This window comes from Streptomyces sp. DvalAA-43, assembly GCF_900091725.1.
In the GTDB taxonomy this organism is placed as follows: Bacteria; Actinomycetota; Actinomycetes; order Streptomycetales; family Streptomycetaceae; genus Streptomyces; species Streptomyces pulveraceus.
Genome location: NZ_FMBW01000043.1, coordinates 114,018 through 170,436 on the forward strand (window position 1 = coordinate 114,018; position 56,419 = coordinate 170,436).

The 56,419-nt window shown below is 71.9% G+C and carries 51 protein-coding genes and 1 pseudogene (2 of these 52 only partly in view); 27 read left to right on the top strand and 25 right to left on the bottom strand.

The features are described from left to right. Positions 1-2,101 carry the 5' portion of a glycosyl hydrolase family 18 protein gene (locus GA0115234_RS15250; RefSeq protein ID WP_093541899.1) on the bottom strand. It extends 188 nt beyond the left edge of the window, so only the first 2,101 of its 2,289 coding nucleotides appear in the window; its start codon is at positions 2,099-2,101; its stop codon lies off the left edge, out of view. A 279-nt stretch (positions 2,102-2,380) separates the two neighbouring features. Next, on the bottom strand, positions 2,381-3,373 hold the full coding sequence (locus GA0115234_RS15255; protein WP_093541900.1) for a fibronectin type III domain-containing protein: 993 nt from the start codon (positions 3,371-3,373) through the stop codon (positions 2,381-2,383). 183 nt (positions 3,374-3,556) lie between these two features. Here GA0115234_RS15255 and GA0115234_RS15260 point away from each other — a divergent pair, with 183 nt between their 5' ends. Beyond that, positions 3,557-4,618 carry an amidohydrolase family protein gene (locus GA0115234_RS15260; protein ID WP_093541902.1) on the top strand — a complete coding sequence of 354 codons (1,062 nt, stop codon included), beginning with the start codon at positions 3,557-3,559 and terminating at the stop codon, positions 4,616-4,618. Between the two features lie 133 nt (positions 4,619-4,751). Next, positions 4,752-5,357 carry a TIGR03086 family metal-binding protein gene (locus GA0115234_RS15265; RefSeq protein WP_093541903.1) on the top strand — a complete coding sequence of 202 codons (606 nt, stop codon included), beginning with the start codon at positions 4,752-4,754 and terminating at the stop codon, positions 5,355-5,357. Positions 5,358-5,526: 169 nt separating this feature from the next. Here the strand turns inward: GA0115234_RS15265 and GA0115234_RS15270 are convergent, their stop codons facing one another. Together GA0115234_RS15270 and GA0115234_RS15275 are read right to left on the bottom strand one after the other, a co-directional pair. After that, complete coding sequence (locus GA0115234_RS15270; RefSeq protein ID WP_237541391.1) at positions 5,527-7,656, bottom strand: hypothetical protein; 2,130 nt, start codon at positions 7,654-7,656, stop codon at positions 5,527-5,529. A gap of 116 nt (positions 7,657-7,772) precedes the next feature. Beyond that, positions 7,773-8,456, bottom strand: a complete 684-nt coding sequence (locus tag GA0115234_RS15275; protein WP_093541907.1) for an alpha/beta fold hydrolase — start codon at positions 8,454-8,456, stop codon at positions 7,773-7,775. 291 nt (positions 8,457-8,747) lie between these two features. On the opposite strand from GA0115234_RS15275, the gene GA0115234_RS15280 reads away from it, so the two are divergent. Both GA0115234_RS15280 and GA0115234_RS15285 read left to right on the top strand, forming a co-directional pair. After that, positions 8,748-9,056: an SH3 domain-containing protein gene (locus GA0115234_RS15280; RefSeq protein ID WP_093541909.1), complete on the top strand. Its 309-nt coding sequence runs from the start codon at positions 8,748-8,750 to the stop codon at positions 9,054-9,056. Positions 9,057-9,259: 203 nt separating this feature from the next. Continuing rightward, positions 9,260-10,138 (top strand): chitosanase, encoded by an 879-nt coding sequence (locus tag GA0115234_RS15285; protein ID WP_093541910.1) that lies wholly within the window; start codon positions 9,260-9,262, stop codon positions 10,136-10,138. A gap of 102 nt (positions 10,139-10,240) precedes the next feature. On the opposite strand, the gene GA0115234_RS15290 is transcribed toward GA0115234_RS15285, so the two are convergent. From GA0115234_RS15290 to GA0115234_RS15330, 9 genes are all read right to left on the bottom strand, one after another. Beyond that, positions 10,241-11,689, bottom strand: coding sequence for a nucleobase:cation symporter-2 family protein (locus GA0115234_RS15290; protein WP_093542379.1), 1,449 nt, complete (start codon positions 11,687-11,689; stop codon positions 10,241-10,243). A 247-nt stretch (positions 11,690-11,936) separates the two neighbouring features. After that, positions 11,937-13,328: an 8-oxoguanine deaminase gene (locus tag GA0115234_RS15295; protein ID WP_093541912.1), complete on the bottom strand. Its 1,392-nt coding sequence runs from the start codon at positions 13,326-13,328 to the stop codon at positions 11,937-11,939. Positions 13,329-13,373: 45 nt separating this feature from the next. Continuing rightward, the gene (locus tag GA0115234_RS15300) at positions 13,374-14,771 is read right to left on the bottom strand and encodes a nucleobase:cation symporter-2 family protein (RefSeq protein ID WP_093541914.1); all 1,398 of its coding nucleotides are present in this window, start codon (positions 14,769-14,771) and stop codon (positions 13,374-13,376) included. Positions 14,772-14,838: 67 nt separating this feature from the next. Continuing rightward, the gene (gene pucL / locus GA0115234_RS15305) at positions 14,839-15,786 is read right to left on the bottom strand and encodes a factor-independent urate hydroxylase (RefSeq protein WP_093541916.1); all 948 of its coding nucleotides are present in this window, start codon (positions 15,784-15,786) and stop codon (positions 14,839-14,841) included. A gap of 5 nt (positions 15,787-15,791) precedes the next feature. After that, positions 15,792-16,184, bottom strand: coding sequence for a hydroxyisourate hydrolase (gene uraH, locus GA0115234_RS15310; RefSeq protein ID WP_202553739.1), 393 nt, complete (start codon positions 16,182-16,184; stop codon positions 15,792-15,794). Positions 16,185-16,189: 5 nt separating this feature from the next. Further along, positions 16,190-16,699 (bottom strand): 2-oxo-4-hydroxy-4-carboxy-5-ureidoimidazoline decarboxylase, encoded by a 510-nt coding sequence (uraD, locus tag GA0115234_RS15315; RefSeq protein ID WP_093541918.1) that lies wholly within the window; start codon positions 16,697-16,699, stop codon positions 16,190-16,192. A 189-nt stretch (positions 16,700-16,888) separates the two neighbouring features. Beyond that, positions 16,889-17,266: a helix-turn-helix domain-containing protein gene (locus GA0115234_RS15320; RefSeq protein ID WP_093541920.1), complete on the bottom strand. Its 378-nt coding sequence runs from the start codon at positions 17,264-17,266 to the stop codon at positions 16,889-16,891. Continuing rightward, positions 17,263-17,514: a hypothetical protein gene (locus GA0115234_RS15325; protein ID WP_093541922.1), complete on the bottom strand. Its 252-nt coding sequence runs from the start codon at positions 17,512-17,514 to the stop codon at positions 17,263-17,265. Before GA0115234_RS15325 ends, GA0115234_RS15320 begins: the two co-directional genes overlap by 4 nt. 98 nt (positions 17,515-17,612) lie before the next feature. Then, positions 17,613-18,809, bottom strand: a complete 1,197-nt coding sequence (locus GA0115234_RS15330) for a lactonase family protein (RefSeq protein ID WP_093541924.1) — start codon at positions 18,807-18,809, stop codon at positions 17,613-17,615. A 223-nt stretch (positions 18,810-19,032) separates the two neighbouring features. Between GA0115234_RS15330 and GA0115234_RS15335 the strand changes: the two genes are divergently transcribed. From GA0115234_RS15335 to GA0115234_RS15345, 3 genes are all read left to right on the top strand, one after another. After that, positions 19,033-19,872 (top strand): TIM barrel protein, encoded by an 840-nt coding sequence (locus GA0115234_RS15335; RefSeq protein WP_093541926.1) that lies wholly within the window; start codon positions 19,033-19,035, stop codon positions 19,870-19,872. A gap of 47 nt (positions 19,873-19,919) precedes the next feature. Continuing rightward, positions 19,920-20,819 carry a 2-hydroxy-3-oxopropionate reductase gene (locus GA0115234_RS15340; protein ID WP_093542383.1) on the top strand — a complete coding sequence of 300 codons (900 nt, stop codon included), beginning with the start codon at positions 19,920-19,922 and terminating at the stop codon, positions 20,817-20,819. 206 nt (positions 20,820-21,025) lie between these two features. Then, positions 21,026-22,483 carry a catalase gene (locus tag GA0115234_RS15345; protein ID WP_093541928.1) on the top strand — a complete coding sequence of 486 codons (1,458 nt, stop codon included), beginning with the start codon at positions 21,026-21,028 and terminating at the stop codon, positions 22,481-22,483. A gap of 364 nt (positions 22,484-22,847) precedes the next feature. On the opposite strand, the gene gcl is transcribed toward GA0115234_RS15345, so the two are convergent. After that, positions 22,848-24,623, bottom strand: coding sequence for a glyoxylate carboligase (gene gcl, locus GA0115234_RS15350; RefSeq protein WP_093541930.1), 1,776 nt, complete (start codon positions 24,621-24,623; stop codon positions 22,848-22,850). A 258-nt stretch (positions 24,624-24,881) separates the two neighbouring features. On the opposite strand from gcl, the gene GA0115234_RS15355 reads away from it, so the two are divergent. The 3 genes from GA0115234_RS15355 (at position 24,882) to GA0115234_RS15365 (ending at position 26,489) form a co-directional block, all read left to right on the top strand. Beyond that, positions 24,882-25,601: a hypothetical protein gene (locus tag GA0115234_RS15355; protein WP_093542385.1), complete on the top strand. Its 720-nt coding sequence runs from the start codon at positions 24,882-24,884 to the stop codon at positions 25,599-25,601. Positions 25,602-25,635: 34 nt separating this feature from the next. Then, positions 25,636-26,190: a GNAT family N-acetyltransferase gene (locus GA0115234_RS15360; RefSeq protein ID WP_093541932.1), complete on the top strand. Its 555-nt coding sequence runs from the start codon at positions 25,636-25,638 to the stop codon at positions 26,188-26,190. Positions 26,191-26,267: 77 nt separating this feature from the next. Continuing rightward, positions 26,268-26,489, top strand: a complete 222-nt coding sequence (locus GA0115234_RS15365) for a hypothetical protein (protein WP_093542387.1) — start codon at positions 26,268-26,270, stop codon at positions 26,487-26,489. A 22-nt stretch (positions 26,490-26,511) separates the two neighbouring features. On the opposite strand, the gene GA0115234_RS15370 is transcribed toward GA0115234_RS15365, so the two are convergent. Both GA0115234_RS15370 and GA0115234_RS15375 read right to left on the bottom strand, forming a co-directional pair. Continuing rightward, positions 26,512-28,119, bottom strand: coding sequence for an AMP-binding protein (locus GA0115234_RS15370; RefSeq protein WP_093541934.1), 1,608 nt, complete (start codon positions 28,117-28,119; stop codon positions 26,512-26,514). After that, positions 28,116-29,792, bottom strand: coding sequence for an AMP-binding protein (locus GA0115234_RS15375; protein WP_093541936.1), 1,677 nt, complete (start codon positions 29,790-29,792; stop codon positions 28,116-28,118). The genes GA0115234_RS15370 and GA0115234_RS15375 overlap by 4 nt, the downstream gene beginning before the upstream one ends. A gap of 177 nt (positions 29,793-29,969) precedes the next feature. Between GA0115234_RS15375 and GA0115234_RS15380 the strand changes: the two genes are divergently transcribed. Further along, the gene (locus GA0115234_RS15380) at positions 29,970-30,812 is read left to right on the top strand and encodes a response regulator transcription factor (RefSeq protein WP_093541938.1); all 843 of its coding nucleotides are present in this window, start codon (positions 29,970-29,972) and stop codon (positions 30,810-30,812) included. Between the two features lie 50 nt (positions 30,813-30,862). On the opposite strand, the gene GA0115234_RS15385 is transcribed toward GA0115234_RS15380, so the two are convergent. From GA0115234_RS15385 to GA0115234_RS15395, 3 genes are all read right to left on the bottom strand, one after another. After that, positions 30,863-31,891, bottom strand: a complete 1,029-nt coding sequence (locus GA0115234_RS15385) for a BTAD domain-containing putative transcriptional regulator (RefSeq protein ID WP_093541940.1) — start codon at positions 31,889-31,891, stop codon at positions 30,863-30,865. A gap of 25 nt (positions 31,892-31,916) precedes the next feature. Then, on the bottom strand, positions 31,917-33,455 hold the full coding sequence (locus tag GA0115234_RS15390) for an MDR family MFS transporter (protein ID WP_256088726.1): 1,539 nt from the start codon (positions 33,453-33,455) through the stop codon (positions 31,917-31,919). Positions 33,456-33,577: 122 nt separating this feature from the next. Next, a complete protein-coding gene (locus GA0115234_RS15395; RefSeq protein WP_093541942.1) occupies positions 33,578-34,360 on the bottom strand; it encodes a thioesterase II family protein in 783 nt (260 codons plus the stop codon). A 266-nt stretch (positions 34,361-34,626) separates the two neighbouring features. On the opposite strand from GA0115234_RS15395, the gene GA0115234_RS15400 reads away from it, so the two are divergent. The 6 genes from GA0115234_RS15400 (at position 34,627) to GA0115234_RS15425 (ending at position 39,234) form a co-directional block, all read left to right on the top strand. Next, the gene (locus tag GA0115234_RS15400) at positions 34,627-35,463 is read left to right on the top strand and encodes a 2-amino-3,7-dideoxy-D-threo-hept-6-ulosonate synthase (protein ID WP_093541944.1); all 837 of its coding nucleotides are present in this window, start codon (positions 34,627-34,629) and stop codon (positions 35,461-35,463) included. 69 nt (positions 35,464-35,532) lie between these two features. Continuing rightward, a complete protein-coding gene (locus tag GA0115234_RS15405; RefSeq protein ID WP_093541946.1) occupies positions 35,533-35,808 on the top strand; it encodes an acyl carrier protein in 276 nt (91 codons plus the stop codon). Beyond that, positions 35,805-36,068, top strand: a complete 264-nt coding sequence (locus tag GA0115234_RS15410) for a hypothetical protein (RefSeq protein ID WP_093541948.1) — start codon at positions 35,805-35,807, stop codon at positions 36,066-36,068. The genes GA0115234_RS15405 and GA0115234_RS15410 overlap by 4 nt, the downstream gene beginning before the upstream one ends. After that, positions 36,058-37,251: a beta-ketoacyl-[acyl-carrier-protein] synthase family protein gene (locus tag GA0115234_RS15415; RefSeq protein ID WP_093541949.1), complete on the top strand. Its 1,194-nt coding sequence runs from the start codon at positions 36,058-36,060 to the stop codon at positions 37,249-37,251. Before GA0115234_RS15410 ends, GA0115234_RS15415 begins: the two co-directional genes overlap by 11 nt. A 97-nt stretch (positions 37,252-37,348) precedes the next feature. Then, positions 37,349-38,071: a ketosynthase gene (locus GA0115234_RS15420; protein WP_093541950.1), complete on the top strand. Its 723-nt coding sequence runs from the start codon at positions 37,349-37,351 to the stop codon at positions 38,069-38,071. 35 nt (positions 38,072-38,106) lie between these two features. Beyond that, positions 38,107-39,234 carry an LLM class flavin-dependent oxidoreductase gene (locus GA0115234_RS15425; RefSeq protein WP_093541951.1) on the top strand — a complete coding sequence of 376 codons (1,128 nt, stop codon included), beginning with the start codon at positions 38,107-38,109 and terminating at the stop codon, positions 39,232-39,234. Between the two features lie 85 nt (positions 39,235-39,319). Here GA0115234_RS15425 and GA0115234_RS15430 read toward each other — a convergent pair whose 3' ends face one another. The 3 genes from GA0115234_RS15430 to GA0115234_RS15440 all read right to left on the bottom strand — a co-directional run bounded on the left by GA0115234_RS15430 (position 39,320) and on the right by GA0115234_RS15440 (position 43,794). Continuing rightward, positions 39,320-40,855, bottom strand: coding sequence for a long-chain-fatty-acid--CoA ligase (locus tag GA0115234_RS15430; protein WP_093541952.1), 1,536 nt, complete (start codon positions 40,853-40,855; stop codon positions 39,320-39,322). A 117-nt stretch (positions 40,856-40,972) separates the two neighbouring features. Continuing rightward, positions 40,973-42,202, bottom strand: coding sequence for a 5-aminolevulinate synthase (gene hemA, locus GA0115234_RS15435; protein WP_093541954.1), 1,230 nt, complete (start codon positions 42,200-42,202; stop codon positions 40,973-40,975). Beyond that, a complete protein-coding gene (locus GA0115234_RS15440; RefSeq protein ID WP_093541956.1) occupies positions 42,199-43,794 on the bottom strand; it encodes a class I adenylate-forming enzyme family protein in 1,596 nt (531 codons plus the stop codon). Before GA0115234_RS15440 ends, hemA begins: the two co-directional genes overlap by 4 nt. A 425-nt stretch (positions 43,795-44,219) precedes the next feature. Here GA0115234_RS15440 and GA0115234_RS15445 point away from each other — a divergent pair, with 425 nt between their 5' ends. The 5 genes from GA0115234_RS15445 to GA0115234_RS15465 all read left to right on the top strand — a co-directional run bounded on the left by GA0115234_RS15445 (position 44,220) and on the right by GA0115234_RS15465 (position 48,050). Continuing rightward, positions 44,220-45,329 carry a 3-dehydroquinate synthase II family protein gene (locus GA0115234_RS15445; protein WP_093541958.1) on the top strand — a complete coding sequence of 370 codons (1,110 nt, stop codon included), beginning with the start codon at positions 44,220-44,222 and terminating at the stop codon, positions 45,327-45,329. A gap of 123 nt (positions 45,330-45,452) precedes the next feature. Beyond that, positions 45,453-46,865 carry a class I adenylate-forming enzyme family protein gene (locus tag GA0115234_RS15450; protein ID WP_093541960.1) on the top strand — a complete coding sequence of 471 codons (1,413 nt, stop codon included), beginning with the start codon at positions 45,453-45,455 and terminating at the stop codon, positions 46,863-46,865. Then, on the top strand, positions 46,862-47,320 hold the full coding sequence (locus GA0115234_RS15455; RefSeq protein ID WP_093541962.1) for a MaoC family dehydratase N-terminal domain-containing protein: 459 nt from the start codon (positions 46,862-46,864) through the stop codon (positions 47,318-47,320). The genes GA0115234_RS15450 and GA0115234_RS15455 overlap by 4 nt, the downstream gene beginning before the upstream one ends. Continuing rightward, on the top strand, positions 47,317-47,769 hold the full coding sequence (locus GA0115234_RS15460) for a MaoC/PaaZ C-terminal domain-containing protein (protein ID WP_093541964.1): 453 nt from the start codon (positions 47,317-47,319) through the stop codon (positions 47,767-47,769). Before GA0115234_RS15455 ends, GA0115234_RS15460 begins: the two co-directional genes overlap by 4 nt. Then, positions 47,766-48,050, top strand: a complete 285-nt coding sequence (locus GA0115234_RS15465; protein ID WP_237541393.1) for a chorismate mutase — start codon at positions 47,766-47,768, stop codon at positions 48,048-48,050. The genes GA0115234_RS15460 and GA0115234_RS15465 overlap by 4 nt, the downstream gene beginning before the upstream one ends. Before the next feature lie 76 nt (positions 48,051-48,126). Here GA0115234_RS15465 and fabG read toward each other — a convergent pair whose 3' ends face one another. Genes fabG through GA0115234_RS15480 form a run of 3 tightly spaced genes read right to left on the bottom strand, consistent with a single transcriptional unit; the run spans position 48,127 to position 49,919 of the window. Next, positions 48,127-48,831: a 3-oxoacyl-ACP reductase FabG gene (gene fabG, locus GA0115234_RS15470; RefSeq protein WP_093541966.1), complete on the bottom strand. Its 705-nt coding sequence runs from the start codon at positions 48,829-48,831 to the stop codon at positions 48,127-48,129. Positions 48,832-48,889: 58 nt separating this feature from the next. Next, complete coding sequence (locus tag GA0115234_RS15475) at positions 48,890-49,447, bottom strand: flavin reductase family protein (protein ID WP_093541968.1); 558 nt, start codon at positions 49,445-49,447, stop codon at positions 48,890-48,892. A 16-nt stretch (positions 49,448-49,463) separates the two neighbouring features. Then, on the bottom strand, positions 49,464-49,919 hold the full coding sequence (locus GA0115234_RS15480; protein WP_093541970.1) for a PaaI family thioesterase: 456 nt from the start codon (positions 49,917-49,919) through the stop codon (positions 49,464-49,466). A gap of 339 nt (positions 49,920-50,258) precedes the next feature. Between GA0115234_RS15480 and GA0115234_RS15485 the strand changes: the two genes are divergently transcribed. The 5 genes and pseudogenes from GA0115234_RS15485 to aroA form a co-directional block, all read left to right on the top strand. Next, entirely contained in the window at positions 50,259-51,068 is an 810-nt protein-coding gene (locus GA0115234_RS15485; protein WP_161275603.1) for an arylamine N-acetyltransferase family protein, read from the top strand. A gap of 46 nt (positions 51,069-51,114) precedes the next feature. Beyond that, positions 51,115-52,167 carry a 3-oxoacyl-ACP synthase III family protein gene (locus tag GA0115234_RS15490; protein ID WP_093541974.1) on the top strand — a complete coding sequence of 351 codons (1,053 nt, stop codon included), beginning with the start codon at positions 51,115-51,117 and terminating at the stop codon, positions 52,165-52,167. Beyond that, positions 52,164-53,174, top strand: a pseudogene (locus GA0115234_RS15495) (beta-ketoacyl-ACP synthase III); the annotation flags it as partial. The gene GA0115234_RS15490 and the pseudogene GA0115234_RS15495, both read left to right, overlap by 4 nt. An 85-nt stretch (positions 53,175-53,259) precedes the next feature. After that, the gene (locus GA0115234_RS15500; RefSeq protein WP_093541976.1) at positions 53,260-53,514 is read left to right on the top strand and encodes an acyl carrier protein; all 255 of its coding nucleotides are present in this window, start codon (positions 53,260-53,262) and stop codon (positions 53,512-53,514) included. Between the two features lie 38 nt (positions 53,515-53,552). Then, positions 53,553-56,419, top strand: partial view of a 3-phosphoshikimate 1-carboxyvinyltransferase gene (aroA, locus tag GA0115234_RS15505; protein ID WP_093541977.1) — the 5' portion only. Its footprint extends 85 nt past the window's final position; the window shows 2,867 of its 2,952 coding nt (coding positions 1-2,867); its start codon is at positions 53,553-53,555; its stop codon lies off the right edge, out of view.

The following is a 56,419-nucleotide window of genomic DNA, read 5'->3' on the forward strand; positions in this document are numbered from 1 at the left end:
CATGGTGGACCGTCATCGTCGGGTACGCGCCGATGAGGTTGGCGTAGCCGCGGGTACCGGCCTCCTCGGCGAACTGGCCGGGAGCGGCGCCGCCCGCGCTCTGCCATTCACCGGCGGCCCCGCCGTCCACGACGTTCTGCCAGCCCCGGCCGTAGAACGGGATGCCGAGGGTCAGCTTGCGGGGCTCGACGCCCGCGTCGGTGTACGCCTTGATGGCGGTGTCGGCGCTGAAGTGGAAGTCGTAGGGGTCCTGGTCGTCCGTGTAGAGGTTGGCCTGGTGGCCGGTGCGGTCCGGCTCCCAGGAGTTGTCGCTGCCGGAGCCGTGGAAGTCGTAGCCCTGGACGTTCGCCACGTCGAGGGAGTCGAAGACCTTGGCCAGGTCCCAGCCGTCGCCGATCTTCTGCGGGTCGGCGGGGGTGAAGGCGGTGAGGAGGCGGTGTCCGCCGCCGAGGGCGTCCATCTGCTTGCGGAACTCGGCGAGCAGCAGGGTCAGGTTGCCCTTGTCGTCGGGCGAGTAGTGGTTGCCGGGGTGCCCTGTGCCCGTACCCGGCCATTCCCAGTCGATGTCGAAGCCGTCGAAGATCCCGGCGGCGGTGCCGGGGCCGCCCGCGCCGTTGTACGCGGGCAGGTTGCCCTTGATGTACATGTCGATGCAGGAGGAGACGAACTTCTTGCGGGAGGCGTCGGTGGCCGCCACGTCGGAGAAGTACTTCGAGTACGTCCAGCCCCCGAGCGAGACCACGATCTTCAGGTTCGGGTGGAGCTTCTTGAGCTTCTTCAGCTGGTTGAAGTTTCCGCGCAGTGTGCCCCAGCCGTCGTCCGCGACGCCGTCGACGGACTGGGCGGCGCTGAACGGGCGTGCGTAGTCGGCGTCCGCGTCACCGGCGCCGGTGCCCTGCTCGGGGTCCTCCGGGTCGGCGGTGGTGCCCTTGGTGACACCGTTCAGGCAGGTGAGGTTGTTGGGGTCGATGTTGGCGAAGGCGTAGTTGATGATGTCGAGCTTGTCGGCGGCACCCGAGTCGTGGAGGTTCTTGACGAAGTACTGGCGGCCGTAGATGCCCCACTGGACGAAGTAGCCGACCTTGGCGTAGTTGCCCGCGCCGACGATGTCGTCGGTCTTCACCGTGAGCGCGTTGGCGGCCGGGGAGGCGTTGTCCGCCGCGTCACGGGCCTTGACGGTGAAGGTGTACGAGGTCGAGGGCGAGAGGCCGCCGATGGTGGCGGTGGTCGTGGTGCCCGAGACCGTGGTGGCCAGTGCCCCGTCCCGGTAGATGTCGTAGGCGGCGACGCGCTGGTTGTCCGTCGCGGCGGTCCAGGCCAGGGTGACGGACGAGGAGTCGGTCGCCGTGGCGTGCAGCGCGCCCGGCGCGGTGGGCGGGGAGGTGTCGGTGGCCGGGTCGACGGTGGTGACGGCCAGCGGGGCACTCTCGGCGGAGGTGTTGCCCCGGGTGTCCTTGGCCCGGACCGTGAAGGAGTAGGCGGTCGCCGGGGTCAGACCGGTGACCGTGGCGGAGGTCGTCGCGGTGGCCGAGCCCACCACCTTGCCGCCCGCCAGGATGTCGTACGACGCCACGGGGAAGTCGCCCGCCGTGGCCGCCGTCCAGGACAGCGACGCGGTGCGGGCGGTGACGTCGGTCTGCTTCAGCCCGGCGGGGGCGCCCGGGGGCGCGTCCGCGGAGCCGTCGCACTTGTCGCCGTTGATCCGGCAGCCGGTCGGTGCCGTGATCGGCCCGGTCGCGACGAACCAGAAGCTGTACGGCTCGCTGGTGCCGTGCGCGGCGACGGTCCCGTTGTAGTGGGCGTTGACCGCCGTGATGTGGCTGCCCTGGGTGGTGACCGTGCCGTTGTAGGAGGTGTCGATCGCGACCCCGGACGGCAGGTCGAATTCGAGGCTCCAGCCGGTCACGGCGGTGTCGGTGTCGTTGTGCAGGACGTAGGTCCCCTTCCACCACGACCCGTTGTCGGCCGAGGTGAAGGTGGCCGTCAGCTTGCCCGCCGCGTGGGCGGGTGCGGCCTGGAGCGAAAGCAGCGCGAGGAGCAGCCCGAGAACGGCGAGGAGGGCGGTCGCCGTTCTCCGTCTGAAGGTCATGTGCTCGAACATGGATTTCTCCCTTGGGGCAGGGACCGGTGAGGCGGTCCTGAGGGGGAGCGGGATTCCGTGGTGCCATGGAGCACACGGGAACCTAAGAGGTCTGGACCAACTCGTCAATAGGTACAGACCAATCACACGCAAAGTCCGCCACCCCGGACCGACCGGCCCCTGAGCCCCCGAACTCGCCGGGTGCCGAACCCCGGGCTCGTCGGATGCCGGACATCCGGACCGGCCGGGTGCCGGATCGCCCGAGTCCGGGATCGCCCGCCCCTCGCCCCGCCGGGTGCGTCAGCCGCCGAGGACGACCGTGCGCTGGGCCGAGAAGTCGCCCCACTTCCCGTCGGGCAGCTTGGCGCGGATCTTCATCGAGTAGCGGGTACCGCGCGGATCACCGACGGTGAGGCGGTAACTCGCCCGGCCCGCGGGCGGGGTGGCGCCCCATACGATCGTGGTGGTCAGCCGGCCGCCGATGAAGAGCTGGTACGCGGGGATCTCGCCGCCCGTCTCCGGCTGCCTCCAGTCCAGGTCGATGGCGTACTCCTTGCCCTGGACCCGGTTGCTGATCCGCAGATCGGTGGGGGCGGTGCCCGCCGGGGCGCCCGGCGCGGAGCGGGTGGTGAGATCGATGGCGTTGCTGTCCGGCGAGGAGGTGTCGGCGGCGTCGCGGGCACGGACGGTGAAGGTGTAGACGGTGCCCGGACGCAGTCCGGTCAGATGTGCCGTGGTCCGCGTGCCGGGCACGCTGTGGATCCGGGAGTCCTCCTGGTAGATGTCGTACGAGGTCACGCCGATGTCGTCCGTCGAGCCTCCCCAGGAGAGGTTCACCGCCCGGCTGCCGTCCACCGTGCCGCGCAGCCTCACCGGGCGGGTCGGCGCCTCGTGGTCGGCCGGGGTCGGGGCGGGCGTGGTGACGCTCACGGCGGCGCTCGGCGCGGAGAGGTTGCCGGCGGCGTCACGGGCGCGAACGGTGAAGCTGTACGCGGTGGAGGCGGTCAGCCCGTCCACGTCGATCATCACCTTGGCCGCCGGGACGGACCGGACCCGCTTCCCCTGGCGGTAGATCTCGTAGCCGGTGACCGCCCGGTCGTCGGTGGACCGCTCCCACATCACGTGCACGGACGTGGCGCTGCTCGCCTGGGCCGTCACATGACCCGGCACGGTCGGCTTGTGGGTATCGGCCTCGGGGCCGGAGTCGCAGGCGGTGAGCGCGGCGAGGAGCAGGGCGGCGGAACAGGCCAACGCGGCGGTTGCGTGGGGGCGTTGCACGGTCGTGCCTTCCATCCGGCAGCAATGGTCCAGACCTGTATCGCATGGTGCGGGGGTCGCCGACAAGGGGGTGGAGCGGAACCTTCCGCAATATGCCGATGTGTGCGAGGGCCCGGCGGCCTTCCTGTGCGTCCCCGCCCGTCCCAGTGCGTGCCGGCCGGTCACCGGCGGGTCTCCGAGGTGGCGTACGGTCGGCCGATGCTGTGCATACGAGGAGTTGTACTGCCCGAGCGCGAGGAGCGTACGTTCTGGATCGACGGCGAGGTGCTCCGCGCGGGCCCGCCGCCCGGCGGGCCCGCCGGGCGGGACACGGAGACGGTCGTGGACGGCGGCTGGCTGCTGCCCGGTCTCGTCGATGTGCACACGCACCCGGGCGCGCTGGAGCCGGGCTCGCCGTTCGACGAGGCGTTGCTGCGCAGGCAGTTGGGCGAGCACCGGGACGCCGGCGTGCTCGCGGTGCGCACCCCCGGCACCGCGCAGCGGATGCCCGCGTGGGTGGCTGAGGACCCGGAACTGCCCCGGGTCACGTCGGCGGGGCGGTGGCTGGCCACACCCGGCCGGTTCTTCCCCGGCTTCGGACGCGATGTGAGCGAGGCCGAGCTGGTGCGGGCGGCCGTGGAGGAGGCGACCGCCTCCTCGGGATGGTGCAAGGTCATCAGTGACTGGGCCGCCGACGAACCCGCCCTGCCGCTCCCGCTGTTGACCTCGGTGGTGGCGGCGGTGCACGCGGCGGGCGGCAAGGTGGCGGTGCACTGCCAGACCGCCGAGGGCAGCCGCAATGCCGTACTGGCGGGCGCCGACAGCCTCGAACACGGCATGCATCTCGACCCGGCCCTGCTGGACCGGATGGCCGCGCAGGGCACGGCGCTCGTGCCGACGCTGAGCGTCTTCGGCGCCGGGGCGGACGCGATGCGGGCACGGGAACCGAGCGTGCGCCGGGACCTGTGGCTGGCCGGCTGGGACAGCATGCTCGACACCGTGCGCGCGGCCCATGAGGCGAAGGTGACGGTGCTGGCGGGGACGGACTCCTTCCCTTGCGGGACGGTCGCGGGCGAGATGGAATGGCTGGTACGGGCCGGTCTGTCGGCCCATGCGGCCCTCGGTGCCGCGTCCTGGACGGCACGGGCCTGGCTCGGTCTGCCGGGCCTCGTGGACGGCGCACCCGCCGATGTCGTCGCCTATCCGACCGACCCGACCCTGGACCCGGACGCGCTGAACCACCCGGGCCGGATCGTGCTCCGTGGACGCGTCGTGCGGTGAGCGACGAGTTCGGGGAAGCGACCAGTTCGGGGCGCGACGAGTCCGAGGAGCGACGGGTTCGAGAAGCGACGCGTCCGAGGAGCAACGGGTTCGGGAAGCGATGAGTTCGGGGAGCGGGAGGAGTCAGCACTGTATGGACACGCACACGGAAACCACTCCCACGATCGATCTGGAACCCGCGGCGCGGCGGATCGCCGCCCTGCTCGACGGCATCGACGAACAGCAGCTGGACGGTCCGACGCCCTGCCCCGACTACGCGGTACGCGAGCTGCTCGCCCACGTGGCCGGGCTCGGCGCGGCATTCCGCGAGGCGGCGCGCAAGAACTTCGGCCCGGTGACCGACACCGCCCCGGACGCGAAGCTTCCGGTCCTCGCCGACAACTGGCGCGAAGCGCTGCCGCCCCTGCTGGAAGAGCTGGTGACGGCCTGGCGCGATCCTGCCGCCGGGCAGGGCATGACCAGGGCGGGCGGCGTGGATCTGCCGGGTGAGGTGGCGCTGCTGGTCGTGCTGGACGAGCTGGTGATCCACGGCTGGGACCTGGCCCGGTCGACCGGTCGGCACTACGAGGCGGACGAGGCCAGCCTTCGTATCGCGCTGGAGATGCTGACCCCCGGTGACGGCAAGCCCCGGGCGGACACCATCTTCGGGCCGCCGGTCCCGGTCCCGGCCGACGCTCCTCTCCTCGACCGGGCCGTCGCGATGAGCGGCCGCCGCCCGGACTGGAAGCCGGGCGACTGAGCGGTGCGCGCGAAGTGCGGTGATCCGGTGGGGAGCCGCGAGCGGTGCTCCGGTGGGGGCCGTGAGCGGTGCCCCGTGGTGCTCCGGTCGGTCAGCGGTGAGTACGACGGGGCCGCGCGACGCTGAACCGGTGGGCGACCGGTGACGGCACCGCCCGTCGCTCCCCCGCTCAGCTCAGCGTGCGCACCGCCTCGCGTGCCTGCTCCCGCAGCCGTTCATCGGCATGGGGTATCCCCGACGCCACACCCGAGGACCTCACCCGGAGGTCCCGTTCCGCCAGAGCGGTCAGTCGGCGGCGATGGTCCTCGGTGAGGGCGCCGCGGCCGAGGACGACGAGGGCCTCCAGCGCGGTCACCGCGTCGGCGTCGGCCTCCGCGGCATCCAGGAGCAGGCCGGCCGCGCGCGGGCGGTCGAGCGATTCGGGCGCGATGGCGTGCAGAGCGAGCACCGCGGCCGGCGTCCTCAGCCCGCCGGTGAGCAGGCCCTCCAGCGCGGGGACCAGCGGTCGGGCCTCGGCGCCGATGGCGGCCGCGGCCCTCGCGGCCCGGACGGCCGTCCAGCCCGTCCACTCCTCGTCGAGCCGCGCGAACACATCGGCCAGCACCGGCACCGTCTCCTCCGCCCGGCCGGTGATCCGCCACAGCGCCGAGACGATCGCGATGTCGCCGTCCAGCTGCGGAACGCTGCGCCCGTCCCCCGGGCCGCCGAGCGCGGACCGCAGCGCGGGCACCAGCTCCGCCGCCTCCGGGCCGAGCTCGGCGGCCAGGTCCGCGGCCTCCCGTACGGCATGACCGCCACGGGCGCATTGCGCGGCGACGGCCGCCGACAGCGGGCCGGTCTCCCCCGTCAGTCCGCGCACCGCCCGGGCCGCGGGGAGCCGGCCCTCCTCGGGCCCGGAACGGGCGGCCGTGGTCAGCAGCTCCGCCGTCGCCGCGCGGTGCTCCGGTGGGCAGACCGCGGCCAGTGCCCTCGGCAGGGCCGCCGGGAGTCGCGGCAGCGCGGACCGCAGCTCGGGCAGCGCGGCCGATGCCCGGCTCCCCCACGCCACCAGCAGGGAGGCGAGCCGGACGGGCTCGTAGGTGTCGAGGCCGTCGGCGCCCAGCCGGGTACGGATCGCGTCCAGCAACGCGGAGTCGTACGGGAACGAGGTCTCGGACGTACCGCCGGTCAGGAATCCGCAGGCCGCACCGAGCGCACGTGGGCGCCGTCCCAGGTCGCGGGCGAGGAGCGGCGCGGCCCGCTCGGGGGCCACCGCCACGAGCGCTTCCAGCGCACGGTCCGCCGGGTCGCCCTCGCCTTCGGCGAGCAGGGCCAGCGCCGGAGCGGCCGCCGCGGCCCGGGGCCCCAGCTTCATGAGCAGCGCATACGCCCCGGGCACCTCGGCGGGGTCGGCCGACAGCATCGGCACGGCACCGGCCAGCCGTTCCGGCGCGCCGCGCGACAGCAGGCAGGCCTCCTCGGCCGCCCACAGAGCCTCCTCCCGCGCCCCGGTGACCGTACTGCGCAGGGCGGCGTCCAGCAGGGTGTACGCGGCCTCGCGGTCCGCGTCGGTGTCGCGGAGCAGCAGTGCTTCGACGACGTACTGCAGCGGTTCGCCGTGCTCCAGGTCCAGCCTGCCCTCGACGAGGCCGTTGGCGGGCAGGAGGGACAGCATCGCCCCGTGGTGCGCCCGCTCCCAGGGCGCTCCGCCGTCCACGCAGGCCAGCAGTGCCGCGAACCGCACCTCGGCGGGCTCGTCCGCGCCGAGGGCAGCGGCCGCGGCGGCGGCCGTACCCGCCGGGTCCAGATGTGCCAGGGCGCCGAGGAGTTCGGCCCGCACCCCGGGATCCGTCTCGGTCCCCCCGCGCGGGCGGAGCACCGGCAGCACTCTTTCAGCCGCGCCGGTCATCGCGGCGGCCCAGACGGCGGCCCGTCGGAGCCCCGGGTCCTCGGCGTCGACCGTCGCGAGGAGCAGCGGCAACTGATCGACGACGGCCGCCCGGCAGGCCGCCTCGTCGCCGTCGCCGTCGTCCGCGCCGCCCTCCGCTATCCCGCCGAGCAGCACCAGCAGGTCCTCCGTGCGGTACCCGGCTCCGGCGAGCCGCGCGAGGTACGGCACGGCGCGGGCCGTGGCCCCGTACACCGAGCCCTGGTGCAGGATGCTGCCGTACAGCTCGGACACCGCCTCGGACGCGGCGTCCTCGCTCTCCCCCGCGAGGGCCCGCAGGAGGTCGGGGACGTCGGCCGCGCTCCCGTAGGCGTGCTGGAGATCCGCCCAGGGCTGGGCGTCGACGTCGGCGAGGAACCGTGTGAGATCCATGCGAAGGATCATGGCACCGGGCACTGACAACACCGCTCCGGGCCGCCGGTCCCCGGCCTGTCATCGGCCGGTCGTCGGCCGCGCCGGACGGCCCCCGGACAGGCCCTCGGCGGGCCTCAGCTGGTGAAGAACTCCGTGATCTGCTGGGCGACCTGGTCGGGGTGGACCTCGTGCACCCGGTGGCCGCCCCCGATCGTGATCAGCCGGCAGTCCGGGATCATCGAGGCCATGTCCTGCAGGCGGCCCTGGGGCATGGTGGACTCCGGACCGCCCGCGATCATCAGTGTCGGCGCGACGATCTCGCCGAGGCCGGCCGCCCACGCCGGGTCGGGGTCGGCCATCTCGGCCCGGACGGGAGCCACGACGGCCCGGTCGTAGTCCACCGGGCCCTCCGGCTCGGCGGCGGGCCTCGGCTCGCTCGGGAACGGCGGCGGGGTCTCCACGAGCGCCAGCCGCTCCACCCGGTCCGCGTGCTCCTGGGCGAGCAGATGGGCGACGACACCGCCCATGGAGTGGCCGACCAGGCCGACCCGGTCGAGCTCGCACTCGTCCAGGAAGCCGAGGACGTCGTCCCGCATCAGCTCGCAGGAGTACTCGTCCGGCCAGTCGCTCTCGCCGTGACCGCGCAGGTCCAGGGCGTACACCCGCCACTCCTCGCCGAGCAGGGCACCGACCGCCTCCCAGCTCGCGGCCGAGCCGCCGAGGCCGTGCAGCAGAACCACGGGCGAGCCGAAGGGGTCGCCCCAGGTCCGGTACGCCAGACGTACGTCGCCGACATCCACTACAGACTGATCTTCCATACCCATGACGCTACAGGCGCACGGGAGCGGATCGTTCCGCCGCCTCCCGACGACCGCCGTACGGCTCGCGCCCGGCGCCCATTGCCGGATCGACGCCCACGCAAACCCATGATCGGCGGGCGCGGGAAGCGTCCGCCCCGCCCCCGCGCACGCCGGTGCGTACCGCATATGACCAGCGCCTTCGCTCCTGCCCGAAGACCGATCCGGACCCGTGACCAGGCGGTCGGCGGCTCCGTTGGGGCCGGTGTACGGCTCACGCCGACGTGGGCCGGAAACGGAGGAGAAAGCCACATGATGAAGAAGATGATGCTGGCCGCGATGGTGCTGACCGCCGGTCTCGGGCTGGCCGTGAGCCCTGCCGCCCAGGCCGCGCAGAGCCCCGCCGCCGTGCAGGCCGTGAAGGCACCCGCAGCGGTCTGCACCGTCAACGACAACGGGGTGAACTTCCGCGGCGGGCCGGGCACCGACTACCCGGTCCTCGGGACGGTGAACCGGGGTCAGAACCTGAACTACCGAGGTCAGCAGGGCAACTGGATCATGGGTGACCTGTGGGGCGGCCCCACGGGCGTCTGGATCCACGTGGCCTACCTCGACTGCTGAGTCTCAGCGCCCCGGTCCGCCTCGCGGCCCCGCCGCACCGCCCGCCCCGGCCCCGCATCGCGCGTTCGCGCGGTGCGGGGCCTCTCGTGTTCCGGGTGAACTTCTCAACTCCTCGTTGCCGGAGGGGTGTACGGCCACCCTCCACTCTGATAGGAAAGCTTCCTAACAGACCGTCGGAACGAAGAACTCCCCTTGGAGGACTGGTGCACGCTCCCCATAAGCGCGCCGCACGTCGCAACACCCGCCCCGTGCGCCTCACGGTCATCGCGGTCGGACTGGCCCTCACGGCCATTCCCGTCACCGCTTACGCCGGTGGCCTCACACACCAGGCGGCCCCTCGACCGGCGGAAGCGGCCCCCCGGGCCGCCGCCGCGACCGGGCTGGAGGATCCGGCGAAGAAGGAGATCGCCATGCAACTGGTCTCCAGCGCCGAGAACTCCTCCCTCAACTGGAAGTCCCAGTACAAGTACATCGAGGACATCGACGACGACCGCGGCTACACCGGCGGCATCATCGGTTTCTGTTCCGGAACGGGCGACATGCTCGACCTCGTCGAGCTGTACACCGAGCGCAAGCCCGACAACGTCCTCGCGAAGTACCTCCCCGCGCTGCGGAAGGTCAACGGCACCCCCTCGCACAGCGGTCTCGACCCGAACTTCACCAAGGACTGGGCGAAGGCCGCTTCCGACTCGGCGTTCAAGAAGGCGCAGGACGACGAGCGGGACCGGGTGTACTTCAACCCGGCCGTCAAGCAGGGCAAGGCCGACGGCATCGGCACGCTGGGCCAGTTCGCGTACTACGACGCCATCGTCATGCACGGTGACGGCGACGACAGCACCGGCTTCAGCGCCATCCGCAAGCGGGCCCTCTCGAAGGCGAAGCCGCCGTCCCAGGGCGGCAACGAGACCACGTACCTCAACGCCTTCCTCGACGCCCGTGTCTGGGCGATGAAGCAGGAGGAGGCCCACGAGGACACCAGCCGGGTGGACACCGCCCAGCGGGTCTTCCTGAAGAAGGGCAACCTGAACCTGGACCCGCCGCTCGACTGGAAGGTCTACGGCGACAGCTACCACATCGGCTGACGCACCCGGGCGACATGACCGTGGCGCGTACGGCGGCCCTCACGGGTGCCGCCGTACGCGCCACAGTGCTGTACCGGCCCGTATCCGACAGGGCCGGTCGGCTCAGTGCGCGGCCACCGGGTCCGCGGCCGCGGGGCTCTGCTCCCGCTCCGAGGGTTCCGGCTCCGGCTTCCCGCCGAGGTGGTTGAAGGCCAGGTTGAGCACGATCGCCACCACGCAGCCGGTCGAGATCCCGGAGTCCAGGACGACCAGCAGGTCCTTCGGGAACGAGTGGTAGAACTCCGGCGCGGCGATCGGGATCAGGCCGATGCCCACGGCCGCGGCGACGATCAGCGCGTTCTCGCCCTTCTCCAGCGCGGCGGTGGCCAGGGTCTGGATGCCGCTGGCGGCGACCGAACCGAAGAGCACGATGCCCGCGCCGCCGAGGACCGGCAGCGGGACGAGCGCGATGACGGACGCCGCTACGGGGACCAGTCCGAGCACGATCAGGATGCCGCCGCCGGCGGCCACCACGAAGCGGCTGCGGACCTTCGTCATCGCGACCAGACCGATGTTCTGGGCGAAGGCACTGCACATGAAACCGTTGAAGAGCGGGCTGATGGCGCTGCCCAGGGTGTCGGCGCGCAGACCGCCCTCGATGGTCCGCTCGTCCGCCGGCCGGTCGACGATCCTGCCGAGCGCGAGCATGTCCGCGGTGGACTCGGTCATGCAGACCAGCATCACGATGCTCATCGAGACGATCGCGGCGATCTCGAACTGCGGCGCGCCGAAGTGGAACGGCGTCGGGAAGCCGATCGGGTCGGCGTCCTTGATGGCTCCGAAGTCGGTGATGCCGACCGGGATCGCGATCAGGGTGCCGACGATCAGCCCGAGCAGGATGGCGATCTGCTGGAGGAATCCGCGCAGCAGTTTGCGCAGTGCGAGGACGATCACCAGGGTCACCGCGGCCATGGTGATGTTGGTCGTGGAGCCGTAGTCGGCGGCCTTGGCGTTGCCGCCCTGGGACCAGTTGAAGGCGACCGGCAGCAGGGAGACACCGATCAGGGTGATCACGGTGCCGGTGACCACGGGCGGGAAGAAGCGGACCAGTTTGCAGAAGTACGGGGCCAGCAGGAAGCCGATCAGGCTGGCGACGATGATCGCGCCGAAGATGACGGCGATGCCGTCGTGCCCGCGGTCCTTGCCGATCGCCACCATCGGGGTGACCCCGGCGAACGAGACCCCGTTGACGAACGGCAGCCGGGCGCCGATCCGCCAGAAGCCGAGGGTCTGGAGCAGGGTGGCGATGCCCGCGGTGAACAGGCTCGCCCCCATCAGGAAGGCGGTCTCCTTGGGGCTGAGGCCCACGGCGGGCCCCACGATCATCGGCGGGGCCACCACGCCCGCGTACATCGCGGCCACGTGCTGGAGGCCACTGGTGAACATCTTCAGCGGGGGAAGTGTTTCGTCGACCGGATGTTTCCGGTCCGTCGAGGCCGACTCGGGGGCGAGGTGGGGATCGGCATCGGATGCTGCGTCTGCGTCGTTGCGAAACCTGGGCGTAGCTGCCACGGCGGTTCCTCCGGTCGGGTGCACGTCTGCGGTGACGTGGGTGTCAGGGAGGTGGTGCATGTGGGGCGTTGAAGCAGGTGGGGCAGGTCGTGCAGCTGGTGCGGGCAGCTTGGTAGCGCCGACGCGGGGGCGCGTACGGGTGAGTACGCGCCCCCGTGCCGGTTGCCGCGGGCCCCGCTCGGGTCCACGGCGGCCGGCCGAGGGCCGTCCCCCTCGGCCGGCCGGTCTCGGGGGTGTCGCGGGAGTGTCAGGCTCCGGCGGCGATCCGGGCGAGGCGGCGGGCCTCGTCGCGGGTGGCGCGGGCGATGGCGTCCTCGTCCGCGGTGATCAGGTGGTTGTCCTCGACGACCGGCTTGCCGTCGACCAGCGAGAGAGTGACGGGGGCCGCCGCGCCGAAGACGAGTGCGGTCACCGGGTCGGCGATGGAGGCGTGGGCGAGGGTGTCGAGCTTCCAGAGCACGAGGTCGGCGAGCTTGCCCGGTTCCAGGGAGCCGATCTGGTCGGTGCGGCCGAGCACCCGGGCGCCGCCGTGGGTGCCCAGGCGCAGGGCCTGGCGTGCGTCCAGGGCCTTCTCGCGGTGGGCGCCGAGGCGGTTGATGAGGAGGGCGTTGCGCAGCTCGGTGTGGAGCTCGCCGGACTCGTTGGAGGCGGTGCCGTCGACGCCGAGGCCGACCGGGACACCGGCGGCGAGCATGTCGGGGACCCGGGCGATGCCCGCGGCGAGCCGGGCGTTGGACGAGGGGCAGTGCGCGACGCCGGTTCCGGTACGGGCGAAGGCGGCGATGTCGGAGTCGTTCATGTGGACGCAGTGCGCCATCCACACGTCGTCGCCGAGCCAGCCGGTGGACTCGAAGTATTCGGTCGGCCCCATCCCGAACAGCTCGTGGCAGAACTTCTCCTCCTCCACCGTCTCCGAGCCATGGGTGTGCATGCGCACTCCCTTGCGGCGGGCCAACTCTGCGCCCTGGCGCAGCAGTTCGGTGGAGATGGAGAACGGGGAGCAGGGTGCGGCGGCGATCTGGGTCATCGAGTCGAACGACGCGTCGTGGTGTGCGTCGATGGTCGCCTCGGTGCCGGCGAGCGCACCGTCGAGGGTCTCCACCGCGAAGTCCGGCGGCAGTCCGCCGTCCTTGACGCTGCGGTCCATGGACCCGCGGGCGAGGGTGAACCGTACGCCCATGTCGCGGGCGGCCCCGATGATGGCGCCGGACAGGTCGCCGGATCCGCGCGGGTAGACGTAGTGGTGGTCCATGGCGGTGGTGACACCGCCGCGGGCCATCATGGCGAGCGAGCCCTGGGCGGCGGCGCGGACCATCGGCTCGTCGATGCGTGCCCAGGTCGGGTAGAGGGCGACCAGCCAGTCGAAGAGGTTGTGGTCGGTGGCCATGCCCCGGGTGATCCACTGGTAGAAGTGGTGGTGGGTGTTGATCAGGCCGGGGGTCGCCAGGTGTCCGGTGCCGTCGATGCGGCGTACGACGTTCTGGAGGCCCTGGGGGGCCGGGCCCGCGCCGATGGACTCGATCCTGTTGCCCGCGACGACGAGATGGCCCGAGGCGTACTCGGTGTCGTGGGCGTCGACCGTGGCGATGGCCACGTTCTCGATGACGATGCGTGATACGGGGTCTGCCGAGGGTGCCATGGTGCTTCCTTCCGGAGGGAGTGGCGGTGCGGGCACGGCAGGACCCTAGGAGGATTTGAGTGCCGGGGCGGACGCGCCGCCCCGGGTGCCGAGATGGTGGAAGAAGAGGTTCAGCGCCACGGCGACCAGGGCGCCCGCGCTGATGCCGGAGCCGAGCACGGTCTGTGCCCAAGCCGGGAAGTCGGCGTAGAAGGTGGGCGCGGCGAGCGGGATGATGCCCGCGCCGAGCGAGACGGCCACCAGGATGATGTTGGAGCTGTCGTCGAGGCCGGCCTCCGAGAGCGTACGGATGCCGCTGACCGCGATGGAGCCGAAGAGGACGATGCCCGCACCGCCGAGGACCGGCATCGGCACCGTGGAGACCACCGCGCCGAGCACCGGGAAGACGCCGAGGACCAGGAGTGCGCCTCCCGCGGCGGCGACGACGTAGCGGCTGCGGACCTTGGTCAGCGAGACGACTCCGACGTTCTGCGCGAAGGCGGAGGTGGGGAAGCCGCCGAAGACCGGGCCGAGGAGGGTGGCGAGGCCGTCGGTGCGCAGGCCCCGGGTGATGGTCCTGCCGTCGGTCTCGCGCCCGCAGATCTCGCCGATGGCGAGCATTCCGGCGCTGGACTCCGTCATCAGGACGAGGGTCACCAGGCAGAGCGAGATGATCGCGGCGGGCTGGAACTCGGGCGCGCCGAAGGCGAAGGGGGTCGGCAGCGCGGCGACCGGGGCCGAGCCGAGCGCCCCGAAGTCCGCCATGCCGAACGGGATCGCGGCCAGGGTGCCGATCAACAGGCCCAGCAGCAGGGCGACTTGTCTGACGAAGCCGCGGCCGAAGCGCTGGATCAGCAGGATGACGACCAGGGTGAAGGCGGCGAGTGCCAGGTACTTCATGCTTCCGAAGTCGGCGGCGGTCTTGTCGCCGCCCTGCGCCCAGGCGACGGGTACCGGCATCAGGGTCACTCCGATGAGGGTGATGACGACGCCGGTGACGAGCGGCGGGAAGAACCGCAGGAGCTTGCCGAAGAACGGCCCGATGGCGAGACAGAAGACGCCCGCGACCATCACCGCGCCGTAGATGGCGGGGAGTTGATCGCCCGTGGCGTTGGTCTCGGCGATGGCGAGCATCGGCGCGATACCGGCCGAGGAGGCGGCGTTGACGAAGGGCAGCCGGTTGCCGACGAAGCCCTTGACCCCGAGGGTCTGCAGGAGGGTGGCCACACCGGCGATGAGCAGACTCGCGGCGATGAGCCGGGTCTGGCCCGCGGTGTCGAGGCGGACGGCCTGGCCGATGATGAGCGGGGGCGTGACCACACCCGCGTACATGGCGGCGATGTGCTGGAGCGCGGCGGGGACGAGCCGCGAGGGGTGGAGCTTCTGGTCGACCGGGTGGACCTCGGGTCCACCCGGTGCGGTGGAACACGGGCCTTCTGCCGGCCCTTGTGCAGGCGTTGCCATGGCTGGTTGTTCCCTCCGGTGTGGCGCATCCCCGCCGACTGCGGGCGGCGGGGATGCGCGCCCCGCGTCAGAGGTTGGTCATGTCGACCGGGATGTGCGGCTCGCAGCCGTCGCGCAGGATGGTGGCCTCGATCAGGCCGTAGGGGCGGTCGGCGGCGTAGTACACGGCGCCGTCCTTGGCTTCGTTCTCCAGCCCGAAGGCGGAGAGGTCCTGCCGGAAGTGGTGCTTGTTGGGGGCGGAGAAGCGGATCTCGTCGATCTCGCTGCGGTTGTTGATGACCCGCGAACCCATCTGGTACAGCGTCTGCTGGAGCGAGAGCGAGTACGTCTCCACGAACGCCTGCAGGATGTGCTTCCTGGACTGCTCGTAGGACTTCTCCCACTGCGGCATGCGCTGGTCGTCACTGGTCCAGTTGTGCCGCCACCACGTCGACAGGGAGGTGGCGAGGATACGGTCGTAGTCCTCCTGGAGCGTCGTGTACTTGTCCTTGATGTAGCCCCAGAACTCGGAGTTCGTGGAGTTCATCACGGTCAGGTCCTTGAGCCCGGACAGGACTTCGAACTTCGCACCCCCGTCGCCTCCGGCGGAGTACGTGATCTGGGCGAGGCGGGTCTCCTGGCCCTTGCGGACGAAGGAGTGCTTGACCTCGTCGGCACCGATGAACCTGGAGTTGCCGTCGGAGCCGGCGATCCGCTCCCAGGCGTACTCCTCGATGCGGATGCGCGCGCGGTGGATCGAGGGCTGGCTGTCCACGAAGTGCCGGGCGAGGTGGATGCCGTACCGCTCGGCCGACTCGATGCCGTACTCCTTGGCGAACGCGAAGCAGGTGTTCTTCGTGGTGTCCGTCGGGAGGCAGTGGGCGTTGGAGCCGTTGTAGTGGACGTCGTCCAGGTCGCCGGAGAGGGCGACGGAGACGTTCAGGTCCTTGATGTGGTGGGTGTCGCCGTCCCTCGTGATCTTGACGACGCGGTTCTCTGCTTTGCCGTACTGGTTCTGGCCGAGAATCGTGGGCATGTCTGCTAGTTCCCTCGGTAAACGGAGTAGCCGAACGGGTTGAGCAGCAGCGGTACGTGGTAGTGCTCGCCCGGTACGACGGCGAAGGTGATCGCCACTTCCGGGAAGAACGCACCGCTGTCCCTTACGCGGGGGGCGTCCTGCTGCGCCTCGGCTTGCTTCTTGGCTGCGAAGTACGCCTCGGTCTCGAAGTCGAGACGTACATGGGTGGTGCCCTCCGGCAGTGCCGGCAGATCCTTGCATCGCCCGTCCGTGTCGGTCGCCGACCCGCCGAGTGTCACCCAGGGCGCGTCGCCGCCGCTGCGGGCGGCGAGCGTAATGGCGACGGCCGGCGCGGGGCGGCCGATGCTGGTGTCCAGGATGTGCGTGGACACCGATGCGGTGGTGTCGGTGCTCAAGACCGTCACTCTCCTTCGGTTACGAGACGGGTCAGCCGGATACGGTTGATCTTGCCCAGTTCGGTGCGCACGATCTCGCGCTCCTGCTCGGGCGGGTTCCCGATCCGGGACTTCACCGCGTCGCGCATCTGCTCACCGGTGGCCCCGGTGGCGCAGATCAGGAAGACGTGTCCGAACCGCTCCTGGTAGGCCAGGTTCAGTTCGAGCATCTCGGCCTTGAGTTCCTCGGTGGCGCCGGCCATCCCCCGCTGTTCGCGGGAGGAGGCCGGGTCTCCGGGCTTCGGGCGGCCGATCGGCGGGTGACCGGCCATCGCGTCGGCCAGATCCTGTTCGGTCAGTGCGGCCGTGGCGGCGTCACTGGCGCGGAGGAGGGCTTCCGCGGTGGCGTACGGGCGTCGGGAGAGGATCGCTCTTCCCCATGCCGTACTGGCGCACACCTCGTGCAAGGCGGTGGTGGCCTCGCCGTCCGCCAGGGTGTTGAACCGGGTGAGGCCCGGCGTGGAGCTCGAAGTCACGGGAGCCTCCGTGGCTGCTTTCGCTGTGCGTTTTCGCTTCGCTTCGGTCGGGCTGCGGATAGCTAACGCCCTCCACAACACCACGTCAACACTTTGTTGAAATTACGCGAATGTAAAAAGCCGTCGCCCGGTACTCCGGACGACAGCCCTCCGCGATCTTCCACGGCGTTCGCTCGACTACGGCCTCAACTACTCGCCTTTGGCGGCATTTTCCCTGTTCAGGTAGTTGTAGACGGTGAAGCGGCTGACGCCCAGCGCGCCCGCCACCGTCTCCACGCCGTGCCGCACCGAGAAGGCACCACGTGCCTCCAGGGTCCGCACCACCGACTGCTTGGTCCGGCGGTCGAGCTCGGCCAGCGGCATGCCGTGCCGGCGCTCCATGGCGGCCAGGATGTGATCCAGCGACTCGGAGAGCTGGGGCAGCCGTACGGCTATGACGTCCTCGCCCTCCCAGGCCAGCACGACGTCGTCGGGCTGGGCCTCGTCGGGCCCGAGCAGCTCGGCCCCCATGGCGTCGACGAGCGGCTTGACCGCGGCGACGAGCGGGTGGTCCGCCGGTTCGGTCACTGGGAGCCCTCCCCGATCACATTGACCTGGAGGGACACCCGAGTGGCACCCGATGCCAGGGCCCGGCGCAGCAGGGAGTCCACCGCGGTGAGCACCTCGTCCGCGCCGCCCTCCGCCGTGTTGCCGAAGGGGCCGACGTCCACGGCGTCCAGGTCGGCCGCCTGGATGACCTCGCGGGCCACGACCGCGTGGGCGGGCGCCTCGTCGAGATCGAAGGGCTCGGTGGTGAACTCCACTCTCAAGCGCACTGTGCCTCCCTCATGCGTTCGCCACGCGGCCTTACGGCCCGCGGCTCGGGCCTGACCCTAACGGACCCGCGCCGGGGCCGTCGGGCGGCGGATCCGGCTCAGTTCCCGGCCGGGGGCGCGCCCGGGTCCGGCAGTACGCAGACGGCGACCGGCGCGGGGAACGCCCGGCCGACACGGCTCAGGCCGCCGTCGCGGGCGCCGACCCGGAAGGCGGTCACCGTGCTCGATCTCTGGTTGGCCGCGAAGAGCAGCCCGCCGTCGGGCGAGAAGGCGATCTGCCGGGGGAAGTCGCCGCCGACGGGCACGGTGTCGAGCAGCCGCAGCACGGCCCCGTCCTCCTCGACGGCGTAGCGCGTCAGGCTGTTGTGCCCCCGGTTGGCGAGGTAGGCGAACCGGCCGTCGCCGGTGACCAGGAACTGCGCCGGATAGCTGGTTCCCGCGCCGGTCCCGGTGGGCTGCGGGGCGCCCGGGGAGAGCGTGCCGGTGGCCGGGTCGTAGCCGCAGACGACCGCGGTGTTGTCCACCTCGCAGGCCAGGTAGGCGAAGCGGCCACCGGGGTGGAAGGTGAGGTGCCGGGGTCCTGCACCGGGGCGCAGCGCCGCGCGGGAGACCTCGCCGAGCGTGCCGCGCATCTCGTCCAGCCGGTGCGTGTACACGGTGTCGTTGCCGAGGTCCACGGCGAGGATGTGGTCGCCGTCGGGGCCGGTGATGACCTGGTGGGCGTGCGGCCCGTCCTGGCCGGGGCCGGGCGGCGGGGTGGTGTGGGTGACCAGGTCCGTGCGCTCCCCCAGTGAGCCGTCGTCCCGGACGGGGTGCACCGCGACGCTGCCCGAGGTGTAGTTCGCGGAGAGCAGCCACCGTCCGGTGGGGTGGACGGACAGATGGGTGGGCCCGGCCCCGCCCGTGCTCCGCGTCCCCAGCACCCGGTGGCCGCCGTCCGCCGACAGGGCCACGGCGGTCACCCCGCCCGCGTCCTGTTCGTCCACCGCGTAGACCGTGGTGCCGGAGGGATGCGCGGCCAGGTACGAGGGGTTGGCCACGCCCGTGATCACGGGACCGGCGGCGATCGCCCCGGTGGCGGGGTCGTAGGAGGCCGTCCCGATCCCGGTGCCGCCGCCCTCGGCCGAGGTGTACGTGCCGAGCAGCAGTCGCCCGGTGGTGCGCGGGCGCCGGGCGGCCACGGGAGCCGGATCCGGTACGGGCTCCCGGGAGCCGGGCCGTGCGGGAGCCGCCGACAGGGCGGCACCGGCGAGGAGCGCGCCGAGGACGGCGCGTCGGCTGGTGGCGTGGTTCATGCGGGGCACCTCGCGTGGGGGTCGGCTGCATCGGACGCACCGGCAACCCTGGCCCGCCCCGGACCCGCTCGGCAACCGGCCCAATTGGGGCTCACCTCGCACAACCCGCGCGAAGGCGCCGGGACCGAATTCCGGGCACCCCCTTGACAGCTTCCACACCTCCGGGCAATCTTCCGTTACGTAGAAACTAACTTCCGCAATACGGAAGGAGCGCCGAACCCTCATGGGCTACCCGGACCAGCGCTTCGATGTGAACCTGTCGATCCTCTTCACGGAACTCCCGCTCCTGGAGCGTCCCGCGGCGGCCGCCGCGGCCGGCTTCACGGCGGTCGAGCTGTGGTGGCCCTGGATCGAGACCCCCACCCCGCCGCCGGCCGAGCTCGACGCCCTCAGGAAGGCGCTCGACGACGCGGGCACACAGTTGGTGGGACTGAACTTCTACGCCGGGCAGCTGCCCGGCCCCGACCGCGGCGCGCTCTCCGTGCCGGGCACGGAGTCGGACCGCTTCCGCGCCAATATCGACGTGGCGGCCGACTTCGCCGCCTCGGTCGGCTGCACGGCGCTCAACGCGCTGTACGGCAACCGCGTCGACGGCGTGGACCCGGCCGTACAGGACGAACTCGCCCTGGAGAACCTGGTGTTCGCCGCCCGCGCGGCCGACCGGATCGGCGCGGTGCTCCTGATCGAGACCCTCAACGAGCCGGAGTCGCCGCGCTACCCCCTGGTGAGCGCACCGGCCGGTATCGCGATCGTCGACAAGGTCAACGCGGCGACCGGGCTCGGGAACGCGAAGTTCCTGCTGGACCTGTACCACCTGTCGATGAACGGCGAGGACCTGGGCCGGGTCATCACGGAGTACGCCGGGAAGACCGGTCACGTCCAGATCGCCGACAACCCGGGGCGCGGCGCGCCCGGCACCGGCTCACTCCCGCTGGAACAGCTCCTGGACGAGCTGACGAAGGCCGGATACGACGGCTGGGTCGGCCTGGAGTACAAGCCGGGCGACCGGCCGAGCGCCGAGGCCTTCGAGTGGCTCCCGGCCACCGCGCGGGCGGCCCGCTGAGGGCGGCGAACTCCCCCTCGTACACACGCTTATCGGAAGGCACCCTCATGAGCAACAACCTCCCCAAGGTCGCGTGGATCGGGCTCGGCATCATGGGATCCCCCATGTCCGAGAACCTGATCAAGGCCGGGTACGACGTCACCGGTCACACCCTGGAGCAGGCGAAGACGGACCGGCTGGTCGCGGCCGGCGGCACCGGCGCGGGCTCGATCGCCGAGGCGGTCCGGGACGCCGATGTCGTCATCACGATGGTGCCCGCCTCCCCGCAGGTCGAGGCGGTCGCCTACGGCCCCGACGGCATCCTGGAGAACGCGAAGCGCGGCGCGCTGCTGATCGACATGTCGTCGATCACCCCGCAGACCTCCGTGGACCTCGCGAAGAACGCGAAGGACAAGGGCATCCGGGTGCTCGACGCCCCGGTCTCCGGCGGCGAGGCCGGTGCCGTCGAGGCGGTGCTGTCGATCATGGTCGGCGGCGAGCAGGCCGACTTCGACGCGGCCCAGCCGATCCTCCAGGCCCTGGGCAGGACCATCGTGCTGTGCGGTCCGCACGGCTCCGGCCAGACGGTGAAGGCCGCCAACCAGCTGATCGTCGCGGTCAACATCCAGGCCTGCGCCGAGGCCGTCGTCTTCCTGGAGAAGTCCGGCGTCGACCTCTCCGCCGCACTGGACGTCCTGAACGGCGGACTGGCCGGCTCGACCGTGCTGACCCGCAAGAAGGACAACTTCCTGAAGCGGGACTTCGCGCCGGGCTTCCGGATCGACCTGCACCACAAGGACATGGGCATCGTCACCGACGCCGCCCGCAATGTCGGTGCCGCACTGCCCGTCGGCGCCGTGGTCGCCCAGTTGGTCGCCTCGCTGCGCGCTCAGGGCGACGGCGGGCTCGACCACTCGGCCCTGCTGCGCTCGGTCGAGCGCCTGTCGGGGCAGCCCGTCCAGGCCTGACCGGCCCGGCACCCCGGAGACTTCCGGACGGCGTCGGCGCTGACACCTGTCCTGTCGCGCCCAGGCGTCGGCGCCGTCCGGAACACCAGCCAGCAAATTCAACAAACTGTTGACGTCGGGTTCGGGGCGTACTTACGCTCCTGGAGCCCCGAGCCGTCTCAGTTCAGCAGCTCAGCAGCTCCCGTACGGAAGGTCGCCCCGACACCATGACGCAGCGTGTGCTTACGACCGAGTCAGGCGCCCCGGTCGCCGACAACCAGAACTCCGCCACCGCCGGTGTCGGTGGCCCGATCCTCCTCCAGGACCAGCACCTGCTGGAGAAGCTGGCCCGCTTCAACCGGGAGCGCATCCCGGAGCGCGTGGTCCACGCCCGCGGCTCCGGCGCGTACGGCTACTTCGAGGTGACCGACGACATCACCGCCTTCACCCGGGCCGACTTCCTCTCCGAGATCGGCAAGCGCACCGAGACGTTCATCCGCTTCTCGACCGTCGCCGACTCGCTGGGCGGCGCCGACGCGGTGCGCGACCCCCGCGGCTTCGCCCTCAAGTTCTATACGGACGAGGGCAATTACGACCTGGTCGGCAACAACACCCCGGTGTTCTTCATCAAGGACCCGATCAAGTTCCCCGACTTCATCCACTCGCAGAAGCGCGACCCGTTCACGGGCCGTCAGGAGCCGGACAACGTCTGGGACTTCTGGGCCCACGCCCCCGAGGCGACGCACCAGGTCACCTGGCTGATGGGCGACCGCGGCATCCCCGCCTCGTACCGCCACATGAACGGCTACGGCTCGCACACCTACCAGTGGACCAACGCCGCGGGCGAGGCCTTCTTCGTCAAGTACCACTTCAAGACGAACCAGGGTGTGCGGTCCCTCTCCAGCGAGCAGGCCGCCGAGCTCGCGGGCAAGGACGGCAGTTCGCACCAGACGGACCTGCTCCAGGCCATCGAGCGCGGCGTCAACCCGTCCTGGACGCTGTACGTGCAGGTCATGCCGGCCGCCGAGGCCGCCGACTACCGCTTCAACCCGTTCGACCTCACCAAGGTGTGGCCGCACAGCGACTACCCGCTCCAGCGGGTCGGGCGCCTGGTGCTGGACCGCAACCCGGACAATGTCTTCGCCGAGGTCGAGCAGGCCGCGTTCTCCCCGAACAACTTCGTGCCCGGCATCGGTCCGTCCCCGGACAAGATGCTCCAGGGCCGCCTGTTCGCCTACGCGGACGCGCACCGCTACCGGCTGGGCGTCAACCACACCCAGCTGCCGGTGAACGCCCCGCGCACGGCCGTCGTCGACAACTACGGCCGCGACGGTCTGCACGCCACCCGCAACGGCTCGCGCCACGACAAGAACTACGAGCCCAACTCGCACGCGGGCCCCGCCCAGACCGACGCCGCGCTCTCCGCCCCGCTCGCGATCCACGGCTGGACCGGCACCCACGCGGCGCCCGCCCACACCAAGGACGACGACTTCTTCCAGGCGGGCGAGCTGTACCGGCTCATGTCCGAGGACGAGAAGAAGCGCCTGGTCGCGAACATCGCCGGAGGTCTCTCCCAGGTGAGCCGCGACGACGTCATCGAGAAGAACCTCGCCCACTTCCACGCCGCCGACGCCGACTACGGCAAGCGCGTGGAGGAGGCGGTCCGCGCCCTGCGCGAGGACTGACCCCCCGAAGCCCTGCTCGCGTCGCGCACCCGGATGAGGGGTGTCGCGCGGCGCGGGCAGGACGGGGCCGCGGCGGTCGTGCGACGCCAGTGCGGTGGTGAGGGCCGGTATGCCTCCTCGCCCCCTGACCTGAAGGGGACGAGCTCTCCCGGCCCGATCGCCGCCGCCGCGGCCCCTCTTGCGTGATGGCGCGTTGCGCGGTGCTTTCCGTGCCAGGGCGCGGAGTACGGATACGGTCCCGTGCTCCGCGCCCTTCTCCGCGTGCCCGCCCCCGGACCGGTCCCGGACGCCGACGGTCCGGAGAACGGCCGCGGCCCCCGCCCCCGGGAACCGGGGACGGGGGCCGGAGGCCGCCTGCGGACCGTCAGGACGCCGCGAGCGGGCGGATCGCCGTCGGTGCGTGGGACGGGTCCGTCGCGATGTCCTCGAACTCGTTGACGGACGCGATGTCCGTACCGCTCATCGCGATGTTCGTGACGCGCTCCAGGATCGCCTCGACCACCACCGGCACCCGGAACTCCGCGGCCAGCTTCTTGGCCTCCTCGAAGGCCGGCAGCAGCTGGTCCGGCTCGGTGACGCGGATCGCCTTGCAGCCCAGGCCCTCGACGACCTTGACGTGGTCGACGCCGTACACGCCGAGCTCCGGCGAGTTGAGGTTCTCGAACTCCAGGTTGACCTGGAAGTCGATGTCGAAGTTGCGCTGCGCCTGGCGGATCAGCCCCAGGTAGGAGTTGTTCACCAGGACGTGGACGTACGGGATGCGGTGCTGTGCGCCGACCGCCAGCTCCTCCAGCATGAACTGGAAGTCGTAGTCGCCGGAGAGCGCGACGACGGAGCCGTCCGGGTCGGCCGTGGCGACGCCCAGCGCGGCCGGGATGGTCCAGCCGAGCGGGCCCGCCTGGCCGCAGTTGATCCAGTGGCGCGGCCGGTAGACGTGCAGCATCTGCGCGCCCGCGATCTGGGAGAGGCCGATCGTGGTGACGTACCGGGTCTCGGGGCCGAACGCCCGGTTCATCTCCTCGTACACCCGCTGCGGCTTCAGCGGCACGTTGTCGAAGTGCGTGCGCCGCTGGAGGGCCTCCCTGCGCTCCTGCGTGGAGGCGGCCCAGGCCGAGCGGTCCTTCAGCCGGCCCGCCGCCTTCAGCTCGCGCGCCACCTCGACGAACAGCTCCAGCGCCGCCCTGGCGTCGGAGGTGATGCCGAGGTCGGGGGCGAAGATCCTGCCGATCTGGGTGGGCTCGATGTCCACGTGGACGAAGGTGCGGCCCTGGGTGTAGACATCCAGCTTGCCGGTGTGGCGGTTGGCCCAGCGGTTGCCGATGCCGAGGACGAAGTCGGACTCCAGGAAGTTCGCGTTGCCGTAGCGGTGCGAGGTCTGGAGGCCGACCATGCCCGCGTTCAGCTCGTGGTCGTCGGCGATGATGCCCCAGCCCATCAGGGTGGGCACGACCGGGACGCCGGTCAGCTCGGCGAACTCCACCAGGAGTCCGGAGGCGTCGGCGTTGATGATGCCGCCGCCCGCGACGAGCAGCGGCTGCTCGGAGGCGTTCAGCATCTCCAGGGCCCGCTCGATCTGCTTGCGGGTCGCCGCGGGCTTGTGCACCGGCAGCGGCTCGTACAGATCGGGGTCGAACTCGATCTCGGTGAGCTGGACGTCGATGGGCAGGTCGATGAGGACCGGGCCGGGACGGCCGGTGCGCATCAGGTGGAAGGCGCGCTGGAAGACGCCGGGGACCTGCGCGGCTTCGAGGACGGTCGTCGCGGCCTTGGTGACGGGCGACGCGATCGAGGCGATGTCGACCGCCTGGAAGTCCTCCTTGTGGAGCACGGCGGTCGGGGCCTGGCCGGTGATGCAGAGGATCGGGATCGAGTCGGCGATCGCGGAGTACAGACCGGTGATCATGTCCGTACCGGCGGGCCCCGACGTACCGATGCAGACGCCGATGTTGCCGGGGCGCGCGCGGGTGTAGCCCTCCGCCATGTGGGAGGCGCCCTCGACGTGGCGGGCGAGCGTGTGATGGACCCCGCCGGAGGCCTTGAGGGCCGCGTAGAAGGGGTTGATCGCCGCGCCCGGCACACCGAACGCGTTGCTGACGCCTTCGCGCTTGAGGATCTCAACTGCCGCACGGGCAGCGGTCATTCGAGGCATTGGGTACTCCTGCTCGGACCTGGTGGAGTCGGGCTCTGTCGCGCCACCTGAGAGCACCAATTCCGCATTACGGAAACTTGATTCTGTTATACGGAAGTCAATCTAAAGCGCGCCCCGACGACCGTCAAGGGACGGCGCACCGGAACCGCCGGGTGCGCGCGCCGGTCCACGAAGTGCGCCAACTCCCTCCCCCGGACCTCCCGCTTGGTGGACGATGGGGGTTCGGAGCGGAGCCGGAGGGTGATCATGGTGGAGTCGGTGCCGTTACGCTGCCCGGCCTGCGGCCGCGCGCACGCGTACAGCCCGCCGGCCTACCCCTGCCCGTGCGGCGCGCCCACCGCCCCGCCCGTGCTGCGCGGCGCCCCGGTCGTGCCGATCACGCACCGCACCTGGAACGACGACTGGGTGACGGTGCGCTGCCCGGCCTGCGGGCGCCTGGACCAGTGGCCGCAGCCGGAGCTGTGCTGCCCGTGCGGAACGGTGCTGCGCGTCCCGGTCCGGCCGGCGTCCCCCGACGACGGTCCCGAGGGCGGGGCGCGCCCCGCCGGGCCCTCGCACATCCCGCTGCCGCGCACGACCCCGGCGCCCCGGCCCGCGTTCCGGGCCGTCGCCATCCGCGGCGCGGGCGACGCGCTCGCGACCGCGGCCCGGTATCTGAGCTGGCTGGGCTACCGCGAGGTCACGCAGCCGCCGGAACCCTCGCCCGCGCGGATCGATCTGCGGGCCACCGGGCTCATCGCCCAGGTCGACACGGTCACCCGCCCGAGCTCCCTGCGCGCCGTCGAATGCCTCTGGCTCAACGCGCTCAACGCATCGGTCGGCGGCGTCTTCTTCTCCGTCGCGGGGTACGCGCCGGACGCGGCGGCACGCGCGGACGGCCTGGGCATGCCGCTCTTCGTGCTGGACCCGGCGGGAACGCCCCGGCCGGTCAACAGTCCGGCCGACGAGCTGCTCAGCACCGGGGCCTGAACCGAGCCGCGCACCGGGGCGACATACTGGCGGTATGCGCATCCGTACCGCCCGCCGCACCGACCTCCCGCTGCTCCAGGACATCGAGCGGGCCGCCGGCGAACCGTTCCACACGCTCGACATGTCCTCCATCGCCAACGACGATCCGCCGCCCCTCGACCTGCTGGACGAGTACCGCCGGGCCGGGCGGGCCTGGGTGGCCGTCGACGCCGACGACCGACCGGCCGGCTATCTGATCGCCGACCCGGTCGACGGGGCAGCCCACATCGAGCAGGTCTCCGTGCACCCGTCCGCCGCCCGGCGCGGCGTGGGCAGCACGCTCATCGACCACCTCGCCGGCTGGGCCGCCGAGCAGGGTCTGGACGCACTCACGCTCACGACCTTCTCCCACGTCCCCTGGAACGCGCCGTACTACGCCCGTCTCGGCTTCCGCACCCTCGACGAGGCGGAACTCACCGACGGGCTGCGGAAGATCAGGGCGCAGGAGGCGGAACACGGCCTGGACCACTGGCCGAGGGTGTGCATGCGGCGCGAGATCCCGCACACCGGACACCTCCGGCAGCTCACCGGAGCCGACCGGCAACAGTGAGTGCAATCGGTCACGTTCGGGCCAGGGGGCCACAAATGTTCGGCCCCCTGTCAGTGGCGGGCCTTAAGGTAGTGCTCATGGCTTTAACTCCACGGCACGCCCCGCCCCACGACCGGCCTCGCACGCCCCGGCCCGCTCCCTCGTCCGCCGCCCGCGCGAACGAGGCGATACGGGCGTTCGTGGACGCGCAGGCCGGTCAGGACTGGTCCTCCGTGGAGTCCGCCGCCTACGAGGTACTGCTGATCGAATGGGCGGCCGCTACCCGGGGCGTCACCGGCGACATCATCGAGGCCGCCTGACGACGCCCGGGGCGCCGCGGTCCTACTCGCCGTAGCCCTCCCGCAGTTCGATCTTCCGGACCTTCCCGCTGACCGTCATCGGGAAGGTCTCCAGGATCCGCAGCCGGCGCGGGATCTTGTAGTGGGCCAGCTGCTCGCGGCAGTAGGCCGTCAGCTCGTCCAGGGTCGGCGGGTCCGCCGGGTCCCTCGGGATGACGCAGGCCAGGATCTCCTCGCCGTAGTTGGCGTCCGGTACGCCCACCACCTGCACATCCGCGATCTTCGGGTGGCCGTAGAGGAATTCCTCGATCTCCCGCGGATACACGTTCTCGCCACCGCGGATGATCATGTCCTTGATCCGGCCGACGATCTGTACGTAGCCGTCCTCCCGCATCACCGCGAGGTCGCCGGTGTGCATCCAGCGGCCGGCGTCGATGACTTCCGCGGTCCGCTCGGGCTGCTCCCAGTAGCCGAGCATCACGCTGTAGCCACGGGTGCGGAGTTCGCCCGTCGCGCCGCGTTCCAGCGTCACTCCTGTCACCGGGTCGACGACCTTGACCTCGATGTGCGGCATCACCCGGCCGACGGTGCCGGTGCGGCGCTCCAGGTCGTCGTCGCGGCGGGTCTGGGTGGAGACCGGCGAGGTCTCCGTCATGCCGTAGCAGATGGACACCTCGTCCATGTTCATCTCGGCGACGACCCGCTTCATCACCTCGACCGGGCAGGGTGATCCGGCCATGATGCCGGTGCGCAGCGAGGAGAGATCGTAGGCGCCGAAGTCCGGGAGGTTCAGCTCCGCGATGAACATGGTGGGGACGCCGTAGAGCGAGGTGCAGCGCTCCTGCTGCACGGCGGCGAGCACGGCGGCGGCCTCGAAGGCGGGGCCCGGGATCACGATGCAGGCGCCGTGCGAGGTGGCGCCCAGGTTCCCCATGACCATGCCGAAACAGTGGTAGAAGGGGACGGGCAGACAGATCCGGTCCTGTTCCGTGTAGGCGACCAACTCCCCCACGAAATACCCGTTGTTGAGGATGTTGTGGTGGGAGAGGGTGGCGCCCTTGGGGAAGCCGGTGGTGCCGGAGGTGTACTGGATGTTGATCGGGTCGTCGCAGGACAGCTCGGCCTCCCGGGCGACGAGCTGTCGCTCCGTCACGGAGCCGGCTGCGGACAGCAGTTCGCCCCAGGAAGGGTCGCCTATGTAGTGCACGGCGCGCAGCGCGGGGCAGTTGGCGCGGACCCGGCCGACCAGGGCACGGTAGTCGCTGGTGCGGTGCGAGAGCGAGGAGACCAGGAGCGAGATCCCGGCCTGCTTCAGCACGTACTCCAGCTCGTGCGCGCGGTACGCCGGGTTGATGTTGACCATGACGGCGCCGATGCGGGCGGTGGCGTACTGCACCAGCACCCACTCCGGGCAGTTGACCGCCCAGATCCCGACCCGGTCCCCCTTCGCCACCCCCGACGCCATCAGGGCGCGAGCCAGTTCGTCGACGGCCGCGCCGAACTCGGTGTAGGTCCAGCGCCTCCCGGAGGCGACGTCCACGAGCGCCTCGCGGTCGCCGAACACCTCAATCGCGCGGTCGAGGTTGCGTCCGATGGTGTCGCCGAGCAGCGCCGTGGTGCCGGTGCCGTGCGCGTAGGAGAGCTCGCTCATCGCAGATCACCCTCGTCGTACTCGGTGCCGGCGCCCCGGGCCGTGCGCTCACGCAGTTCGATGCGGCGGATCTTGCCGGAGACGGTCTTGGGCAGCTCGGCGAACTCCAGCTTGCGGAGCCGCTTGTACGGGGCGAGGACCGACCGGGAGTGCTCGAACAGCACCTTCGCGGTGTCCGGTCCGGGCTCCCAGCCCTCCGCGAGGACGATGTACGCCTTGGGAACGGAGAGCCGGACCGGGTCGGGGGCGGGGACGACGGCGGCCTCGGCGACCGCCTCGTGCTCCAGCAGGGCGCTCTCCAGCTCGAACGGACTGATCTTGTAATCGCTCGCCTTGAACACGTCGTCGGCGCGCCCCACGTAGGTGATGTAGCCGTCCCCGTCGCGCGAGCCGATGTCGCCGGTGCGGTAGTAGCCGCCGGCCATGGCCTCGGCCGTGCGGTCCGGGTCGCCGTGGTATCCGGTCATCAGGCCCACCGGGCGGCCGGACAGGTCGAGGGAGATCTCGCCCTCGGCCGCACCGGGCTCACCGGTGACCGGGTCCAGGAGTTCGACCTTGAAGCCGGGGCTGGGCCGTCCCATCGAACCGGCCTTCAGCAGCTGGCCCGGGGTGTTGGCGACCTGGACGGCGGTCTCGGTCTGGCCGAAGCCGTCCCGGATGGTGACGCCCCAGGTGCGCCGCACCGTCTCGATGACCTCCGGGTTCAGCGGCTCACCGGCCGCGACGACCTCGCGCGGCGGGGTCTTCAGCTGGGCGAGGTCGGCCTGGATCAGCATTCGCCAGACGGTCGGCGGGGCGCAGAAGCTGGTGATGCCCGAGCGGTCCATCTCGGCCATCAGCCGGCCCGCGTCGAAGCGGGTGTAATTGAAGATGAAGACGGTCGCCTCGGCGCTCCAGGGCGCGAAGAGGTTCGACCAGGCGTGCTTGGCCCAGCCGGGCGAGGAGATGTTGAGGTGGACGTCCCCGGGCTTGAGCCCGATCCAGTACATCGTCGACAAGTGGCCCACGGGGTACGAGACATGGGTGTGCTCGACGAGCTTGGGGCTGGCGGTGGTGCCGGAGGTGAAGTAGAGCATCAGCGGTTCGTCGGCGTCGGTCTCCCGGTCCGCCTCGAAGGTCTCCGGCTGCTCGTCGGCTCCCGCGTACGACAGCCAGCCGGGCACGTCCGCGCCGACCGCGAACCGGGTGTAGTCGCCGGGCACCTCGTCGAACTTCGCGGTGTCGGTGTCCCGCACCAGGACATGCCGGACCCGGCCGCGCTCCACCCGGTCGCGCAGGTCGACCGGGCCGAGCAGCGGGGTGGCGGGGATGACCACGGCGCGCAGCTTCATCGCGGCGAGGGCGGTCTCCCACAGCTCGACCTGGTTGCCGAGCATCACGAGGATCCGGTCCCCGGCGCGCACGCCCCGGGCGCGCAGCCAGTTCGCGGTCTGGTTGGACCGGGCGGACATCCGGGCGAAGGACACCTCGGTGCGGCCGCCGTCCTCCTCCACGATGTGCAGGGCGGTGCGGTCGTTGTCCTCGGCGATGACGTCGAACCAGTCGAGCGCCCAGTTGAAGTGGTCGGTCCGGGGCCAGCTGAAGCCCTCGTAGGCCGCGTGGTAGTCCTCGCGGTGCTTCAGCAGAAAGTCCCGGGCGGCCCGGAACGTTTCCGTCGCGCTGGTTGCCGACATGTGCCCTCCTCATTGCGGACCGGACCGGTCACTTAACATCATGTAAACAGTGACCCAGGTCTCACCACCCCCGAACGGGGGTGCAGCGAGGGTGGCCGAGGGTCTTCCGTCCGGATCCGGCCTGATCCGCACGGAAGGCCCTGGCCCCCTCCTCGACCCGGGCAGGGAGGCGACAGGGTGCCGGAATCCGTCGATGCGGTCGAGATGCAGAAGGCGCTGCTGCGGCTGCGCCGGACCAGCGGGCTGCCGGTGGCGTTCGGCGGGCTCCTCTCGGACGCCCGTCACGCCCGGATCGCCGAGCTGAACGGGGCGCAGACCTCCGCCCTGCGCGGGCTCGTCATCTCGGCGGGCAGCGGGCTCGGCGGCAAGTCGATCGCCCTGTCCCGGCCGTGTGCGGTGACCGACTACCACTCCTCGCGCCACATCAGCCACGAGTACGACCTGGCGGTCGCGGCGGAGGGCCTGCGCTCGGTGGTCGCGGTCCCCGTCGTGGTGCGGCGCAAGGTACGCGGGGTGCTGTACGGGGCGCTGCGGGCGCCGATCACTCTCGGGGACCGTACGTTCGACGCGGCGGTCGCCGCCGCCCGCGATGTGGAGCAGGCCCTGGTGGTGCGGGACGAGGTGCAGCAGTTGCTGGCGGTGACCCGGGAGCAGGTCACGGACCCGAGGGCGGCCCCGGAGGCGTGGGAGGACGTCCGTGAGGCCCATCGCGAGCTGCGGGCGCTGGTCCCGAAGGTGATCGATCCGGCGCTGCGCGACGAGCTGCTCGCGGTGTGCGGGCGTCTCGCCTCGGCGGCCGGGGCCCGTACGCCGCAGCCCTGCGACGTGAAGCTGGCACCGCGCGAGTTGGACGTGCTGGCCTGCGTGGCGGCGGGGACGACCAACGCGGTGGCGGCGGAGCGGCTCGGGCTGCGGCCGGAGACGGTGAAGGGCTATCTGCGCTCGGCGATGCGCAAGCTGGGGGCGCACACCCGGCTGGAGGCGGTGGTGGCGGCCCGGCGCGCGGGGCTGCTGCCGTAGGGAGGTGCCGGTGGACGGCGACCGCGGGGCGGGACCGGCCGGGAGGGAATTCAGAACCGGCCGCTCCTGGCACCGCCGCCGGTGAGGATGAGCTGCTGGAGATCGCGCAGGGCGGTGCCGGGTTCGAGGCCGAGTTCGTCCTGGAACACCCGGCGTGCGCGCTGGTAGACGTCGAGGGCCTCGGCGCGGCGGCCGGATTCGAGAAGTGCGGTCATCTCTTTCTCCCAGAGCCCTTCCCGGAGCGGATTGCTGTCGCGCAGGGCGCGGAGTTCCGCGAGGGTGGCGAGGTGGCCGCCGATGCGGTGGCTGGCCTCGATGCGTAATTCCGCGGCGGCGAGGCGGGCCTCTTCGAGGCGTTCGGCCGCGGTGCGGATGGTGGGCGAGACCGGGACGTCCTCCATGGCGGGGCCGCGCCAGAGATCGAGGGCGCCGCCGAGCACGGTGAACGCCTTGTCGTGGGCGCCCGCGGCGAACAGTCCCTGCCCCTCGGCGTGCAGGGCCTCGAAACGGTGGGCGTCCAGCCGTTCCGGGTCGAAGACCAGCCGGTAGCCGGGGGCCTTGGTGACCAGCATCGTGCGGTCCCGGTCACCGAGCCGGCGGCGCAGCCGCATCACGTACTGCTGGACCAGATTGCGCTGGTCCCGTTGTGGATGCGAACCGGGGCTCCAGAGCTCTTCGACCAGCCGGTCGATGGAGATGGTCCGGCCTCCGGCGGCGAGCAGCACGGCAAGAAGTATCCGGACTTTCGGTCCTCCCACGGACTTCCATGTCGATCCATCGAGTATCTCCAGCGCCCCGAGAACCCGGAAATCGCACATTCTTCGCCCCCCATAACGAACGTGAGGGGCCGGCGGCCGAGCATTCCACAGGAATCGTGTCACTCGTCCCACTCGAACCCCACGCTGTCCCGTCTCCATCTTCGCAATCGAAACCGTGTCCGAGCGGCAGCCAGGCGAATATGGCGCGAAGTCGACGAATTGAATCGTTCTTGGTCCGCCGGAGCATGGTCGGGGACATACGGGGGGGGAGGGCATGCCGACGCCGTCGGCGCACGGGCCCGTGCGCCGACGGCAGTTCATGGGACGGCCGGGGTCGGCCAGTCGGTCAGTCGGTCAGGATCGCGGTCTCGCTCTCCCGTGCGGGCGGGACATCGGACGCACCGCCCGCGGAGGTGTCGGCGGCCGGTCGTCGTCCCGGCAGGAAGAAGGCCGGGAGCAGGGCGAGGGCGGTGAAGATCATCGCCCACCAGAACGGAGCGCCGAAGGATTCGGCCAGGCCGCGGGCGACCGTTCCGCCGGGTTCCACCTGGCCGAGGGAGTGCACGCCGACGGGCAGCTTGTCCTTGAGCTGCTGCTGGAGCACGACGGCGAGGACGGTGGTGCCCAGGGAGGCGCCGACCCGCTGGAAGACGTTGAACGCGCTGGTCGCGCTCGGCGCGGTCTCCTTCGGCACGCTCGCGAAGGCGATCGTCATGGTCGGCATCATCGACGCGCCGAGGCCGAACCCGCGGACCACCAGGGTGGCGCCGAGGAGCAGCTGATTCGGATGGGCGTCGATGAGCGCGTACGGCACGGTGCCGACCAGGGCCAGCACGATGCCGATGATGGTGAGGTTCCGGACACCCAGCTTGGCGGTGAGCGCGTTCATCAGGACGATCGCCAGCAGATAGCCCAGGCTCTGCGGGAGGAGCAGCAGCGCGGAGTTCAGCACACTGGTGCCCCGCACGACCTGGTAGTACATCGGCAGCGGGATCAGCACGCCGTACATCGCCATGCTCATCAGGAAACCGGCCAGGGTGCCGGACCTGAAGTTGGCGACCTTGAAGAGCCGCAGATCCAGCAGGCCCTCCGTACGGATGCGCAGCGCCCGCACCCCGAAGGCGAGCAGCAGCACCGCGCCGACCAGCAGGCCGCCGATCACCTTGCCGGATCCGAAGCCGCCGGCCGAGCCGGCCTCGGAGAGTCCGTAGACGAGCAGCGCCAGACCGGGCAGCAGCAGCACCAGGCCGGTCAGGTCGAGCCGGGCGCCGGCCGAGGGTGCGACGACGTTCTTCACCTTGGCGAGCACCAGCGCGATGGTCACGACGCAGAACGGGATGTTGATGAAGAAGATCCAGCGCCAGCTGAGGTGATCGATGAGGACGCCGCCGAGCGAGGGGCCGATCAGCGGGGCGAACAGGGCGGGGATGGTGACGATGGACATCAGCCTGCCGAGCCGTTTGGGCCCCGCCGCCTGGGCCAGCAGCGCCTGGCCCACCGGGACCGCCAGGCCGCCGCCGATGCCCTGGATCACCCGGAAGATGATCAGGGTGGGCGCGGACCAGGCCAGTCCGGAGAGCAGCGAGCCGAGCAGGAAGACGACCTGCGAGAAGATGACCGTCTGCTTCGCGCCGAACCGGGCCGTGGCCCAGCCGCTCATCGGGATCGCCGCGGTGATGGCGAGCAGATAGCCCGTCACCACCCATTGGACGGTGGCGAGGTCGGAGTCGAACACCTTGGCGAGCGGCCCGATGGCGACGTTGATGATGGTCGCGTCCAGCAGGCTGGCGAAGCCGCCTAAGGCCATGATGCCGCTCAGCCACCAGAGTTCTGGAGTCACACGGTCGGAGCCGACGGCCTCGACCGGAGCCTTGTTCGCTTTCACAACTGGCCTTCCTTGTGGACCTTGCCCTGGATCGCCATGGTTCCACAACAGCTGTCATCTGTGCAACAGGTGTTGGATAGAGCGATCCGGGTGTCCCCCGGCAGCCTCCCGTCAGGCTCGCGTCAGGCCTCGGCGAGCAGCTGCTCCGCGATCCCGGCGAGCACCTGTCGGCCCGATTCCGCCAGGAAGAAGTGGCCGCCGGGCACCTGCGAGAGGTGGAACCGGCCCGTGGTCTCCGCACCCCAGCCGGTCATCGCCGCCGCGGAGGCCATGGGGTCGGCGGCCCCCGCGAAACCCCTGATCGGCACGGTCAGCCGCTCGCCCGGCCGCCTGCGGTATCCGGCCGCCATGGCCAGGTCGGCCCGCAGCGCCGGGAGCACCCGCGCCACCAGCCCCGGCCGGGCCAGCACACTCCGCGGCGTGCCGCCGGTCCGCCGCAGCCACTCGGTCAGCTCGGCGTCCGAACCGCTCCACTCCGGCCGCGGACGCAGCGAGGCCGGCGCGACGCCGGCCCCGACGAAGAGCCCGAGCGGCTGCCGCGACCGGGGCGAGCGCGCCAGTTCGTGCGCCAGGGCGAGACCGACGACGCTGCCCACGCTGTGGCCGTAGAGGGCGTACGGAACGTCCAGATACGGCTCCAGGACGGTGGCGAGGCGTGCGGCCAGCGACCTGGCGTCGTCGAACGGGACCTCCCCGAACCGCTGTTCACGTCCGGGTGGCCGCACGGCGAGGACCTCCACCCCCATCTCCGGTCCGGCGTTCAGCCAGTCGCGGTAGACCCCGGCGCCGCCGCCCGCGTACGGCAGGCAGACCAGCCGGACCCGCCCCGCCGCACCCTGGCCGGGCACCCGCCGGAGCCAGGGATTCCGTGTTCCGTCCGTCTCCGCCCGCGCCCCCGCCGCCATCCGGCCGCCTCTCCCTGTCCGGGTACCGACACCGTCACCGACCGGACGGTCTCCCCCGAGCGTTCCACCGCGCGCACCGCCGGAACAGCGGCGGACGAGCAGGCCGAGCGGCGGCGCGACGGGCCGGTACGGCCTGACCGGACGGGTACCTCGATGAGAGCCGCCGGGTGCAGTCGCAGGAGCAGTCCGTTCGAGGGGTAACGGCACCGGCGCACCGGGCGAGACTCGACCCGCGAACGTCAACTTCCTGTGCTGAAGGGTGGATCATGAGACCAAGTTCCGGAGGGACGGCGGTCCGCCTGGCGCGGCTGTCCCGGCACCGCGACGAACGATTCCTCTTCGTCCCCATGGACCACTCGGTGGCCGACGGCCCCATCGTCCCCGCCGCGCGCTTCAACGGACTCGTCCGCACCGCCGTGGAGGGCGGCGCCGACGCCGTCGTGGTGCACAAGGGGCGAGCGGCGGGCATCGAGGCGGGCCTGCTGCGGAACTGCTCCCTGGTCGTGCACCTGAGCGCCAGCACGGCACACGCCCGCGACGCGGACGCCAAGGTGCTGGTCGGCGATGTCGAGGAGGCCGTACGGCTGGGCGCCGACGCGGTGAGCGTGCAGGTGAACATCGGTTCCGAGACCGAGAGCCGTCAGCTGGCCGACCTCGGTTCGGTGGCCGACGCCTGCCGGCGCTGGAACGTACCGCTGCTGGCCATGGTGTATCCCCGGGGGCCGCGGATCACCGATCCGCACGACCCGGCGCTGCTCTCCCATGTCGTCAACGTGGCCGCCGACCTCGGCGCCGACCTGGTGAAGACGACCTGGGCGGTGCCGCTGGAGCGGATGGCGGACGTCGTGGAGAGCTGCCCGATACCGGTCCTGGCGGCAGGCGGTCCGAGCAATCCCGGTGTCGATCCGGTCGCGTACGCCACCGGGGTGATGGCGGCCGGCTGCGCCGGGCTCGCCATCGGCCGCACCTTCTTCGAGAGCAGCTCGCCCGCCCGCGTGATCCGCGCGCTCTCGGCCGTGGTCCACCGGGCCCCGGCCGCTGCCGGGCACGACACCCTGCCCGCGGACCCGCTCGACCCGGCCCGGCCCGTACCGGTCCGCTGACCGGACAGGGCATGGGCCTCGCGCGGAATCCGGCCCACCGCCTCGGACAACCACCGACGGAGACACCCCATGTATGAAGAGACCCGTGAGTTCATCCTGACCGTGATCAGGGACGTGATCAACCTGCCGCTGCCCGCGGAGGTCGGGGACGACCTGCCGCTCGGCGAAGAGGGCCTGGGCCTGGAGTCGCTCGCCACGATCGAGCTGGTGCTCCAGCTGGAGGGCCGGTACGGCATCGAGCTACCCGAGGAGGAGCTCGACCCCGCCCTCGTCCCGGACCTCCGCGCCTTCGTGCGGACCGTGGTCGACCGGCGCGCGGCGACGGCGGGAAGTGTGGCCCGGTGATCACGGAGACGGAGATCGTCCGACTCCTGGAGGACAGCGGCCTGTCCCTCGGCGAGTGGGACAGCGGCACCGAACTGGTTCTCGACTCACTGGCGTTCACCTGGCTGATCCATCTGCTGGACGAACGCCACGGAGTCGTCGTCCCGGAGGAGGAAGAGGAACGGCTGGGCGCGAGCGACTCCGTCGGCGCGCTGCACCGCAATGTGCTCCGGCTGCTGCCCGCCGGAAGCGGCCGGGAGGAGGCCGGCCGTGCCTCATGAGGTGGCGATCACCGGCTACGGAGTCCTGACGGCCTTCGGATTCGGCGCCGACGCCCTGCGCCACGGCGTCTTCGGGGGCAGGCCCGGCTTCGTCCCCGTCACCCGCTTCGACCCGACGCCCTTCCGCGCCGACCGGGCCGCCACCTTCGAGGGCGCCGGGCCGGAGATCCCGGGGGTCGTGGTCAAGCCCGGCTACACACCGACCCAGGCCGAGGTACTGCACGCCTGCACCGCCGAGGCGCTCCGGGTCGCGGGCACCGACGCCCTCGGCGCCCCCGTCCTGCTGGGCACCAATGGCGACCACTCGGCGGCCCGGACGTTCTGGACGGACCGGGCCGAGGGCCGCGACAGCACCGACCCGCGCGTCCTGGACAGCCTGCCCGCGGCACTGCCCCGGCGGATCGGCGAGGACTTCGGCCTGGGCTTCCCGCGCCTGGCCTTCGTCAACGCCTGCGTCGCCTCGACCAACAGCATCGCCCACGGCGCCGAGCTGATCCGGCGGGGCTCGGCCGACACCGTGGTCTGCGGCGGCGCGTATCTGGTCACCGAGGACGTCTTCGCCAAGTTCGACTCCGGCCGGGCGCTCAGCAAGGAGGGCGTGGTACGACCGTTCGCCGCGGGCCGGGCCGGCCTGCTCCAGGGCGACGGCGCCGCCGTGCTGGTTCTGGAGTCCGCCGAACGGGCGCGGGCCCGGGGCGCCCAGGTACTGGCCGAGTTGGTCGGCTGGGGCCTGGCGGCCGACGCGTACCACGTGGTCAAACCGCATCCGCGGGGCGAGGGCCTGGCGCGGGCCGCGTCCGCCGCGCTCCGCCGGGCGGGGCTGGCGCCACAGGACATCGGCTACGTCAACGCGCACGGTACGGGCACCCCGCTCAACGACGTGGCGGAGACGGCCGCGCTGCACAGCGTCTTCGGCGGGCACGCGCCCGACGTACCGGTCAGCTCGACCAAGAGCAGCACCGGTCACATGCTGGAGGCCACCGGTGCCGTGGAAGCGGTGATCACACTCCTCGCGCTGCGCGACGGCGTGCTGCCGCCCACGATCGGCTACCAGGAGCCGGACCCCGCCTGCGACCTGGACTACATCCCGAACCGGGCCCGGCCCGCCGAGGTCACCCACGCGCTCTCGCTCAACGCCGCCTTCGGCGGGGTCAATGCCGCGCTCGTACTGAAGCGGGTGTGAGCACCATGACCGAACGCCGCACGCGCACGGAAACGGGTGTGAACACCATGCCCGGCCGTCGGCGCCCGCTCCGTCACCGCTCCACGGGAGGAACCAGATGACGATGCCGCTCGAACAGCCGTTGGCCGTCGTGGCCGGGGCCTGCCGGGCGCCCTGGGGGGAGGCCGCCGACGGCCTGCCCGGTGCGGCGCCGGTCCCGCTGCCCAACGTCCCCGGCTTCGTGACCTCGCGGTTCAGTCCGCTGGTCGCCGCGGCCGTGGACGACTGCCTGGGCGGACCGGAGGACGGCTCCGGCCCGGTGGCGGGCCGCGGCGAGCGGACCGCGATCGTGCTCGCCACCGCCTGCGGGGACATCACCACGACGGACACCGCGACCCGGCGCATGGTCGCCGGGCAGGTGCACAGCCCGCTGCTGTTCTTCCAGTCGGTGACGACCTCGGTGCTCGGCCACCTCAGCAAGCGGTACGGCATCACCGGCCCGGTCAGCTGTGTCTCGGACGGCGGGGAACTCGCCCCGGAGGCACTGGAGCTGGCCGGGGTCGTGCTGGAGGACGACTGGCTCGACCAGGTGCTGCTGATCGGCGTCGACGTCGCGGCCGCCGAGCGCGTCGGCTGGGTGCGCGACCACCTGGACGGGGCGTACCCCCTGGGCCCGTTGCCGGACGGGGACGCCGTCGTCGCACTGCTGCTCCGCCGCGCCACGGACGCCGACGGGCCCGCGCAGAGCCCGCCCCCCGCCGCCCCGCTGCCGGACGGGTACGGCTGGATGGCCCCGCTGGTCGCGCTCTGCCCGGCGAACGGGCAGCGGCCCACCTTCTGATGCCCGGACCACTCAACCCCACCAAGGAGCATCCCGTGGACAGAATCAGCTTCGGCGCCTTCCTGTCGCCCCTCCACCCGCTGGGCGAGGACCCGGCGCTGAGCCTCTGGCGCGACCTCGAACTCGCCGAGTGGCTGGACCAGTTGGGCTACGAAGAGCTCTGGGTCGGCGAACACCACTCGGCCGGCTGGGGGACGGTCTCCTCGCCCGAGCTGTTCATCGCCACCGCAGCCGAGCGGACCAGGCACATCCGGCTCGGCACCGGGGTCGTCAGCCTCCCCTACCACCACCCGTTCATGGTCGCCTCGCGCGCCGTGCAGCTCGATCATCTGACCGGCGGGCGCTTCACCCTCGGGGTCGGCGCGGGCTCGATCCCGTCCGACATGCACTTCCTGGGCATCGACCCCGCGGACACCCGCCGCCGCACCGCCGAGTCGCTGGACGTGATCCACCGGCTGCTCACCGATGACGAACCGGTGACCCGGGTCACCGACTGGTTCGAACTGCACGACGCCCGGTTGCAGTTGCGACCGCGCGGACCCGCCGGTCTGCCGCTGGCGGTCTCCAGCGCCGTCTCCCCGTTCGGCATGCGGCTGGCCGGGCAGTACGGCGCCGCCCCGCTCTCCTTCGGCGTCCCGCCACGGCCGGGCTCCTCCGTCGACGACCTGGCCGCCCAGTGGCAGCACGCCGTGGATTCGGCGGCCGAGCACGGACGCGTGATCGACCGGGCCGACTGGCGGGTCGCCCTGTCGGTGCACGTCGCGGACAGCCGCGAGCAGGCGCTCGACGACCTCGTCGACGGCTGGATGCGCTATCGCAACGAGTACTGGGCGCTGCTCGGCACACCGCCGGTGCACTCGCGGACGGAGGCCCGCAAGGCCCTGTCCGAGCTGATCGACCGGCGCAGCACGATCGTCGGCTCGGTCGACGAGTGCATCGACGCGGTGCGCGATGTGCAGGAGGCGACCGGCGGATTCGGCCGGCTGCTGGTGAACGTCCTGGACTGGGCGGACCGGGAGGCGATGAAGCGCAGCTTCGAGCTGTTCGCACGCTTCGTTGCGCCCCGGTTCAACGGCGCGCTGAACGGTGTCACGGCGTCGTACGGGTGGGTCTCCGAGCAGGCACGGGCCCAGGCACGGGCCCAGCACTCCGTCGCCCGGTAGGCGGCGTCCGGCGAGCGCCGGTCCCGTGAACGCGCTGTCCCCGCCCTCGTTCCGGAACGAGGGCGGGGACAGCGCGTTCACGGGTTCAGCCGCCGTACCGGGCGGCCAGTTCACGCTTGAGGACCTTGCCGCTGGGACCGAGCGGCAGTGCGTCCACGAACTCCACCCGGCGCGGGTACTTGTACGCCGCCAGCCGATCCCTGCTCCAGTCGACGAGCCGCGCCCCGAGGGCGGCGCCGGGGCACGATCCCGGCCCGGCGACGACCACGGCGCAGACCTCCTCGCCATGGCGCGGGTCCGGCACGCCCACGACGGCGACCTGGGCGACGGCGGGATGGCGCATCAGCACCTCCTCGATCTCGCGGGGGTACACGTTGTACCCGTTGCGCAGCACCATGTCCTTCTTGCGGTCCACGACACCGAGGTAGCCGTCCGCGTCCTTGACGCCGAGGTCGCCGGAGCGGAACCAGCCGTCCACCAGCACTTCGGCGGTGGCCTCGGGCCGGTTGAGGTAGCCGGCCATCACGTTGTGCCCGCGGATCACGATCTCCCCGACCTCCCCGGCCGGCAGCAACTCGATCCGGCCCTCGACGTCCGCCCTGGCGATCTCCACGTCGACGCCCCAGACCGGTTTGCCGACGGTGCCGGGGCGCGGCGGCCAGGCACGCTGGTTGTAGGCGACCACGGGCGAGGTCTCGGTGAGCCCGTAGCCTTCGTAGACGATGCAGCCGAAGGTCCGCTGGAACTCCTCCAGAACCGTCACGGGAAGCGCCGATCCGCCCGAGAACGCACGGTCCAGGGCGGGCCGGCGCGGGTCGCGCGCGGCGGCGTCGAGCAGGGCCATGTACATCGTCGGAACGCCCATGAACACCGTGCAGCGGCGGCGCACCATCAGGTCGAGCGTCTCCGCCGCGTCGAAACCGGGCGTCAGCACCATCGTCGCGCCGGCGCGGAAGCAGACGCCCATGCCGCAGATCTGGCCGAAGGTGTGGAACAGCGGCAGGACGGCGAGCAGGACGTCGTCGGCCGTGAAGTCGAACGGGGAGAGCATCGTCACGCCGATGTTCAACGTGACGTTGAGATGGGTGAGCATGGCGCCCTTGGGGCGTCCGGTGGTGCCCGAGGTGTAGAGCACCACCGCGAGGTCCTCGGGGCGGCGTGGCAGGCAGTGGGCGAGCGGGGCGGCCGGTTCGGCGAGTGCGTCCAGCCGGGACTCCCGCGGCCCTTCCTCGTCCAGGACGGTGAGGACCGGCACTCCGGCCGTCTCGGCGCCCTTGCGGCCCTCCTCCAGCAGGGGCCCGGCGCAGATCAGCACATCGGCGCCGCAGTCGCCCAGGACGTACCCGATCTCGTCGGCCTTGAGCAGGGTGTGGACCGGCACCACGACCGCCCCGATCGCCAGGGCGCCGTAGTACGCCATCGGGAAGTGAGCCGTGTTGGGCAGCAGCAGCGCGACCCGGTCGCCCGGACCGATCCCCCGGTCGGCCAGTACGGTCGCGTACTGCCGTGCCGCATACCAGAGTTGATGGTACGTCAGTTCTTGATCACCGAGGATCAGCGCCGGATGGTCCGGGCGCCGTGCCGCGGACTCGGCGAGGACCGCCGCCACCGAGAGGGACATCAGGACTCCGTTCGTCGATCGTTGCCCGGCGACCGCCGCCGGGTCCGCGCATGGCGTCGGCGCCGGCCGGGCGGGGACGACCCGCCCGGCCGGCGCCGATGTGTGGAGCGGAGCGGGTCAGCGCCCGCCCCGCTCCCCCGCCCGCTGTATGCCGAGGTCCCGCCAGATGCCGTCGACCGCCTCGGCGAACTTCTCCACGTCGCCCGCGGTGTGGGTGGCGGACGGGGCGACCCGGAGGATCTCCTCGCCGGCCCGCACGCTCGGCGCGTTGATCGGCTGGACGTAGATCCCGTGCCGCTCCAGCAGCAGGGCGGAGGCCTGTCGGCAGAGGCCGTCGTCGCCGACGAAGACGGACACGATGTGCGACTGGTCGGAGACGAAGGGAATGTCGCGCTCCTTGAGCAGGCGGTGGAGCAGGCCGGCGTTGGCCGCGAGCCGGGTGCGCTCCCGCTCGGAGGAGCGCAGGTGCTGGACGGCCGCGAGGGCGCCCGCGGCGGTGGCCGGCGGGATGGAGGTGGTGAAGATGAAGCCGCGGGAGAAGTTGCGGACGGCGTCGATCAGCGCGGCGGGACCGGCGATGTAGCCGCCGGCGGTGCCGAAGCCCTTGGCCAGGGTGCCCATGACCACGGTGAACTCGTCGGCGATGCCTTCGCGGGCGGCGATGCCCGCGCCCTGCGGGCCGTACATGCCGACCGCGTGCACCTCGTCGATGAAGGTGGTCGCCCGGTACCGGCGGGCCAGCCCGGCTATTTCGGCGAGCGGCGCGACGTCGCCGGACATCGAGTACACCGACTCCAGCACGATCAGTTTGGGCCGCTCCGGGTCCGCGGCGGCCAGCAGCTCCTCCAGGTGCGCCACGTCGTTGTGGCGGAAGATCCGCTTCTCGGCCCCGGAGTGGCGCAGTCCGTCGATGATCGAGGCGTGGTTCAGCTCGTCGGAGAAGACGAGGGTGCCGGGCGCCCGGCCCGCCAGCACGGTCAGCGCGCCGTCGTTGGCCGTGAAGCCGGAGGGGAAGATCAGCGCGTCCTCCTTGCCGTGGAGCGCCGCCAGTTCGTTCTCCAGCAGGACGTGGTAGTGGTTGGTGCCCCCGATGTTGCGGGAACCGCCGGACCCGGCGCCGAAGGCGTCGACGGCGTTCTTCATGGCCTCCAGGACGAACGGGTTCTGGCCCATGCCCAGGTAGTCGTTGCTGCACCAGACGCTGATCTCCACGTCGGCGCCGTCCTGCCCCTGCCGCGCCACGGCACTCGGAAACCGGCCGGCGCGCCGGCCGATCTCCAGGAACTCCCGGCGCCGGGCGCCGAATTCCTCCATCTCGCGCGCGAAGAAGTCCAGGTGCTTGTTCATCGGGTCAACTCACTCTCCGTGTAGGGAGTCGTTACGGATTCACACAACCGCAGCCGCGGTTTGTCGGGCTTGCCCGAGGCGTTCAGCGGCAGTTCGTCCAGCAGCAGGACCTCCTCGGGCACATGCAGGGGAGACAGGGCCGTGCCGATGCGCGAGCGGATGTCCTCGACGGCGACCCGCGCACCCGGCCGGGGCACGATCGCGGCGTGCAGATGCTCGACGTTGTCCAGGTCGCGGACGCCGTACACGGCGGCCTGCGCCACCCCGGGCACCGCCAGCAGTTCGCGTTCGACGACGGCCGGGTAGACCTTGACGCCGTCGGTCTTGACGACGTCCGCGGCCCGGTCCAGCAGATGCAGGTAGCCGCGCTCGTCGAAGCGGCCGATGTCGCCCGTGCGGTACCAGCCGTCGCGCAGCACCCGGGCACTGAGCGCGGGGTCCGACCAGTAGCCGGCCATCACGTGCGGCGAACGCACCCAGACCTCGCCCGCCGTTCCGGCGGCCAGTTCCCGTTCGGTCTCCGGGTCGTGGATGGTGACCTCCACCTCGGGGAACGGGCGGCCCACCGTGGTCAGCAGGCTCGGGTCCTGGTGGTCGCCGGGGTCGAGCAGGGTGATCCGGCCGCCCTCGCTGGTGCCGTAGCCCTGCACCAGAACCGGGCCGAACACCTTGTTCGCCTCCGCGATCCGGGCCGGGGCGGCGGCGCTGCCGCTGTAGATCAGCTGCCGCAGCGAGGTGAGGTCCGGGGCCTCGGTCCGGGTGTGGTCGAGGAGTTGGTAGAGATGGGTGGTGGCCAGGAACGTCCGGGTGATCCGGTGCTCGGCGACGGTCCGCAGCACCGTGTCCGCGTCCAGCTCCTCGTGCAGGTGGACGGCGCCGCCCGCGGCGAGCACCGCGTCGGCCATCGGTCCGACGGTGTGGCTGAGCGGGGTGGTGACCAGCAGCCTGGCCCGGTCCCCTTCGCTGATCGACGCGCCGGTGGCCGACACCACGCTCTCCCAGGCCCTGGCCGGCAGGCTGATGCCCTTGGGCCGCCCGGTGCTGCCGCTGGTGAACGCGATCAGGGCCAGCGCCTCCGGCTCCCAGGCCGCGGCCACCGCCGCCCGCGCCCCGGTGTCGGCCGGGACGACGCCCTCCTCGCGCAGACCGGAACCCGTGACGGCGATCCGGCCGCGCGCCCGGTCGGCGAGGAGCAGGGCGCGCGCCGCGTGCTCCTGGTCGGTGAACAGCACGGTGGCGGAGGTGTCCAGCAGGATGCGCAGCTGGGCCTCGGCGGACAGTACGTGGGACGTGTCTCCGGGGTTGGTGGAGCGCAGGTAGCAGACCGCGCCGCCGAGCAGATGGACCGCGTAGCGTACGGCGAGCATGTCCGGGCTGTTGGGCGCGACCAGGATGGCGACCACGCGGCCGGGCCCCACGCCCAGGTCCATCAGGGTGCGGGCGGCGCCGGTGACGGTGCGGGCGAACTCCCCCGCCGGGACGGGCCGTCCCCGCCAGTGCACGGCGGTGCGGTCGGGGTCGGCGTCGAGAGCGGACATGATGCGGGCCGCGTAGCCCCGGTGCCGGCTCCACCAGCCGTCCGGAACAACCATGGTGACCTCGATTCGGTGGGCGACTGCTGCTGGGCCGGGGCGTCGCGGTGCTCCGCGGCGCCAGGCCAGCATTCCGGCGCCGCAGGACGGCGAGAAGATTCGGACGGCCTGCCCGATCGGGCGGCCGACCAGGGCGCTCCACCCGGTGGCGGGGTGTGTCGGCGCAGGTCAGGGGCTGTCGGACGGCGGTTGTGCGGTGCCGCGTCCGGGGAGTTCTGCGGCGGCAGCACGATGGAGGTGGCTGATCGGCCAGGGTGTCGTCCCGCCGGTCAGGGCCCGGTCGAGCAGCCCTATCGACCCTGTCGTGGGCGGGTGTCCGCTGGAAGAGTCCAGCCCCGGAAGGCCCCTCGTACCGCCGGGCACTCGGACACCGGCCCACCACCGTCGGCGGACACCGCCGGACCTGCGCAGTAAGGATGATCTCGTTGAAATTCGCCTGGGTTGACCTCCGTACCACCGCTGCGGAACAGCGCGAGGCCGTCGTCGACGCCGCGGTCCACGCCCGGCTCGCGGGCGTTCTCGACGACCGTCTGGACACGCTCGCGACGCTGCCGCCGACGGTCCAGAAGGTGCTGCTCGCCGAGCCCGGCGCGGTGCTCCCGCCGGAGGCGGGGGACGTCGCCGACGTCGTGCTGACCCGGATCGCGTCCGCCGCGGAGCTGGACAAGCTGAAGCTGACCGCCGGGGACGGCACCGGCGCCTTCGTCGAGGTGATCGACGACGCCACCCTCAAGGTGGCCTGCGCCGCCGCCCAGGCGCTGGCGTACACCGTGGTGAGGTTCCGCGACCCGACCAAGATCCCGTTGGAGATCGTGATCGCGGCGGCGGACAAGAGCGCCGGGCGGCTGATCTGCGAGGCGGGCGACCTGGAGGAGGCCGGCATCATCGTCGACGTCCTGGAGAAGGGCTCGGACGGCCTGCTGCTCGCGCCCAAGGACGCCAACGACATCTTCGGCCTGACCGCCCTGCTCGGGTCCACCACACCGGACCTCGAACTGACCACGCTCACGGTCGAGTCGATCGAGCACAACGGCCTCGGCGACCGGGTCTGCGTCGACACCTGCACGCACTTCGAGAAGGACGAGGGCATCCTGGTCGGCTCGTACGCGCACGGCTTCGTGCTGTGCGTCAGCGAGACCCACCCGCTGCCGTACATGCCGACCCGCCCGTTCCGGGTCAACGCCGGTGCCCTGCACTCGTACGTCATGGGCGCGGACAACCGCACCAACTACCTCAGCGAGCTGAAGGCCGGCAGCACCGTGCTGGGGGTCACCGCGGACGGCCGCACCCGCCGGATCGTCGTGGGCCGGGTGAAGCTGGAGTCCCGCCCGCTGCTGACCGTACGGGCGAAGGCCGACGACGGCACCGAGGTCAGCCTGGCCCTCCAGGACGACTGGCACGTACGGGTCCTGGGCCCCGGTGCGGCCGTGCTCAACTGCACCGAGCTGAAGCCCGGCGACAAGCTGCTCGGCTACCTCGCCACGGACAAGCGGCACGTCGGCTGGCCCGTGGGCGAATTCTGCATCGAGAAGTAGGACGGCCGGGGCGGGCCCCGGTCCTTCCCGGTGCGGAACGGGAAGGACCGGGGCCCGCGCGGCACGACCCGGCCTCCGGCCGTATCCGGGGGCCGTGCCCGAATCCGAGGAGAGGTAGGTGTGATGACGGGCGAGACGGACTTCGAGACATGGCTCGGCGCGCTGCTGTCGAACCGTGACCACCAGGGCCGGACCTGGGCCGTGCACGGGCAGACCGAGGTGAGCCGCGAGGCGCTGCGGGCCGGGGTGTCCCGTGCCCGCGGGATCCTGGAGGCCCATGGCGTCACCGCGGGCAGCACGGTCGCCGTCCAGGTTCTGCCGAGCTTCACCCTGCTCTGGTCGCTGTTCGCGCTGTGGACGGCGGGCGCGCAGGTGATGCTGCTCGACCCGCGGCTCACCCCGGCCGAGACCACCCGGCTGCTGGAGCTGTGCGAGCCGCAGTTCCGGCTGACCTCCGGCACGTCCGCGCAGCCCTTCACCCCGTTCCGGGACGAGTGCGAGGTCGTGGTGGAACGCCGGCCCGCCGGCCGGGCCGCGCAGGGCCCCCACCGGCTGCTCCAGTTCAGCTCCGGCTCCACCGGCCTGCCCAAGGTGATCGGGCGCACCGGTGCATCGCTGCGCGGCGAGGTGGTCCGCTTCGGGCTGCTGCCGGACATGCCCGGCCCCGGTGAACGCGTGCTGCTGCTCAGCTCGCTGGCCCACTCCTTCGGCCTGGTCGGCGGGGTGTTGCACGCACTCGCCGCGGGTGTCGAGCTGCATTTCGTCGGCAGCCTGCGGCCGAAGGAGCTACTGCGGGTGGCGGCCGGGCACCGGGTGAACGCCGTGCTCGGCGTCCCCGCCCACTTCGACCTGCTCGGCCGGGTCGCGGCGCCTCCCGCGCTGCCGGATCTGCGGCTCGCCGTGTCCGGCGGGGAGATCCTGCCCGCCGAGACCTACGACCGTTTCCGGGAGCGGTACGGGGTGCGGATCGGCCAGGCGTACGGCATGACCGAGACCGGCATCATCGCCACCGACCTGACCGGGCGCGACGCGCCGCCGGCGGTGGGGCTGCCCGCCCCGGGCATGGGGACCGAGGTGGTCGACGGCACCCTGCGGGTCCGGCTGCCCGACAACCCGTACCTGCACGCCGACGCCGACGACCGATACGTGGACGGCTGGCTGAACACCCGCGACCGGTGCACGGTGCGGGCCGGTTCCGGCGTGCTGGAGATCACCGGGCGCACGGACACCATGGTGGCCATCGGCGGGCTCAAGGTCGATCTGACGGAGGTGGAGTCGGTGCTGGCGGAGCACCCCGCCGTCAGTGAGGTGGTGGTCGTCTACGGCGAGGCCATCGAGGCCCACCTGGTGGTGGAACGGGCCCTGCCCAGGGCGGAGTTGCTGGCCTGGTGCAAGGAACGGCTCAGCCCGCACAAGATCCCGAAGGCGTTCCACTTCCGGACGGGTCTGCCGCGCACCTCCAACGGCAAGCTGGTGCGCAACCGGGAGCTGCTGCACACCGCACGGGAGCACAGCAGGCGGATGGTGGCCCGGTGATCGACCGCAGCGCCGTGGGGACCGGCCCGGAACCCGTCACGGTGACCGTGGAGCGCGGACGGCTCCAGTTCTTCGGCCGGGTCCTGGGGGCCACCGGCGGCGTGTTCGTCGATCCGGCCGCCGCGCGGGCCGCCGGGCACCCGGACCTGCCCGTACCGCCCACCTTCCTCTTCGGCCTCGACATCGAGTCCGCCCCCGATCTGCTGAGCGCGATCGGCGTCGACCTCTCCCATGTCCTGCACGTGGAACAGGGGTTCACCTACCACCGCACGGTCCACGCGGGCGACCGGCTCACCTTCGCCCCGGTCATCACCGATGTGTACTCCCGGCAGGGCGGCGCGCTGGAGTTCGTCGTGCGCGACACCTCCGTCACCGACGCCGCGGGCGAACCGGTGGCCGAGCTGCACCAGGTGATCGCGGTACGCCGCCCCGTGCCGGACAAGGAGTCCGCATGACCGAGTTCCGCCTGTCCACGGCCGAAGTCGGCACCGAGCTGCCGGAGTTGCCCGAGCAGCACATCACCAGGACGCTGCTGGCCCTGTTCGCCGGGGCCTCCGGCGACCACAACCCGATCCACATCGACAGCGACGCCGCGCGGGCGGCCGGGCTGGACGACGTGATCGCCCACGGCATGCTGTCGATGGCCCTGCTCGGGCGGCTGCTCACCACGTGGGTGCCGGTCGGGGACCTGCTCTCCTTCCGGGTCCGCTTCTCGGCGCCCACCCCGGTGCACGCGCGGCTGCGCTGCACCGGGGTGGTCAAGGCCGTCGAGGAGGCCGCCGGGCCGCACGGCGCCGAGCGCCGGGCCAGGCTCGGGGTGACGGTCCGGATCGTCGACGGTCCGCCGACCGTGCGGGGCGACGCGCTCGTCCGCCTCCCGGAACTCCACGGGGCTCCGTCATGAGCGGGACCCGGGCCGCGGAGGCCCTGCACACCCGGATCGCCCGGGGGCGCGAGCGCCTCGGCGCACTCGACACCGAGCTCATCCACTTGATCCGCACCCGCGCCAGGGCCGCGCACGAGCTCGAAGAGCTGCGCCGGAAGGCGGGCGGCCCGCGGACCGACCTCACGGGCGAGAACGCGATGCTGCGCGGCTACCACGGCGCACTCGGACGGCGTGGCACATCGATCGCCCTGCTGCTGCTCGAACTCGGCCGGGCCGAGGGGGCCGCCGACGGCCGCTGAGGGGAACGGATTCCGGTACGACGAGGGGGCCGGCGGATTTCTCCGCCGGCCCCCTCGTCGTACCGGGCCCCGAAGCTCAGTGCCCCATGCCCAGTCCCCCGTCGACCGGGATCACGGCTCCGGTGACATAGGCCGCCTCGGCCGAGGCCAGCCAGAACACCGCCCCGGCGACCTCCTCCGCGGTGCCGGTGCGGCCCAGGGGCACTCCCGCGACGATCCCGTTCCTCCGCTGCTCGCTGAGGTGTGCGCTCATGTCGGTGTCGATGAGGCCGGGAGCCACCACGTTCACGGTGATGCCCCGGGGCCCGAACTCGCGGGCCAGCGAACGGGCCAGGCCGACCATGCCCGCCTTGGCCGCCGCGTAGTTGGCCTGCCCCGCCGATCCGTGCAGCCCGGCGACCGAGGACATGAAGACCATCCGCCCGCGCCGCAGCCGCACCATGTCGGTGGCCGCCTGCCGGGCGGTGCGGAAGGCGCCGCCGAGGTTGGTGTCGAGCACCCGCCGGAACTGCTCGTCGCCCATGCGCATCAACAGGCCGTCCTCGGTGATGCCGGCGTTCGCCACCACCACTTCGACCGGCCCGTGGGCCTCCTCCGCCTCGGCGAAGGCCCTCGCGACCTCCGCGCCGTCCGTCACGTCGCACTTGACGCCGAACAGGCCGTCGGGGGCGCCGGAGCCCCGGTGCGTGACGGCCACCTTGTCCCCGTTCGCCGCGAACCTGCGGGCCACGGCCAGGCCGATGCCGCGGTTGCCACCGGTGACCAGTACCGAACGTGCCATCTCTTCCGCTCCTTCGTCGTGGGACTCGCCGCGGACGCCGGGACCGGCCGGGCCGGGCTCAGCACGGGTCCTTCAGCGAGGTGTAGGTGCCGCGGTGGTGGACCAGCGGCGCACCGGCCGCCCCGGCCGTGTGCAGTGCGTCGACCCGGCCGAGGAACAGCACATGGTCGCCGCCCGGATAGCGGTGCTCGGTGCGGCACTCCAACGAGAGCACCGCGTCACGCAGCAGTACGTGCCCGCTCGCACCGGCCACGCCCCCGAGCCGCTCCTCGGCTCCCCGGCCACGCGGCCGGTCGTGGGAGGCGAAGCAGGCGGACAGGTCGCTCTGCTCCGTCGTCAGGACGTTCACGGCGAAGCCGCCGGCCCGGTCGATGGCCGCGACGAGACGTCCGGTCGAGCCGATGCTCACCAGGACGAGCGCCGGGTCCAGCGACACGGAGACCAGCGAACCGACCGTCACCGCCTCCGTGTGCTCGCCGCTGCCGACCGTGACCACGGCGACTCCGGTGGGCAGCAGGCCCATCGCCCGGCGGAATTCGGTCCGCCCCGGCTCCGTCTCCCGGTCGCGGTCGTGGCCTGCGGTGGCGCCCGCGCGCCGCGCGGTGTGCGTGGACATGGAACCGCCTCTCGTTTCAGCGCTTGCTGATCAGGCAGGTCAGCCGGGCCGTGCAGGTGAGCCGGGACCGGCTGTCGGTGATCTCGACCTGGTAGGTGACCACCCGGTCGCCCCGGTGCAGTGGTGTGCAGACTCCGGTGACGAGCCCGCTGCGCGCCGACCGGTGGTGTGTGCAGGACAGTTCGAGCCCGGCGACCGCGCCGCGGGGCGCCACGTGCATACCGGCGGCCAGCGAGCCGAGTGTCTCGGCGAGGACGGCGTTGGCGCCGCCGTGGAGCCAGCCGAACGGCTGGCGGTTGCCCGCCACCGGCATGGTGCCGACCATCCGGTCCGCGTCCCACGAGGTGATCTCGATGCCCATCCGGGCGATCAGCTGCTCGGCGGCCAGCTCGGGCGGCACCGACAGGATGCTGCGGTTCGCCGGGCGCCGGGCCGTCCCGGCCCCGTCCGCTTCCACGGCGTTGCTGTTCATCGTCGCCTCTCCAGGGTCACAGGTGACTGCGGGTCCGGGCCGGCGGCGGGAGCCCCGTCGCCGACCGGTGTCCTGCGTACTGTCGCCCGCCCCGCCACAGCCGCCAAGACCTGATCCAGCTACCCGAATCTCACCGCCGGGGCGGGGTCATCGGGCTGCACCTTCGGTCAGGGCAGTCGGGTCTTATGGCCGACGTCGCGCTCCCCCGAGACTTCATCACGGCACAGGCCGGTCACCCCGTGACTCCCGTATCCACAGCCATCGGAGAATCCCTTGGAATCCGCCGCATTCAATTCGTCCACGTCTTCGGGTTCCGACGCATTCCCGTGGAGCGATTACGTGCGCCGTCTGGGATACGACGGGCCGCTGGAGGCGAGTGCCGAATGCCTCCGGGCCCTGTGCTCGGCCCATCTGCTCGCGATTCCGTACGAAATGCTCGACACGCTCGACGGCGAGGTGCCGTCACTGGAACTCGCGGCCGCCTTCGACCGGGTGGTGCGCCGAAGGCGTGGCGGGACGTGCCTGGAGACCACGCCCCTGTTCGGCGCGTTCCTGCGCACCCTCGGATTCGGGGTGCGGCTGGTGGCCGGCCAGATGTGGCGGGTCAGCAACGAGTGGTGGCCGTACTGGGACCATCTGGCGCTCGTCGTCGAGGCCGAGGGGCACAGCTGGCTGGTCGACGTCGGCTTCCTGATGCTCTCCCCGCTGGAACCGCTGCTGATGGCCGACGAGCCGCAGGAGCAGCGCGGCTGGCGATTCCGGCTGGTGGAGCGGGACGGCTACCGCACCCTGCTGCGCGCCGGCTCGGACGGGGTCTGGGCACCGGTCTACCGGATCGGCGACCAGCACCTGGAGGTCGCCGACTACGCCTGGATCGTCGACTTCCACCGCACCGCCGAGGACTCCCCGCTCGCGGGGACGGTGCTCTGCTCCCGTGTGCTGCCCGACGGGAAGACCGTGGTGATGGGCGACAACGTCCTGCGCGCGCGGAACGGCCGGCAGGAGATGGATTTCCTCTCCGGTTCCGCCGAAGCGGAACGGGCCCTGGCCGAAGTGCTGCACGGACATCCGCATCTGGTGGAAAAGGCGGTCGCCGCCTGGGAGAAGGCACGGGCGAACCGTCGGGAATCCCGGCGCCGAATCGCCTGATTCCGCGTTCGACTCCCCCATTCCGAAAGTGAGTTGCAGACCGACCATGAATAATTCGGGCACCGAAGAGCGGCCCTGGGGTGTGGGCATCCGGGCCGTCGGCCGCTATCTGCCGGAGAAGAACCTCAGCAATTCCGATCTGGAGGAGATCCTCCTGACGCGGGACGACTGGATCCGGGCGAACATCGGCGTGGAGAACCGCCGGATGGCCGCCGAGGGCGAGTGGACCTCGGACCTCGGCACGGCGGCGCTGCTGGACGCCTGCGACCGCGCGGGAATCATCCCGGCCGACGTCGACCTGATCGTCTGCGGAACGTACACACCGGACAACATGACGCCGCCCACCGCGATGCTCGTCATCCGCAAGGCCGGTGCGAGCGGCGCGACCGGTTTCGACATCAACAGCGGCGCCTGTCCTGGCGGGGTGTTCGCCCTGGACGTGGGCGCGAAGTACATCGCCACCGGCCAGTTCCGCCGGGTCGCCGTGGTGATGGCGGACGTCAGCACCCGGACCATGGACTGGAAGGACCCCGGCCCGGCGGTCATCTTCGGCGACGGGGCGGCCTGCTACCTCCTGGAGCGCTGCACCCCCGGCCGCGGGATCGGCACCACGCTGCTGCGCAGCGACCCGTCCGGCTACGAATCGGTCTGGGTGGCCCGCGAGAAGCGCCACCGTCGCGACGGAACCCCGATGAGCAGCGGCTTCGGCGACAACTTCGGCGCGCTGGACGGCAAGGCCGTGCACGCGTTCGCGGTCGGCCGGGTGCCGGGGTTCATCAAGGAACTGCTGGACACCGCCGGCCGGACCGCCGACGACATCGACCTCTTCGCGCTGCACCAGGCGAACCTGTACATCCTCCAGGGGATCATGCGCGAACTCGGCGTGCCGATGGACCGGACGGTCATCAACATCCAGAAGTACGGGAACACTTCGGGCGCCAGTGTGCCCCTGGTGCTCAGGGAGGCCGAGGACCTCGGCCGCCTCTCCCCCGGCGACCAGGTGCTGCTCACCGCGTTCGGCTCGGGCTTCAGCATGGGCGCCGCGCTGGTGCGCTGGTGCGGCCCGGAGGACTTCGCGCCCGTGGCGGTCGCGTCGTGAGCGCCCCCTCGGCGGCGGCCGCCGCGACGCTGCGGGGCGCGGCGACCAGTCTTTGGGGACTCGGCACCTATCTGCCTTCGCGGCCGGTCACCAACGCGATGATCTGCGAGCGGATCGACTCCTCGGACGAGTGGATCCGCAGCCGCTCCGGCATCCGGCTGCGGCACTGGGCCGACCCGTCGGAGACGGTGGAGTTCATGGCCGCCACGGCTGCCGAACGGGCCCTGGAGAACGCCGGGATCACCGCGGACCAGGTGGGCTGCGTCATCGTCTCGACCGTCTCGCACCTGCACCAGTTCCCCTCGCTCGCGGCCGGGGTCGCGCACCGGATCGGCGCGGCGGCCCCCGGCGCGTTCGACATCTCGGCGGGCTGCGCCGGATTCTGCTACGGCCTCGCGCTGGCCTCCGACATGGTGGCCGCCGGGAGCGCCGCGTACGTCCTGCTGATCGCGGTGGAACGGCTGTCCGAGCTGACCGACACCGGGGACAAGGGCACCGCCTTCCTGTTCGGTGACGGCGCCGGCGCGGTCGTCGTCGGCCCGAGCGGGCAGGCCGGCATCGGCCCGGTCGTCTGGGGCTCGGACGGCTCCCAGAAGGACACCATCCGCCAGAGCGCCTCCTGGAGCGCGCTGCGCGACGCCCCCGAGACCCCCTGGCCGCGGATCACCATGAACGGCCGCGAGGTGTTCAAGTGGGCCGCGTACCACCTCGGCCCGGTCGCCGAGCGGGCCCTGGAACGTGCCGGGGTGAGCGCCGACGCGCTCGACTCCTTCATCCCGCACCAGGCCAACGCCCGGATCACCGACCAGCTGGTCAGCGAACTGAAGCTGCCGGACCACGTCTCGGTGGCCCGCAGCATCGAGACCCACGGCAACACCTCCGCCGTGTCCATCCCCCTCGCCATGCAGGAGATGTTGGCCACCGGCGCCGCGACGCCCGGCGGCCTCGCCCTGCTGCTGTCCTTCGGGACCGGCCTCGTCTGGGCGGGCCAGGTGATCCGGCTGCCCACGGCGCCGGTGACCGCGCCCGTTCCGGCTGCCACGCCTCCCGTCCTCACCGATGACACCCGATCCGTCCGCTAGGAGACCGACCATGAGCACCGTTCAGAGCGACACCCTGCAGGTCCTCAAGGAGATCCTCGACGAGGTCGCCGAAGTCCCGGCCGACCAGGTGACTTTGGAGTCCTCGTTCGTCGACGACCTGGAACTCGACTCGCTGTCCATCGTGTCCGTTTTCGTCCTGGTCCAGCGCCGCTTCGGCGTCGAGGTGCCGAACGAGGTCTTCGACCGGCTCAGCACGGTGGGCCGCGCCGTCGCCTATCTGGAGCACGGCGCGATCCCGGAATAGGAGCGTCGCCCCGACCCGCCGAGCCGGAAAGGCAGTTCATGTTTCTCACGCTCAGGCCGAACCGGCAGCCACTCAGGGGTGAGCTTCCGGTTCCGCCGTCCAAGTACCACGTGCACCGGGCGCTGATACTCGCCTCGCTCGCCGAGGGCACCAGCCGGATCACCGGCGTCTCGGACGCCCGTCATGTGCAGTACACCGTCCGGCTGCTGCGCGACCTCGGCACCCGGATCACCGTCGAGGGCGACAGCTACGTCGTGCGGGGCGGCCCCTACCGGCCACGCCACGAGAGCGTCTCGGCCGGGAGTTCCGGGACCACGCTGTACTTCATGCTGGGGCTCGCCGCGCTCGCCGACTCCCCCGTCACCGTCACCGGCCAGAAGTACTTCCAGCGCCGGCCGGTGGGTCCGCTGCTGGACGCCCTGCGCGAGCTGGGCGTCCGGCTGGACTCGGCGGACGGCTGCCCTCCGGTGCGGGTGCGGCCGGGGCGTCCGTCCGGCGGGCACGTGGTCATTCCCGGCACTCTGTCCCAGTGGGTGTCCGGACTGGTCCTGCTCGCCCCGTTCGCCACCGGGCGCACCGTCATCGAGGTGGCGGGCCCGGTCAACGAGCAACCGTACATCGAGCTGACGGTGGCGATGATGCGCCGCTTCGGCCTGCGGGTGGACGTCTCGGACGACTGGCGGCGGTTCGAGATCGAACCCGGCCAGCGGGCCGCCCCGACCGATCTGACGATCCCGCCGGACCTCGGCTCCGCCGCGTTCGGCATCGTCGCCGCCGCCCTCCACCCCTCCGACGTGCTGCTGCGCGGCATCCCCCGGATCGACGGCGACCCCGTGGACCACCCGGAGGCGCGCTTCCTCGACGTGGTCCGGCGGATGGGCGTGCCCATGGAGCTCGACGAACGGGCGGGCGGCCTGCGGATACGCCATGACGGCGTGCGGCCGCGCGCCACCACCGTGGACTGCCGGGGCATCCCCGACATGCTCCCGGCGCTCGCCACGCTGGCGACCTTCGCGGCGGGCGAGACGGTCTTCGAGCACATCGGCCATGTCCGGCTCAAGGAGTCCGACCGGGTCGCGGCGATGCTCCAGCTCAACTCCATGGGCGGCGACCTCCGCGTCGCGGGCGACCGGCTGCTGGTCCGCGGGGTGACCGGGCTGGAAGGCGCCAGGCTCTCCTCGTACAACGACCACCGGGTGCTGATGTCGCTCGCGCTGGCCGGTACCAGAGCCCGGGGTATCAGCACCCTGACCTATCCGCGCGCCTACCGGATCTCCTACCCGGCCTTCCTGGACGACATGACCGGCCTCGGGCTCCGGATGTCCGTCGAACCGGCCACGCCCGCCACCCCGCCGGAATCACTGCCCGGCCTGCTGCGGCACTGGGCCCGGCAGCGGCCGGACGCCACCGCCGTGGTGGATGTGCGCCTGGGCGGCGACACCTCTCTCACCTGGCGCGAGCTGGACCGCCGGGTGGACAAGGCGGCCGCGACCCTGCTGTCCCTCGGCGTCGAGCCGGGCGAGCCGGTGGCCTACCAGTTGCCCAACTGGGCCGAGTTCGTCGAGGTCTCGCTGGCGGTGCTGCGGATCGGTGCGGTCTGCTGCCCGCTGATGCCGATCTTCCGCGAGCGTGAACTGGCCTTCGCCCTGCGCCGCTCCGGCGCACGGGTGCTGCTGGTCCCCGACCGCTTCCGCAACCGCGAGCACGGCCGGGAGACCGCGGCCTGGCTCGCCGAGGACCCGGCCGCCCGGGGCGCGCTGCGCCATGTCTCGGTGGTCTCCGCCGACCGTGCCCCGGTGGAGTTGCCCGCCGAGGGCACGGGACTCGGCTGGTCGGACTGGAACGCGGCGGTCACCGCTGCCGAGCCGGACCCCTCGGCGCTCGCCACCCGCGGTCCCGCTCCCGACGCGCTCGCCCAGTTGCTCTTCACCTCCGGCACCACCGGCGAGCCCAAGGGCGTACTGCACCGCCACGACACCCTCGCCCACGCGGTCCGCCTCCAGGTCGAACGGCTGGGCCTCGACGACGGCGATGTCGTCCACATCCCTTCCCCGCTGGCCCATCAGACCGGCTTCCTCTACGGCATGTGGCTGGGCGTCACCCTGGGCGTGCCCCAACTGGTGCAGGCGCAGTGGGACGCCGGGACGGCCCTGCGGGCGCTGCGCGAGCACCGCGCCACCTTCGTCCAGGCGGCGACCCCGTTCCTGGCCGATCTGGTGCGGGAGGTGAGCGGCGGCCGGCCGGTCCCCTCCGCGCTGCGGATCTTCGTGGTCGCCGGTGCAGCCGTGCCGCGCCGGCTCGCCGAGCGGGCGACGCGGGTGCTGGGCGCCGCCGTGTGCGGGGCGTTCGGCACCACCGAGACCTGCCTGGGGGCGCTGTCCGCGCCGGACGACGAGCCCGCCGCGGCCTGGGGTTCCGACGGCCGCGCGATGGACGGTGTCCGGCTTCGGGTCACCGACGACACCGGGACGGTGCTCGTGGCGGGCCGCGAGGGCAATCTGGAGATCCACACCCCGACCCCCTTCGTCGGCTATCTCGACCGCCCCGACCTCACCGCCGAGGTGTGGACCGGGGACGGCTGGTACCGGACCGGTGATCTGGCGGTGATCGGCGCCGACGGCTGCCTGCGGATCACCGGCCGGGTCAAGGACGTCATCAACCGGGGCGGCGAGAAGGTGCCGGTCGCGGAGATAGAGGAACTGCTGCACCGCCATCCCTCGGTCGACGAGGTGGCGGTGGTCGGGATGCCCGACGAGCGGCTCGGCGAACGCGCCTGCGCCTTCGTCGTGCTCACCGACGGCGGCGACCTCGACCTGGAGGCCGTGCGCAAGTACCTGGAGCAGCACCAGGTTTCCAAGCACTACTGGCCGGAGCGGCTGCGGCTGGTGGACCGGCTGCCGCGCAA

Bases quoted from the DNA above. Each gene is read 5' to 3' on its own strand.
- GA0115234_RS15255 (WP_093541900.1), bottom strand. From the start codon at position 3,373: ATGGAAGGCACGACCGTGCAACGCCCCCACGCAACCGCCGCGTTGGCC.
- GA0115234_RS15260 (WP_093541902.1), top strand. From the start codon at position 3,557: ATGCTGTGCATACGAGGAGTTGTACTGCCCGAGCGCGAGGAGCGTACG.
- GA0115234_RS15265 (WP_093541903.1), top strand. From the start codon at position 4,752: ATGGACACGCACACGGAAACCACTCCCACGATCGATCTGGAACCCGCG.
- GA0115234_RS15270 (WP_237541391.1), bottom strand. From the start codon at position 7,656: ATGGATCTCACACGGTTCCTCGCCGACGTCGACGCCCAGCCCTGGGCG.
- GA0115234_RS15275 (WP_093541907.1), bottom strand. From the start codon at position 8,456: ATGGAAGATCAGTCTGTAGTGGATGTCGGCGACGTACGTCTGGCGTAC.
- GA0115234_RS15280 (WP_093541909.1), top strand. From the start codon at position 8,748: ATGATGAAGAAGATGATGCTGGCCGCGATGGTGCTGACCGCCGGTCTC.
- GA0115234_RS15295 (WP_093541912.1), bottom strand. From the start codon at position 13,328: ATGGCACCCTCGGCAGACCCCGTATCACGCATCGTCATCGAGAACGTG.
- GA0115234_RS15300 (WP_093541914.1), bottom strand. From the start codon at position 14,771: ATGGCAACGCCTGCACAAGGGCCGGCAGAAGGCCCGTGTTCCACCGCA.
- pucL (WP_093541916.1), bottom strand. From the start codon at position 15,786: ATGCCCACGATTCTCGGCCAGAACCAGTACGGCAAAGCAGAGAACCGC.
- GA0115234_RS15330 (WP_093541924.1), bottom strand. From the start codon at position 18,809: ATGAACCACGCCACCAGCCGACGCGCCGTCCTCGGCGCGCTCCTCGCC.
- GA0115234_RS15335 (WP_093541926.1), top strand. From the start codon at position 19,033: ATGGGCTACCCGGACCAGCGCTTCGATGTGAACCTGTCGATCCTCTTC.
- GA0115234_RS15340 (WP_093542383.1), top strand. From the start codon at position 19,920: ATGAGCAACAACCTCCCCAAGGTCGCGTGGATCGGGCTCGGCATCATG.
- GA0115234_RS15345 (WP_093541928.1), top strand. From the start codon at position 21,026: ATGACGCAGCGTGTGCTTACGACCGAGTCAGGCGCCCCGGTCGCCGAC.
- gcl (WP_093541930.1), bottom strand. From the start codon at position 24,623: ATGACCGCTGCCCGTGCGGCAGTTGAGATCCTCAAGCGCGAAGGCGTC.
- GA0115234_RS15360 (WP_093541932.1), top strand. From the start codon at position 25,636: ATGCGCATCCGTACCGCCCGCCGCACCGACCTCCCGCTGCTCCAGGAC.
- GA0115234_RS15365 (WP_093542387.1), top strand. From the start codon at position 26,268: ATGGCTTTAACTCCACGGCACGCCCCGCCCCACGACCGGCCTCGCACG.
- GA0115234_RS15370 (WP_093541934.1), bottom strand. From the start codon at position 28,119: ATGAGCGAGCTCTCCTACGCGCACGGCACCGGCACCACGGCGCTGCTC.
- GA0115234_RS15375 (WP_093541936.1), bottom strand. From the start codon at position 29,792: ATGTCGGCAACCAGCGCGACGGAAACGTTCCGGGCCGCCCGGGACTTT.
- GA0115234_RS15385 (WP_093541940.1), bottom strand. From the start codon at position 31,891: ATGAACTGCCGTCGGCGCACGGGCCCGTGCGCCGACGGCGTCGGCATG.
- GA0115234_RS15395 (WP_093541942.1), bottom strand. From the start codon at position 34,360: ATGGCGGCGGGGGCGCGGGCGGAGACGGACGGAACACGGAATCCCTGG.
- GA0115234_RS15400 (WP_093541944.1), top strand. From the start codon at position 34,627: ATGAGACCAAGTTCCGGAGGGACGGCGGTCCGCCTGGCGCGGCTGTCC.
- GA0115234_RS15405 (WP_093541946.1), top strand. From the start codon at position 35,533: ATGTATGAAGAGACCCGTGAGTTCATCCTGACCGTGATCAGGGACGTG.
- GA0115234_RS15420 (WP_093541950.1), top strand. From the start codon at position 37,349: ATGACGATGCCGCTCGAACAGCCGTTGGCCGTCGTGGCCGGGGCCTGC.
- GA0115234_RS15430 (WP_093541952.1), bottom strand. From the start codon at position 40,855: ATGTCCCTCTCGGTGGCGGCGGTCCTCGCCGAGTCCGCGGCACGGCGC.
- hemA (WP_093541954.1), bottom strand. From the start codon at position 42,202: ATGAACAAGCACCTGGACTTCTTCGCGCGCGAGATGGAGGAATTCGGC.
- GA0115234_RS15440 (WP_093541956.1), bottom strand. From the start codon at position 43,794: ATGGTTGTTCCGGACGGCTGGTGGAGCCGGCACCGGGGCTACGCGGCC.
- GA0115234_RS15450 (WP_093541960.1), top strand. From the start codon at position 45,453: ATGACGGGCGAGACGGACTTCGAGACATGGCTCGGCGCGCTGCTGTCG.
- GA0115234_RS15460 (WP_093541964.1), top strand. From the start codon at position 47,317: ATGACCGAGTTCCGCCTGTCCACGGCCGAAGTCGGCACCGAGCTGCCG.
- GA0115234_RS15465 (WP_237541393.1), top strand. From the start codon at position 47,766: ATGAGCGGGACCCGGGCCGCGGAGGCCCTGCACACCCGGATCGCCCGG.
- fabG (WP_093541966.1), bottom strand. From the start codon at position 48,831: ATGGCACGTTCGGTACTGGTCACCGGTGGCAACCGCGGCATCGGCCTG.
- GA0115234_RS15475 (WP_093541968.1), bottom strand. From the start codon at position 49,447: ATGTCCACGCACACCGCGCGGCGCGCGGGCGCCACCGCAGGCCACGAC.
- GA0115234_RS15480 (WP_093541970.1), bottom strand. From the start codon at position 49,919: ATGAACAGCAACGCCGTGGAAGCGGACGGGGCCGGGACGGCCCGGCGC.
- GA0115234_RS15490 (WP_093541974.1), top strand. From the start codon at position 51,115: ATGAATAATTCGGGCACCGAAGAGCGGCCCTGGGGTGTGGGCATCCGG.
- GA0115234_RS15500 (WP_093541976.1), top strand. From the start codon at position 53,260: ATGAGCACCGTTCAGAGCGACACCCTGCAGGTCCTCAAGGAGATCCTC.